Genomic DNA, 57671 nt, shown 5'->3' on the forward strand with positions numbered 1-57671 from the left:
TAGTATATCCATTAATATTAGTATTATCCAAACGGACATAGATAATTCAGGAAAATTTGAGTGATAAAGAAATCTTGGCTCTGTAGAGCCTTGATATATAAGGGCTAAGAATTATGCTTAACCCTATTTACTAAAATAATAAGGAGGGGGGATTTATTATGGACATATTGGGCAATTTAGGAATAAGTTTTTTATTTGGACTATTAGGAATAATTATAATGGTTATAGGCTATGTTATATTTGACAAAGTAATTCCTGCAGATTTTAATAAGGAATTAGAAAAGGGCAATACTGCAGTAGCTATAGTTATTGCTGGAATGCTTATTGGTATAGCTTTAATAGTTTCAAAGGTTGTTGCTTAAGTATATATTGTTTGTTTATTAATAAAGTACACCAATAATAAATATACTGATAAGTAAAATTAAAAAAACTTGCAATATAGGAAAATATGCTATATAATTGATTTGTAATTAAATATCGAAATCGTCTTATCACGAGCGGTGGAGGGACTGGCCCTATGAAACCCGGCAACCGGTAAGTATTCCATTTAATATTTACAAAGGTGCCAAATCCTGCAGTTATGTCTAAAAATAACTGAGAGATAAGGGAATAGCTTTAAGCGCATTTTACAGCGTCAGAGTTTATTCTCTGACGCTTTTTTGTATATGAAAGTGCATTGTAGTTAAGTGCTCCTGATACGACTTTAAGTAATCTATAGTCATGAATTTCAGAGCTTCTGGCTGCAGTGCACTTTTTGTTGTTTATCAGATAGATGCATAGTTTCGTATATGGATTCTACAGCTAAGAGGAGGGATGGTAATGATAAAAATAAATGGCTTAAGCAAAAGTTATGAAAATAACATAGATGTTCTTAAGGATATATCCATAAATATAGATGATGGTGAGATTTATGGTATTATTGGGCATAGCGGTGCAGGAAAATCTACGCTTTTAAGATGTATAAATGGACTTGAGCAGTATAACAGTGGAAGTCTTACTGTAGACGGTCAGGAAGTCAGTGACTTAACAGGAAAAGAGCTGAGGGTTTTTAGAAAGAATTTAGGAATGATATTTCAGAGCTTTAATTTGTTAGAGAGAAAAACAGTGTATGAGAATGTAGCACTTCCACTTCAGGTATGGAGAGAAAAAGGAAATAGAAAAAAAGAAAAAGAGGAGATTAGTAAGAGGGTACATGAATTATTAGAACTGGTAGGATTATCAGACAAGCTAAAGTCAAAGCCAAAGGAACTTAGTGGAGGACAGAAACAGAGAGTTGCTATAGCAAGAGCATTAGCACTGAATCCCAAGATTCTTCTTTGTGATGAGGCAACATCAGCACTTGATCCTAAAACTACAAAAGATATATTAATGCTTTTATCTGATATAAACAAAAAATTGGGCATTACTATTGTTATAGTTACTCATCAGATGGAAGTTATAAAAGAGGTGTGTGAGAAAGTAGCACTTATTGATGGAGGAAAGATAATGGCGGAAGGATATGCAAAAGACTTATTCCTAAATCCAAGTGTACCATTAAAGAAGTTCCTTGGTGATGAGGAAGAAGATGAAATACTTCCAAATGAAGGCGTTAATATAAAAATATTCTTCAATGGTGGAGTCAGCAAGGATACGCTTATAACATCAATGGCTAGAGAGCTTAAAATAGACTTTTCTATAGTATGGGGGAAATTAGAGAAGTTCAGGGAAGATGTACTTGGAAGCCTTGTAATTAATCTTTCAGCAGATAATAAAGAAAAGGTCGAGAATTATTTGAGAGAGAAAAATATTACATGGGAGGTGCTTTAACATATGTCAGCGGATACATTAGAAATGCTTGGACAAGCTTTGCTTGAGACAGTATATATGGTTGGTTTGTCAGCTGTTTTTTCTGTAATTATAGGTTCAATATTTGCAATTATTATGATTGTTACAGCACCTGATGGACTGCATCCAGTCAAATGGCTGTATAAGGTACTTGATGTTGTAGTCAATATACTGAGGTCTTTCCCATTTGTAATATTAATAGTTGTACTTGTTCCAGTAACAAGACTGATTGTTGGAACATCTATAGGAACAGATGGATCTATAGTGCCATTAACTGTTGCAGCAGCGCCTTTCGTAACAAAGGTAATTGAAGGAGCACTTAGGGAAGTGGATCCTGGTGTAATTGAAGCTGCAAAGTCATTTGGGGCAAATAATGTACAGATAATTATCAGGGTTATGGTAAAAGAAGCAATGCCGTCTATAATGAGCGGTATAGTACTGACAATCATCAATCTTGTTGGTTATTCAGCAATGGCCGGTGCAGTTGGGGGCGGCGGTCTTGGACAGTTAGCAATAAATTATGGATACCAGAGATTCCAGACAGATATAACTGTCTATACAGTAATAATACTTATAATTCTTGTTCAGCTTGTACAAGGATGTGGAGATTTAACTTACAAAAAATTATCAAAGTAATAAGAATAAATGGGGGTTTTTAAATATGAAGAAATTTAAATTATTATCAATAGCATTAGCAGGAATATTAGCAGTAGGTATAGCAGGATGCGGCAAGAAGACTGCAAGCGACAGCAAGACAATAGTGATAGGTGTATCACCAAGTCCACATAAGCAGATAATGGAGGTTGCAAAGCCTATTCTTGAGAAAGAAGGATATAAGGTAGAAATAAAGGAATTCAATGATTATGTTCAGCCTAACATGGCATTAAACAATGGGGAGCTTGATGCTAACTTCTTTCAGCATATACCATATTTAAATCAGATGGTTAAAGAAAAGAATTTGGACATTACAGCTACTGTTAAGGTTCATATTGAGCCAATGGCTTTATATTCAAAGAAGATAAAGAAAGTGGAAGATTTGAAGAATGGCGCAACAATAGCAATTCCTAATGATGCAACAAACGAAGCAAGAGCACTTCAGGTTTTAGCTAAAAATAACATCATCAAGATAAAAGATGGTGAACTTGTTACAGATAAGGATATCACAAGCAATCCTAAGAACTTGAAGTTTAAGCCGGTTGAAGCAGCTCAGGTTCCAAGATCACTTGAAGATGTTGATGCAGCTGTTATTAATGGTAACTATGCAATAGATGCAGGATTCAATCCACTTACAGATGGGTTAGTAGTAGAGGAATCAAGTTCTCCTTATGCTAACGTAGTTGCAGTCAGAACTAAGGATAAGGATACTGAAAAGATTAAGGCTTTAGATAAGGCACTTACTTCAGATGAAGTAAAGAAGTTCATTGAAAAGCAGAACGGAAAATACGTGCCAGCATTCTAAGATATAGCCTTAAGTGAATAATCGATTAATATAATTAGCTTGATAAATGAGACTCATAAGAAAATGATCATCGATCCATGATAAATAATGATTTTTTATGAAGAACTCGTTTATCAAGTTTTTTTGTTGTTTAAATATTTAATAGTAATAAAAAATTTCTGTGTATAAAACATTGGAAATAAAGGACTACTTGTTTGGGAAAAGATTGATGAGATGTAATTTTGTTCTTGGACCATTAAGGGGGCTGAAGGCATGTGAAGAAACGACTTGGAGTGGAGTCGACTGAGGCTTCGGAATATGTCTTTTACGCCCTTTTTTATTTACAGAAAAGTTGAAGTGTAGTATATTAAGTAGATGGGAAAAGAATTACTTTATAAATAATTATCTTTATAAAGGAGGATATATTACAGATGTTAGAAAACGGTGAAAAAAACGAAGAAACAGAATTATCGCAGGATGCAGTCGAAAATGAAGAAACAGTATCTGTAGATGAAAGTAAAGATCAGAATGAGACTTTACCTAACAAAGAAGAAATAGAAAGTTCTTCAGATGCAGAAGAACTTACAGAAGAACCTATAAAGGAACTAGTTAAAAATACAGAAGTTAAGTCTGGATTTGTAGCAAGATTTACAGCAAATCTTGTAGATCAGGTTTTAATTTTAGCTTTAACTTTAGCAGTATTTTTTGCAGTAAAGGGAATATTATATTTATGTGGTCTAGAAATTGCTAAAGGATATGAAGCACAAATGGCATTAATAGAATATGTAGTTCTTAATTTACTATATGTTCCTATAACAGAAACAACTAAACTAAAGAAGACATTAGGAAAAGAACTATTAAAAGTTAAATAATTTAATAATTCAGAGTAATAAGGAGATAATTAATGAAAAAAGGAAATGAGATAGAGATACTAATCGAAGATATGGAGTTCCCATCTAAGGGAATAGCTCATTATGAAGACAGAAAGGTTTATGCAAAAAACTGTTTTCCTGGACAAAAGGTATTTGGAAGGGTAACTAAGAAGAAACAGGATTATGCTGAAATAAAGCCTTTAGAAATAAGGGAAAGAGCATCTTATGAAATAGAACAGAAATGTCCTCATTTTGGAATCTGTGGAGGATGTTCTTCTCAGACTGTACCATATGAAAAACAGCTTTCATTTAAAGAAGAACAGGTAAAGAAATTGTTTGCTGAAGCTGGTATTGAAATGGGAGAGTATAAAGGAATACTTCATAGCCCAATAACATGGGAATATAGAAACAAGATGGAGTTTACTTTTGGTGATGAAGAAAAGGGTGGAGAATTAACTCTTGGAATGCACATGAAAGGTAAATCATTTGGAATTATTAATGTAGATCAATGCTGTCTTGTTGACGAAGATTTTAGAAAGATTTTATCTTTAACTGTAGAGTACTTTAGACAGAAACAACTTCCTTATTACAGACTGATGTCAAGACAGGGATATTTAAGAAACCTTATTGTAAGGAAAGGTAAGAATACAAATGAAATTCTTGTTAATCTTGTAACAACAACTCAAATGGATTTTGATCTTACTGAATGGATTGATCTTATTAAAGGTCAGACTTATATGGGGAAACTTGTAACTATAATTCATACAGAAAATAATTCTTTCTCTGATGCAGTTGTGCCAGAAAAGGTTAATATTTTGTTTGGATGCGGATATATAATGGAAGAAATCTTAGGGCTTAAGTTTAAGATATCACCATTCTCATTCTTCCAGACAAATTCATTAGGAGCAGAAGTATTATATGGAACTGTACGTGATTTAATGGGAGATGCTTCAAATAAGATAGTCTTTGACTTATATTGTGGAACAGGAACAATCGGTCAGATTGCGGCAGGCAAAGCAGAAAAGGTTATTGGTATTGAACTTATAGAAGAAGCTGTTGAAGCAGCAAATGAAAATGCATCTTTGAATGCACTTAAAAACTGCACTTTCATAGCTGGTGACGTTGCTAAAACTGTAAATTCATTAAAGGATAAACCTGATATAATAATTTTAGATCCACCAAGAAGTGGAGTTATGCCTAAAGCGATGGAACATGTAATAAACTTCAAAGCAAAAGATATTATATATGTTTCATGCAATCCTAAAACTCTAGTATCAGATCTAGGAAAGCTAAAGTATGCAGGCTATAAAATAGAGGAAACTATATTAGTAGATATGTTCCCTAATACACCTCACGTCGAAACTGTTGTTAAACTAACAAAAACCGCAGGTTTTTAGTTAGTTTTCTACAACAGTTCGCGCAAGGAATGCCCAAGAGGTATTGAACACTTAATGAAATCGAACTAAGTGAAGATTGAATTTAGTGAGAAAGCCGTTACTCCGAAGCTTGTCTGAGGAGTAACTTCATAATTAAGTGAAAGCTGATTGGATGCAGCCTACTGCTCGAAACAACTTGAGTAAAAGAAGATATAAAGAATAAATCTTTTAGAGATACAGATTGAATAAATTTCAGTCTGTATTTTTTCTTTAGATAAGTTTTTTACAACTTTCCATGCAAGGGTTCACTTTATAACAAATTCAGTGCTTAAACAAGTTTCAAATGTCTGGTTATAATCATTTATAGCATCAAGATAAGTTATAAGCTCATTCATGTTAATATCTCTTTAGTTTGTAGTTTATTACAATATATCATGTGTTCTATTTTTTGCAATATTTTTGCTTTTGAAAAGCAGATTGAGCATACCTGAGTCTGTTTTTAATGTCTAGTGCATTGTAAAAAGTAAAATTTTAATAATGTAAAACGTTGAAAGCAAAGAATTTACAGATTGATACAAAAAATGATATAATGCAAATTCATCTTTAGTAATTCAAGAGATGCGAATAAGAAACATATAGATTATAATTAAAGTAATAAAATAGAATTTAATTAATTAAGATATAGAGAAATAAAGGTGGATAATATGACTACGACTATTGGTATATTTGCAAATGTTGATGCAGGAAAAACAACATTGTCAGAACAGCTTCTTTACAGCTGTGGTACAATAAGACAGGCTGGGAGAGTTGATAAAAAGAATACTTTCTTAGATTACAATGATATGGAGAAGAGCAGAGGAATCACAATATTTGCAGATGAAGCACATTTTCAGATAGGTGAAAATAAATATTGCATTATCGATACTCCTGGACATATGGATTTTAGCGGGGAAATGGAGAGAAGTATTCTCGCTATAGACTGTGCTGTGATCGTTATTAGCAGTGTGGAAGGTGTTCAGAGTCACACAGAAACTATATGGAAGCTATTAAAAAAGCATAATAAGCCATTTATTATCTTTTTAAATAAGATAGATAGAGAGGCAGCTAATCCTGATGTTGTGATTTCATATATAAAAGATTCATGGAAGTGTAATATAGTTAATATAAATAGCACATTAACAGAAGAAAATGTAGAGGATGATATCATTGAGGAGTTTGCACTTTATGATGATGATATTATGAATGATTATTTAGCTGGAACAATTGATGTAAGGAATTTTATTTCAAAATGCCAAAAGTTAGTTAATGGTAGTGCTGTTTATCCAGTTATTAAAGGTTCAGCATTAAATGGTACAGGAATTGATTTATTAAAGAATGTATTAAGTGTCTTCTTTAATGATAAATGTATAAAACAAGATGATAATGATAATTTCAGTGGCGTTGTTTATAAGGTAAGACATGATAAAAATAATACCAGGATTACATTTATTAAAGTTATTAAGGGAAAGCTAAAACCAAGAGATGAAATAAAATGTGTAGGGTTAAATAACGAAGAAAAAATATATAAGATAAATGATATAAGGCAGTATAATGGACAGAAGTCATGTCAGATTCAATGTGCAAATGTTGGAGACCTTTGTGCTGTAACAGGTTTATCGGATGTTAAACCTGGTGATATTATTGGCGAAAATTCAGAAAAAGGACATGGATTTTCACTTATTCCGCTTATGAGCGCTAGCGTTATTTATGATAAAAATATAAATGTTCATAAAATATTATCAGTATTTAAGCAGCTAGAAGATGAAGAAATGCTTCTTAATGTATCGTTTAATGAAGAACTTCATAATATAAATATTGAAATAATGGGTGAGATGCAGCTTGAAACACTAAAAACGATGATCAAAGAGAGGTTTGAAATAGATATTTCATTTGGGGATAGTGAAATATTATATAGAGAAACAATTAATAATAATGTTGTAGGCTGTGGACATTTTGAACCGTTAAGACATTATGCTGAAGTTCATCTCTTGCTTGAAAAAGGTGACAGAGGCAGTGGAATAACATTTAACAGTGTATGTCCTGTAGATATTCTCTCACAGAATTATCAAAATCTAATCAGGACTCATGTTTTTGAAAAACAGCATAAAGGAGTTCTTACAGGTTCACCTGTAACAGACATAAAGATAACACTTCTTTCTGGAAGGTCGCATATAAAACATACAGAGGGCGGAGATTTTCGCGAGGCTGTTTACAGGGCAATCAGACATGGACTTATGTATGCAGAAAGTGTACTTCTAGAGCCCTGGTTTAATTTTGAGATAAGTACTGATGACGTATTTATTGGACGTGTATTAATAGATATAAAGAAACTAGGTGGTGAGTATGAAACACCTGAATGTGATAATAATGTAACTATAATTAAAGGCAGATGTCCTGTTAAGACAATGCAGAGCTATGTAAAAGAATTCATGATTTTTACAAAAGGCACAGGAAGGATAAGTTTGAACTTTGCTGGATACTATCCATGCAGTAATTCAGAAGATGTAATAGCAGAGAAAAATTATAATCCGGAAGCTGATGTGCAAAATACAGCAGACTCTGTATTTTGCAGTCATGGCTCAGGATACGTAGTAAAATGGAACGAAGCAAAGGAGAAAATGCACCTAACCGTAGAAGAAACTAATTAATAAAAATGCTATAATGCAATTTTATCCTTTAGTAATTCTTTTTATTTAAATCGGCATTAAATTTGATTTATATTATGATTTTTATTATTATTCTTATGTAGAACAACGTACAAGTGAAAAATCAAGGAGGATATTCAATATGAATTATTCAGAAGTAGAAGGAAAACAATATCACATTAATGTAGGAAAAGGAGATATAGGTGAATATGTAATTATGCCTGGAGACCCTAAAAGATGTGAAAAAATAGCTAAATATTTTGACAATGCAAAGTTAGTTGCAGATCATAGGGAATATGTTACATACACAGGATACCTAGATGGAACAAAGGTAAGTGTTACATCTACAGGAATTGGAGGACCATCTGCAGCAATTGCGATGGAGGAGCTAGTTAATTGTGGAGCGCATACATTTGTAAGAATAGGAACATGTGGCGGTATGCAGCTTGATGTAAAGGGTGGCGATCTTGTAATAGCTACAAGTGCAATTAGAGCTGAAGGAACAAGTAAAGAATATGCTCCGATAGAATTTCCAGCAGTAGCTAATCTTGATGTTATAAATTCATTAGTTAAAGCAGCTAATGATTTAAAAACTCCATATCATACAGGAGTGGTTCAGTGTAAGGATTCATTCTATGGTCAGCATTCACCAGAAACTAAACCCGTAAGTTATGAACTTCTTAATAAATGGGAAGCATGGAAGAGATGCGGATGCCTTGCTTCTGAAATGGAATCAGCAGCATTATTTGTAGTTGGAAGCTACTTAAAAGTAAGAGTAGGATCAGTATTCTTAGTAATGGCAAATCAGGAACGTGAAAAGGCAGGACTTGATAATCCAGTAATTCATGATACTGATTTAGCTGTAAGAACAGCAGTTGAAGCGCTTAGAAATCTTATTAATGCAGATAAAAGGATTGGAAGGTAGATAATATGAAGAAGTATAAAAGAGTTTTTACTATAGTTATTGATTCATTAGGAATTGGAGAAATGGAAGATTCAAAAAAATATGGAGATGTAGGAGTTAATACATTAGGTCATATTTCAGAATCAGTTGACAGCTTTAAGATTCCTAATCTTCAGAAGATGGGAATAGCTAATCTTGATAAAGTAAAATATGTAGAGCCAGTTGAAAAGCCCTTAGGATATATCATGAAATTGAGAGAAGCAAGTAATGGAAAAGATACAATGACTGGACATTGGGAAATGATGGGACTTCATATAACAGAACCATTTAAGACATTTACTGATACAGGATTTCCAAAAGAGCTTCTTGATGAACTTGAAAAGCAGACTGGACATAAAATTGTAGGAAATAAGAGTGCTAGTGGTACAGAAATATTAGATGAACTTGGAGATCATCAGATGAAGACTGGAGATATGATTGTGTATACTTCAGCAGACTCAGTACTTCAGATATGTGGACATGAAGAAACATTTGGTCTTCAGGAGTTATACAGATGCTGCGAAATAGCAAGAAAATTAACTTTAAAAGATGAGTGGAAAGTTGGAAGAGTTATCGCAAGACCTTATGTAGGAAATAAGGAAATAGGATTTACACGTACTAGTAACAGACATGATTATGCATTAAAGCCTTTTGGACCTACTGCATTAAATGTATTAAAAGATAATGGATACGATGTAATATCAGTTGGAAAAATAGCAGATATATTTGATGGCGAAGGAATAACAGAAGGTAATAGATCTAAGAGTTCTGTACATGGAATGGAACAGACAATAGAAATAATGGATAGAGATTTTACAGGATTATGTTTTGTAAATCTTGTTGATTTTGATGCATTATGGGGACACAGAAGAAATCCTCAAGGATATGCACAAGAACTTGAAAAGTTTGATGTTAATCTTGGTAAGGTTCTTGAAAAGCTAAATGACGATGATTTATTGATAATAACAGCAGATCACGGTAATGATCCAACTTATACAGGAACTGATCATACAAGAGAATTTGTACCATTCCTAGCTTATTCACCTTCAATGAAAGAAAGTGGACTAATGGAAACTAATGAAGGATTTGCAGTTATTGGAGCAACAATTCTTGATAACTTTGGATTAAAGATGCCTGAAAACACTATAGGAGAATCTATATTAGATAGATTCAATTAAGGAAAATGCTATAGTATGAAAAAATGTAAAACTAAATTATGGAAATAATAAATACAAAAGTTATTAGAAATAGCTTGATTTTAATAAAACGAACTTCTGTTAATAGCATGGAAGTTCGTTTTTATATAAATGTATTTATAGTTTTAGTAATACTCCAATTATTGCACATAGTACTATTGTCATTATTGGTGTAAGTTTTTTGATCTTCAATGTTGATATAAAAACTATGATGAATAAAATAATGCGTGGAATGTTAAATAAATCTATAACATTGCTGGTTGATTTATATAAGTCATAATTAAATAATGTTACCACAACTATGCTTAAGCCAGCAGAAGCAATAAGTGCTGTTACAGCAGGTCTAAGACCATAAAAGATAGATTGTACAGACTGATTTTCCTTAAACTTTTTAAGAAAGTGAGCTATGATGCAGATAATAACAACGCTTGGAAAGACAAGTCCGATAGTTGTTGTTACAGCTCCAATCAGCGCACCAGCTATTCCATAATCTTTAAGACCTGTAATAAAACCAACATATGTAGCCATATTTACACCGATTGGTCCTGGTGTTGACTGTGACACTGCAATCATATCAGCAAGGTTCTGCATAGAAAACCAGTGAAATTTATTTATCATATCTTTTAAGAAAGGTATAGTTGCAAGACCACCACCTACTGCAAACAAACCTGTTTTAAAGAATTCTATAAATAGTCTTATGAATATTCCCATTATTTTTCACTGCCCTTCTCTTTAGCTAATTTGATTTTTTTGCCTGTAAAGCCTATGATACCTGCCCCGATTACCACAAATACTGTAGATATATGAGTTAAAGTAGCTATTGCAAGTGATATCAGAAAGATGATAACTCCTAAAGAATCTTTTATGCCGTTTTTCCAAAATTTTATTACTGAATTTAAGATAAGTACACATACAGAAACTCTTATTCCAGATAATGCATGGGCAACTATTGGAAGCGAAGCAAAGTTCTGAAGAAGTACAGCTATTAAGCTGATTATTATTAAACTTGGAGCAATTACGCCAAGAGTAGCTATTATTGCACCAATAATTCCTCTTTGATAAAAACCTATAAATGTTGCAGTATTTACTGCTATTACACCAGGAGTACATTGACCTACTGCAAAGTAGTCCATAATATCGTCCTTAGTAGACCAGCGATGGTTTTCCACAATTTCTTTTTCCAGCATTGGAAGCATTGCGTATCCACCGCCAAAAGTAAACGCACCTATTTTAAAAAAGGCACAAAACAATTCTAATAATTCTTTCATAAAATAACCTCCTTATGTTTAGTTATAATGTTAGAAAAATATAATATTATATCTGTAAATGCAGGATTAACATTTAAAGTATATCTAAATAAATAATAATATTCAAATATTTACTTTGTTTTTCGTCAGAAATTCATTATAATATAATATGTCCAAGCAATGTATAAAAAAATAAAAAAAAGGAAGAATGTCACATGAGAAGATTAATTTTAGTAACATCACCACCAGCATGTGGAAAAACTTTTATCTCTAAAGAGATATCAAAAGCACTAAAACCTATTGTTTATTTGGATAAGGATACATTAATAGGATTATCAAACCAGGTATTTAAAGTTGCAGGCGAAGAAAACAACAGAAGTTCACAGTTTTTCGAAGATAATATAAGAAATACTGAATATGAAGTTGTTATCGATTTGGCTATGGAAGCAATTGAATACTGTGATACAGTATTAATTAATGCACCATTCACAAGAGAAATTAGAGATCTTGAATATATGGACAACTTTAAGAAAAAGTTAGCTGAAAAAGATTGTCAGCTAGTAGTTATCTGGGTTGAAACTGATAAAGAAGTATGCCACCAGAGAATGATAGAACGTAATTCAGATCGTGATACATGGAAATTAGCTCATTGGGATGAGTACATAGCTGGCTGCAATTTTGAAAAGCCACAGGGAATTCCAGAACTTAGAGTATTTAAGAATTCTTCAATGGAAGAATTTAATGAATCAATGGCTGAATTAGTTAGGGATTTTAAGAACTAAATAAAAAACCGTATCAAGATGCTTAATCTGATACGGTTTTTTATATTGAAATAGTTGCGTATTATGATAAAAAACCACAGTACGCAGTCACATTTTTTTAGTTATGAGAAATTATTTAGCTGCAGGTACTTCGATTTTGCTCTTTCCACCCATGTAAGGTCTTAATGCTTCTGGAATATTTACGCTTCCATCTTCATTTAAGTTGTTTTCAAGGAATGCAATAAGCATTCTTGGTGGAGCTACAACAGTGTTATTTAAAGTATGAGGGAAGTATTTCTTTCCATCTTTTCCGCTTACTCTAATCTTTAGTCTACGAGCCTGTGCATCAGATAAGTTAGAGCAGCTTCCTACTTCGAAGTATTTCTTCTGTCTTGGAGACCAAGCTTCAACATCAAGAGATTTAACCTTTAAGTCAGCAAGGTCACCTGAACAGCATTCAAGAGTTCTAACTGGAATATCTAAAGATCTGAACAAATCTACAGTGTTCTTCCATAGCTTTTCAAACCACATTTTGCTTTCTTCTGGTTTACATACAACGATCATTTCCTGTTTTTCAAACTGATGTATTCTGTAAACTCCTCTTTCTTCTATACCATGAGAACCTTTTTCTTTTCTGAAGCATGGAGAGTAGCTTGTTAAAGTCTGAGGTAAAGATTTTTCATCAACTATTGTATCAATGAATTTACCTATCATTGAATGCTCACTTGTTCCAATTAGGTATAAATCTTCTCCTTCAATTTTGTACATCATTTCATCCATTTCGCTAAAGCTCATTACACCTGTAACAACATTGCTTCTTATCATGAAAGGAGGTATGCAGTATGTAAATCCTCTGTTAATCATGAAATCTCTTGCATATGAAATAACTGCAGAGTGAAGTCTTGCAACATCTCCCATTAAGTAATAGAAGCCACTTCCGGCAACTTTTCTTGCACTATCAAGGTCAAGACCATTTAATTTTTCCATAATTTCTGCGTGATATGGGATATCAAAATCAGGAACTACTGGTTCACCAAACTTTTCGATTTCTACATTTTCGCTATCATCTTTTCCTATTGGAACAGATGGATCAATGATATTTGGTATAGTCATCATTATTTCTTTTATTTTTGTTTGAAGCTCTGTCTGCTTAGTTTCAAGTGCAGAAAGTCTTGCGGCTTCACTATTTACTTTTTCTTTTAATTTTTCAGCTTCTTCTTTCTGTCCTTTAGCCATTAATCCACCTATCTGCTTAGAGATAGTTTTTCTTTCAGCTCTTAAAGCATCAGCTTCAGTTTGAGTCTTTCTGTTTTCTTCATCGAGTGCTATAACTTCATCAACTAGAGGAAGTTTTTGATCTTGAAACTTATTTTTTATGTTTTGTTTTACTATGTCTGGATTTTCTCTTACGAATTTTAAATCTAACATGATAGCCTCCTAAATATTATTTAATAAAATAAAAAAACTTCCGTACCATAAATAAATATGGGACGAAAGTATTATCCGCGTTGCCACCCAAGTTGTCATTAAAAATGACCTCTTTAAACTGCTATAAAGGGCATACCCTTACTATTCATCATAGTCAGCTAGAAAGTGGAAAGACTTACATTTACACCGATTCGCACCAACCATCGGCTCTCTTAAGAAAATAATAAATCGTAGTTTTCATCATTGCTGATAAATATCTTATTGCCAATTATTATATACTTAATTTAAAGATTTTACAATAGAAAATTTATTTTTACATAATAAATAAAATTATAGTAGCATAACTGCTTAAAAATTCTATAAAGTGGTATAATAATAAACATAGTAAAAAAAGTATAAATAAAGTAAGAAGGGAATGTAGTACATGACTAAAATCGATATAATATCAGGATTTTTAGGAGCTGGTAAGACAACTCTAATTAAAAAACTTGTAGAAGATACTTTAAAGAATGAAAAGTTAATGATAATTGAAAATGAATTCGGTCAGATAGGGATAGATGGAGGATTTTTAAAAGACACTGGAATTGAGATTAGAGAAATGAATTCTGGATGTATATGTTGCTCTTTAGTTGGTGACTTTGGACAGGCATTAGAAGATGCTCTTAAGAAATATTCACCAGATAGAATAATTATTGAACCATCAGGAGTTGGAAAGCTTTCAGATGTTATTAAAGCTGTAGAAAAGGTTGATGATGATATAGCAATAAATTTAAACAGCTATACTGCAGTTGTTGATGCACAGAAGTGTAAGATGTATATGAAGAATTTTGGTGAATTCTTTAATAATCAGATAGAAAGTGCTAACACAATAATTCTTAGCCGTACACAAAAGATATCAGATGCAAAGCTTGAAGAATGCGTAAAGATGATAAGAGAACATAATGATAAAGCTACAATAATAACAACACCATGGGATAAAATAGATGGAAAGCAGATTATTGAAGCGATGGAAAAGAAGAATAGACTTGAAGAAGAAGTTATGAAGCATATTCATGAAGAACATGATCACTGTTGTGAAGAACATGATCATAACCATGAACATCATCACCATCATGACGGGGAGTGCTGTTGCCATGACGAACATTATCATGAGGAACATGAGCATCATCATGAGGAACATGACCACGAACATGGATGCTGCTGTGGACATGACCATGATCATGAACATCATCACCATCATGCAGATGATGTATTCACAAGCTGGGGTAAGGAAACACCTAAGAAGTATGACAGAGATGAATTGAAATCTATACTTGATAAATTAAGCTCATCAGAGGAATATGGATTTATATTACGTGCTAAAGGAATAGTTGAAGCTACAGATGGTAAGTGGATAAACTTTGATCTTGTTCCAGAGGAATATGAAATACGTGAAGGAGAAGCTGATTACACTGGTAGATTATGTGTTATTGGCAAAGATTTAAATACTGAAAAGATAGAAGAGTTATTCAACATTTAGGAGGAGAAGACATGGAACAAATACCTGTATATCTTGTTACAGGCTTTCTTGAAAGCGGAAAAACATCTTTTGTCAAAGATATATTAACAGATTATGGGTTCACAATGGGTGAAAAAAATCTGTTAATCGTCTGTGAAGAAGGAATAGAAGAATATGAATATAATATACTATCTGATAGTAATACTGTTATGGTAACTGTTGAGGATGAGGAAGATTTCACTAAGGAGTTTTTAATCAATACTGTTAAGAAGCATAAGCCTGATAAAATAATTCTTGAATATAACGGAATGTGGGATTTACAAGAGTTATTTAATAATAAGCTTCCAGATGAACTTGTAATAGCGCAGATTATAACTACTATTGATTCATCAACTTATAATGTTTATATGAGTAATATGGGAGCTATGATTGTAAATCAGTATAGACAATCAGATCTTGTAATTTTTAATAGATGTAATGAAAATACTAAAAAATTAGCGCTTAGAGCAAGTGTAAAAACCATAAATAGCCAGGCTAATGTTATCTTTGAAAATGAAAATGGAGAAATTGAAGAAACAGCAGGACAGATGCCTTTTGATATAAATTCAGATATAGTAGAACCTGCAGATTATGATTTTGGAATTTTCTTCGAAGATTTAATGTCAAATCCAGATAAGTATGAAGGCAAAACTGTACGTTTAAGACTAAAAGCGTATAACCCTGAGAGATATCCAGGTATATGCTGTGTACTCGGAAGAGATGCAATGACATGCTGTGCAGATGATATTAGTCAGCTTGGATTAATTGCAAGATTTAAGAATGATGTCATATTAAAGCATAATGATTGGGTGGAAATTACAGCTGACATTCATAAAACAATGCTTGAACAATATAATCAGGAAATTCCAGTGCTTTATACTAAGGATATTAGGAAGATTGATAAGCTGAAAGAAGAGCTTGTTTATTTCTATTAAAAAATAAATAAGGATATATACGAAGCAGTTCTGTAATTAGCAGAGCTGCTTTTTTCGTTGTTCTTTGTGCACTATCCGTTAGGTATTAAATTCTAACTTAATTATATGAATAATGATTTAAATTTAATATAGATTTAAGTAATCAGTAGTGTTATACCTGCTGATTCTTTTTTGTTAATAACATTTTAAATTAATTTATTTTTTGTTCCGATATATTGTCGATTAAAGTGGAAGTGTAAAGAACGATTACATTGGTGCGATATAATTAGTAAATATTTATCGGCAGGATGTGATTATATGACAGAACAAATTGGGATTAAAATTGAGAACGGCAGTATAGTAGTAAATGATGCTATGTGTGAAGAAACAGTTACTATAAAAACATGTAACAATATTAATTTATATGTTAATGATAATGAAGTTCCGTATGGAGTCAACTATCCTATTACATCACTTGATAAGATAAAATATACATCTTATACAGAACAGCCATCAAAATCGATGAAGCTTATTGTGTCAGAAGATAAACTTGAAGCTAGACTGATAATTACGTATAAAAATGGTTTAACATACAAATTACAAGATAGTCCAATATGTAAAAATATATCATTAGCAGCTGAGAAAGTTGAAATTGAATGTAGAGAAAAATATAGTATTATCGACATTAAGAATTATTTAAATGAGCAAGGTGTTGTATATGGAATTCATATAAACAAAATATTAATGTGCCTCAATGGTACAGATGAAAATGGTATCATTGTTGCGTCTGGAGTGAAATGCATTGATGATATTCCTAAAAGACTTAAAATGATTGTTGATACAAAAGAAAAAAAGCTGAACAATGAAGACAGTGAGTTTGTAGATTACAGAAACATGATTCAGATGCCAAATGTTGAAAGTGGACAGACTATTGCAGTTGTAGAGGATAGAGTTGAAGGAAATGACGGTTGTGATGTTTTTGGAAATAAACTTAAGAAGAAAACAATTAAAGATCCTCAAAATCTAATTGGCAGTGGATGCAGGATAGAGGGTAGAAATGTTATTGCTGTGCAGCCAGGCAGACCTATGTTTAAAGCAAACAGATTAATAATACAGTCAGTAATCAATGTTGATGCTGTAAATATTGAAACAGGTAATATTAATTTTGCTGGTGATGTAAATGTCCGTGGCAGAGTCTACGAAGGATCAGAAATAAGATGCTGTGCACTTGATGTTTCAGGAGCGGTGGATAGATCGAAAATAATATCAAACGGCAATATTGTAATTCATTCAGTGGTTTTAAATTCAGTAATATTAGCAGCAGAATATAATATTGAGCGTTCAGAATATTTAAAGGTATTGAAAGAAGTTGAGAATGATGTTAATAATATAATATCAGAAACTCAAATTCTAATAGAAAAAACTGAAGGGCAGAAGAGTATTGGCACAATAGTACAGTTCCTTACTGAACAAAGATATAAATGTTTGACAAAGAGATGTATCAGCATAATTACTTACAATATAAAGAATGGTATTACAGATAGCGAAGGACTGGAATTCATACGAACAAAGGTCTTAAATATGGGGACTGTAAATATTAAGGATATTGATGAAATAAAAAGATTCCATAATGTAATAAAAGATATTATTGAAGACATAAGCAGAGAAAAAGAATTGAAAGTTGACTGCACTGTAGGATATGCCCAGGGAAGCAATATTAAGGCCACTGGAAATATTACAATAACAGGATCTGGCTGTTATCAGACAAATATATATGCCGGCGGAAATATAACATTTGAGAATGAAGCTGCTATATGCCGTGGAGGAATTTTACAGTCACGGGATGGAAACATTAAATTAAGTCAAGTAGGTTCAGAAGCATCAATAAAAACTGTCATCGAGTGTTGCAATGAAAAAGCAGTTATAGAAGCAAAAGAAGCATTTGCTAATACAACATTTATCATTGGAAATCGAAGGCTTATTTTGAAAGATAACTGTAGAAATATAAGATTATTTATTGACCATGATGAAGATACAATAAAATATGAGTTACTTAAGAGGTAATTAGAAATTAAAAGATACAAATAGAAGAAGCAGTCTTTAGCTGCTTCATTTTATTTCTGCGTTATGTTTAAAAATGTAAAATACTTTGGTTTTTTGTCATAAATATAAAAAAATGCATAATTATTGTGGTAAAATGTAAACGTAAACTAAAAGTTATGAGATGGGAGGAATTAAGATGGAAAATGAGATATTACCAGTGAAAAGCAGGGTTTCTGAGTTTCTTCACGGAGGAGATTATAATCCTGATCAATGGCTTGATTATCCTGAAATTTTAAAAGAGGATGTCAGACTCATGAAGCTTGCATACTGCAATACTGTATCAATAAATATATTTGGATGGAGTGCAATTGAGCCTGAAGAAGGAAAGTATACATTTGAATGGCTTGATAAGATTATGGAGAACTGTGAGAAAAACGGTACACATGTTATACTTGCAACGCCAAGTGGTGCAAGACCAGCTTGGATGTCACAAAAGTATCCTGAAGTTCTTAGAGTTAATAGTGACAGAACTAAGAATCTTCATGGACAGAGACATAATCACTGTTATACATCACCTGTTTACAGGGAAAAGACAAGAAATATTAATAAAATTCTGGCTGAAAGATATAAGAATAATAAAGCACTTATTATGTGGCATGTTTCAAATGAATTTGGTGGTGAATGTCACTGTGAACTTTGTCAGCAGGCTTTTAGGGAATGGCTTAAGAGAAAATATGATAATGATATAAATAAATTAAACCAGCAGTGGTGGACAGGATTTTGGAGTCACAGATTTACAGACTGGTCACAGATAGAAAGTCCATCTGAATTAGGGGAAATGTACGTACATGGTCATAATCTTGATTGGAAGAGGTTTGTAACTTATCAGACTATTGAGTTTTATAAGCATGAAATGAAACCATTAAGAGAGATAACTCCTGATGTACCTATAACAACAAACTTTATGGGAGTATATCCAGGACTTGATTATTGGCAGTTTGCAAAAGAAGTAGATATAGTTTCATGGGATAACTATCCAAGCTGGCATAATGATTATGAGAGTACAGAAGATTTAGCTGAAGAGATAGCATTTGTTCACGACATTAACAGATCATTAAAAAATGGACAGCCTTTCTTAATGATGGAAAGTACTCCAAGCCTTGTGAACTGGCAGCCTGTCAGCAAGATAAAACGTCCAGGAATGCATATGATTTCCTCAATGCAGAGTGTTGCGCATGGTTCTGATTCAGTTTTATATTTTCAGTGGAGAAAAGGAAGAGGCGCTTCTGAAAAATTCCATGGTGCAGTTGTAGATCATTGTGGACATGAAAATACAAGAGTGTTCAGGGAAGTAACTGAAGTAGGAAAAGTACTTGAAAAAATTAAGGAAATTAAAGGTTCAACAATTAAAAGCGATGTTGCAATAATATATGACTGGGAAAACAGATGGGCAATAGATGATGCACAAGCCTTAAAGAAAAATAAAAAGTTTTATGAGGAAACATGCAAGGATCACTACAGAGCTTTTTGGAAAAAAGGAATTGCAGTTGATGTAATCAATATGGAATGTGATTTATCTAAGTATAAGGTAGTTATTGCACCAATGCTTTACATGATACGCCCAGGTGTTGCTGAAAGAATTGAAGAGTTTGTTAAGAATGGAGGGACTTTTGTAACTACTTACTGGAGCGGGATTGTAAATCAAAATGATTTATGCTTCCTTGGGGGATTCCCTGGACCATTAAGAAAAGTTACTGGCATTTGGTCTGAAGAGATAGATTCATTATATGACAGCGATAGAAATTACATGAATATAAAAGAAATGAACGGACTTAAGAGCATTTATGAAATTAAGGATTACTGTGATGTAATACATGCAGAAACTGCTGAAGTTTTAGCAACATATAAAGATGACTATTATAAAGGTATGCCTTGTCTGACTGTAAACAGGTTTGGTAAAGGGAAAGCATATTATATTGCAGCAAGAACAGGAATGGACTTTAATGTTGATTTTTATGGAAAACTAATTAAAGATCTTGGTATAAAAGGTGCTGTAGACAGTACACTACCTGAAGGAGTAACTGCAACAAAGAGAAGTAATGATAAAAATGATTATATTTTTGTGATGAATTTCTCTGAAAAAGATAAGACAGTAAACTTTAAAGATACAGAATACTATGATATGGTACATGATGAAAAAGTTACTGGTAGTGTTACTTTGAAAAAGTACGAAGTAAGAATACTAAAGAAATAGTATTATATCATTAATTAAAAAGATTTCGATAAACTGGGTTTTAGTAATCTAATGTATAATTTATATTGTATAATGTATAATTCAGGATGAAATTCACGAAGCTATGCTCGTGAATTTCAAATTTAATGGAGGGATACCCTCCAAACCTCCTGTGAAATTGCTAGATTCAATTTTATTTAAGAGTTTTTAAAAGGAATTTTTAAAGAAAAAGACTAATCTTAAATATCATGAATTATAAAGTTATTTCCCTTATATTCAATCAGTTCTTCTTTCATCATTTTTGAAAGTTCTCTTGATAAAGCGCTTCTGTCAGAAGCTAAGTAGTCTGCCAACTGGTTTCTATTAAGATCTATTTTAAATTCCCTGCTTTTGTTTTTTATAGACTGCTGTATAAGATATTCAGTTATTTTATCTCTCAGGCTTTTTTTAGCAACAACATGAAGTCTACTGTTTAGAAACATATTTTTACGTGAAATGATTTCAAGCATGTTTTTAATTAATTTTGTATGATATGAGCATGAAGAAGCACATGTAGATACAATTCGTGTGAACTGTATCCACAATATTCTGCTTTTCTCACAAGCTTCTACATTTACCGGACTTATATGAATGTTACTGCATACAATTGCTTCAGCGAACATTTCATTTTTCTGCATATTTGAAATTATAATTCTATGCCCATTGATATCTGTCTTTGATGCTTGAACAGAACCCTCTAAGACTATACCTATACTATCAATATATGATCCTTCAGCAATGATAGTCTGATTTTTATCATAGTTTTTTTCCTTTACGTTAAGACATTTCAATAATGATGATAAATCGTCCTTATTTATATCTTTAAAAAGAGGCAGATAACTCAGTTTTAAATTATTCATTTGATTCTCCGCATATTATAAAGTATTTTTAACTTAATTATATATGAAGCATTTATAAAAAGTCTATATAGATTTAATTCCATATGTTTTTGTCTCAGGATCTAAGAAGATAGGAAGTTTAGGGGGGATAAATGTGAACAAAGTAAATAATACCGACATTATTACATATAGTGCAATGTATATATTAATGTTTGTGACATCATGTTTGTTGAAATATATAAAAGAAAAGGTTTGTCCAAATGAAGTCCCCAAAACTAAAGATAAAATATCTAAAATCAGTGAATGAATTCCTAGTGCACCTGTATAAGTATAGTAAAATGTAACTACTATTATAATAGATATTAATATTGAACTGGTACACTGAGCAAAAAGTGACTTTATATCTAATGACTGATTGTTTTTAAAAATAAGAAAATAGATAATGTACCATAATGTTGTTGGATACATAGCAAGTTTTAAATGTTCCCATATGCTTTCGTTTACTGGTGTTAAAATACCGACAAAAGTTGATTCTTTACTGAATTTATATGCAAAGTGCAAAAGTGATGCAAGCAATATGACGAAAGCGATTGATAAAATTAAATATATGATGTTTTTTGGGAATGACGTGATCAATTTTAACTCCTCCATAGATACATGTTTATATTATGTATACTTGAAATATTTTAAAATTATTACAGACAAATCTATGAATAATGATTTTGTATAAACAAAAGATAATAATGAGTGAATAGTTAATTAAAATAACTAATAGAAACGGAGCAAAGGTTCATGAGAGTTTCTAAATAATTATTCACTATACATCAGTAGAAATATATCATATAGAAAGGAGTTGTCGTTATGGCAAAGGATAGTCAGATTGATAACAAGTTTACAAGAATGATGAAAGCAACAGGAGGTCCCACAATAGCTACAGAAAATCAGAATAAGAACAAAAATGCTAAGAGACATTCTGTAAAAAATAATGATGTCTAATGGTGATTGATAATTTAGATGAGTAATTCATGTGAAAAAACACATGAATTATTTTTTTGAGAAGATGAGGCAGATATACATTAAGGCAAATATAAAGATGATAAATGCATATCTAATGAGTTTAATGATTTTATAAAAATTACAATAAAATGGCTGGGTTTTGATAAAAAAACAATCTGTGTAAGTATAAGGTTGTTGTTTTATATTTTGACAGGCAAGAAGATAGTGATATAATAAATATTATATATTGGAAAAATAGAGGGAATAAGAAGCAGGGGGCTAATATATGGATACAAAAAAGTATAGTGAATTTAAGGACAAGATTGTCGAAAATGTATCAAAAGTGATGGTAGGTAAAAATGATGTTGTAGAGCTTATAGTAGTAAGTTTTATATGTGGAGGACATGTGCTGCTTGAGGATGTGCCAGGAGTAGGAAAAACAGTAATGGTAAAATCATTTTCTGGAAGTATAGGTAGTAAATTCACAAGAATTCAGTTTACGCCTGATCTTTTGCCATCAGATCTTACAGGAATTAACTTTTATAACCAGAAAAACATGGAGTTTGAATTTAGGGAAGGACCACTTTTTTCAAATATAATAGTTGCAGATGAAATTAACAGAGCAACTCCAAGAACTCAATCAAGTCTTCTTGAGGCAATGGAAGAAAAACAGATTACAGTGGACAAGCTTACTAGGAAACTCGATTCTCCATTTATGGTTCTTGCAACACAGAACCCAGTAGAATCTTATGGTACATATCCTTTGCCAGAAGCACAACTTGATAGATTTTTAATGAGGATAGATATGGGGTATCCTTCATTTGAAGAGGAAGCAGAAGTTGTAAGAAGAAGTGATAATAAGAATTTATCAGCAGAACTTGGGACAGTAGTCTCTAAAGAAGATATAGAGTATGTTCAAGAGCATTATACAGAAGTAACTATGAATGATGTTGTTGTTAATTATCTTCTTGATATAGTTAACGCAACAAGAAACAAGGAAAATATACTTTTAGGAATAAGTCCTAGAGGTACTATAGCTTTATATAAAGCAAGCAAAGCTTATGCTGCAATTAACGGAAGAGATTTTGTTATTCCAGAAGATGTTAAACATATGGCACCGTTTGTGCTAAATCATAGAGTTAAATTCAGAGGCAGTAAAGGAAAAGGAATCTATGACAATATAAATGAGCTTCTTGAAAAAGTTCCAGTTCCAACTGAAGAAATCTAGGGTAAAAGATTATGTTTTATATATTTATAATAATTATTATTGTAGGAGTTATTTTAAATAGTTTATGTAAGAAATATGCTCTTGATAAAGTACATTATAGCAGAAGCATAAGTGCTAAATATGTTGAGTGTGGGGAAAAATTTAATATTGTAACAAGCGTTGAAAACAGAAAGATGCTGCCGGTAACATTCCTGCAGGTAAAGGAATATGTTGGCGAGAGCAAAATATATAACTGCAGCAATATGATGATTCTTCCTTATCAGAGAGTCACAAGGACATATGAAAAATCTCTTGATAAAAGAGGAAGATATTACTTAAGAAAAGTAGACATTACAGCAGGAGATTTCATCGGAATTGATGTTGTTACAAAGAGTCAGGATTTTGAAGATGAAATAATAGTATATCCCAAACCTATGGATATAGATAATGATATGGATGAAATAGGAGAATTTATCGGAGAAACATCAGTAAAAAGATGGATAGTTGAAGACCCTATAGTGACAATGGGAATACGTGAATATACAGGGGTTGAACCTGAGAAGAACATACACTGGCCTTCATCACTTAGGACAGGTCAGCTGATGGTCAGAAATTTTGATTTTACATCAGATAATTCTGTGTTTATCATCTTGAATATTGATGAGAATAAAGATTTATGGATAGGCACTGATGAAGAAAACATTGAAAAATGCTACTCACTTGTAAGAACTCTCATTGATGATTTTGAAGAAGCCAAAGTTAAATATGGCTTTATAACTAATGCTACAGGTATTAATAAAAACGGCTATGTTGCTCCATCTCTTGGCGAATCTCATTACTTCGAGATGCTTAATAATCTTGGAACTGCATGCAGTATTACATCAATGAATTTTACAAGCCTTATAAATACAACAATTGAATATCATCTTGACTGCAGGACAATCGTTATTGTCACACCAGTAATACCAGCTGAAAGTGTTAGTGAAATTAATAAGCTGGCTTCATATGTTGAAAAGAATATAGTTTTCTCTATGAGGGGAGAGAATATTGAAAAGTTGGATGACAACATAGTTAAATTCGTATTAGGATGTGAGAATATATGAAGATAAAATGTATTACTTTTATTATATTGTTTTTATCGTTTGCAGTGTAGTAAGAGGAAAAAGTGTAATGATTTTGTTGAAACAAGAGAAAAGGTATATAAGAGAGAAAATATAGAAAATAAAAGTAACAAAAAGCTATATTTGAAACTAAAAAGAAGAAATTATAAAGATCAGATCAGATACTATTATTACAAATTTTTGAAGGGTTGCTCAAGAAAAAATGTGAAAGTTATTGCAAGCGATACTACTTATGAGATAAATAAAAAAGCAGAGATGATTTTTAAGCAGAAAGCACTAGATCAGATGAGAAAGTTTTATATAAAAGCAAAGTATACACAAAGTGAGTGTACATTAGAGGATTTTCAAATATTTCATAAGAGTTATAAAAAAAGTAGTTTAGTGCAACTTAAAATATTATGTATAGGAAGCGGTAATTAATGCGAGTAAAGTATATAAAAATGATATCATATTTATCACTCATATTCCTGACTGCAAATTTCATACTTTGTATCAGTAATCTAAAATGTATAAATGGCTATACTTTTTTATGGATGCTGATAATAATGGCTGTTGTGTGCTCAGAAGTTCATATCAGCAATATCTTGAGAGTTGCCTGTTGTGTTTTGACTTTTGTTCCTATATTTTTTGAGCCTGGATTGTCATATAAAGTTTCTGTAGCTATTGTCGGCGCAGTGCTTACTTATTTTCATAGGAAATTTGCTTTGGAAATAAATTATGATCAGGCACTGTATCAGCTAAAAGCAGCATTTACAGCTATTATAATCATGATTGCTTTTTCATATCTGGCTGCAGACAGCGTAATCGTAAATGAATATATAATTCCTTATGCTATATTGTTTATTATTTTTGATATTATGCTTCTTAGAACGATGAGAAATTATAAATATAATACAGTAAACAAAAAGCTGAGAAAAATAAATATGTTTTATTTAATATTTGTAGTTGTTTTTTCGGCAGTACTTTCAATAAAAGAAATTAGAAGTGTTGCAAAAGCTGGTGCGGTGATGGTTTATAATGGAATATCATTTATACTAGGTAAGATATGTCTTTTCTTTTCATGCATTCTATTTAAGCTGTTACCACAGTTTCATATAAAACAGGAAACAGTTGATAAATTCTATAAGAATTTTCAACTGATATATGGAAAGAGAAATCAAAACCAGGATTTAAATGAAGGCCTTAAGAGAATTCAGCCTATACTTGCTTTGCAGTCATTCATTGTTAAGGCAATTATAGTAATAATTGTTGTTAGCTTATTTCTTTATATGTTCAAGATGCAGTATAATAGAAAAAAAGAAACTTCAGATTTTGTAGAAAAAAGAGAAGCAATTAAGAGTGATGAACATAAAGGAAAACATAGATTAAGCATATATGATAAGCTTAAGAAGGGCAGTTATAAGGATAAGATAAGATACTACTATTACAAGTTGCTTTTAGACTGTAGTAAAAAGAATATAAAAATTGCCTGTAGTGATACGACTAAAGAGATAAATAATAAGGCAGGAGAGAGTTTTAACAAAGAATGTCTTAATAATATGAGAGACATTTATATTAAAGCAAAGTATACAGAAAGTGAATGCACAGCTGAAGATTACAATAGCTTTCATAAAAATTATAAAGAAAAATAAATTTAAGGCTGCTGTAAAGCTAATAAGAAGTTTTATGGCAGTCTTTTTGATTAAATAGGAGAGAATATGGATAAACTAATAGCAATATGTCTATTTATTATTAATTTTATAGGATTTATTGCAATGATGATTGATAAAAGAAGAGCAGTGAAGCATAAATGGAGAATACCTGAATATAATTTGTTTTTTATTGGATTACTTGGAGGGAGTGTGGGGTGTTTGGTAGGTATGTACACTTTCCATCATAAAACTAAACACTGGTACTTTAAAGTTATATATACTTTATTTTTAGTTGTACATTTATTAATTCTTTATTACTTTTTAAAGTAAAGCATGAAGTGCGATATGACAAAAATAAAAGATGTCGTTTACAAATATTGAATTGTCTAAGGAATATGAATAAATTTATTGAATGATAAAAAGAAACAAAATTATACATATCTACATAAAGACTTGTACTTGATTTTTTAATTTATTTGAAATATAGTATATAAGACGTCTATAAAATGTGAAAAAAACATGATATGCATTTAATAAATTTGGGAGTGAAATTAATGGGAAAGTATATTTTAAATGTTACAGCTGTATTTCAGCTTATAGTATTTGCATTAACATTATACTCAATCGTTTTAGGTATTATAGGTCTTTTTAGAAAAAAGGAAAAGAAAAATTATACACCAACTAAGAAATTTGCATGTATAGTAGCTGCTCATAATGAAGAAGTAGTTATAGCAAATTGTGTAGACAGTCTTAAGCAGCTTAATTATCCAAGAGATATGTACGATATTTTTGTAATTGCTGATAACTGTACTGATAATACTGCAGATATTGCAAGAAAACATGGAGCAAGAGTTTTCGAAAGATTTAACAAAGAAAAAAGAGGAAAAGGTTATGCATTAGAATGGATGTTTGATAAACTTTTCAAAATGGATGAAGGTTTTGATGCAATAACTATATTTGATGCTGATAATGTAGTAGATAAAAATTTCTTAAAAGAAATGAATTCAAAAATGCTTGATGGATTCAAAGTTGTTCAGGGATATCTTGATTCTAAGAACCCAAATGACTCATGGATAACTCAGAGTTACTCAATGGCATTCTGGTCACAGAATAGAGCGTTTCAGCTTTCAAGAAGTAACCTTGGACTTTCAAATCAGATTGGTGGAACTGGATTCGTAATAGATATTGATATTTTAAAGAAACTTGGCTGGGGCGCAACTTGCCTTACTGAGGATCTTGAGTTTACATGTAAGCTTGTTTTACACGGAGAACAGGTTGGCTGGGCACATGATGCCATAATTTATGATGAAAAGCCGCTTAAGCTTAAGCAGTCATGGAATCAGAGAAAAAGATGGATGCAGGGATTTACTGACGTTGCTTCAAGATACTTCTTTAAGCTTTTAAAGAAGGGGATTAAAGAAAGAAATTTTAAGACTATTGACTGTGCACTTTATGTATTACAGCCAGTTACAACACTTCTTCTTGGAGTTTCTTTAATTTTAACTTTGATACAGAATAACTCAAAAGGAATGAATATATTCGTTATAAACTATTTATTTAATGATGAGGTGTGGAGACTGTTCTGTATGTTCCAGTTTATTCTAACTCCATTATACTTAATAGTTGATAGAAAGATGTCTAAGAAGATGTTTTGGACTATAGTTATTTATTCAACAAATCTTATTGTTCTTCCATGGCTATTAACTGGAGAACAGAATTTAATGGTTATATTAGGAGCTAATGCAGCATTTACAATAGGATTTATGCTTATAGCAGGAATTCTTGAAGGTAAGAACGGAGTAATGTACTTCTTCAGATTCTTACTATATTCACTATATACATTAACTTGGATTCCAATAACTATTCAGGGAATGCTTGACAAGAATAATAAAGAATGGAACCATACACAGCATGTAAGACAAATAGAAATCTGTGACGTATAAAGAAAAGCCTTCGGGCTTTTTTTTATACGTCAAATTCATAATTTATATTTTAGAATTCATAATTCATAGCGCATAATGCATAATTAAGGATTAACTCCCCTTTAGGGAGTTCTTAAAAGAGGAGGTATCCTCTTTTAAACTCTTCTCATTTTAAAATAGAATAAGAACTAAACAGTATTACTAAAGTAGATAAGTTTAGATAAAAATACAGGTGGGATTGCGTTTAGCAATCCCACAGGAGGTTAGGAGGATGTGCCTCCATTATAATGTAAAAATTTATGAGCGTAACAAATAAATTTTATCCGAAATTATGTATTATGAAATATGAATTAATAATTACAAGAACATATGTTTGACATGATTTTTGAAAAATAATATACTAAAATATGATTTATAAACATTAATGACAGAAAAGTGATTTTTGACAGAAAAATGATTTTTATATAAGATGTAATAAGAAATATGAAAAAACGGAGGGCATTATGATTAACGAAGATATGCAGAATGAAGAATATGATGTAACAGATCTTACATCCCTTGAAAAACTTGAACCCGTTAAAGTAAGACCGGGTATGTATATAGGCTCTACTGGAACTAAAGGTCTGCACCATTGCATATGGGAAATATTAGATAATGCAATAGATGAAATAACTAACGGATATGGTGATAAGGCAACAATTATTTTAAATAAGGATAAAAGCGTAACTGTTATCGATAATGGTAGAGGTATACCTACAGGAATACATCCTGTGAAGAAAATTTCAGGTGTAGAAATGGTATATACAGAACTACATACTGGTGGAAAGTTTAATAATAAAAACTATAAAACATCAGGTGGACTTCATGGTGTTGGAGCGGCTGTTGTTAATGCTCTTTCAAAATGGCTTGAAGTTGAAGTTCATCAGCACGGAAAGATTTATAAACAGAGATTTGAATATGCTTACGATAAAGAATTAAAGAGAGATATGCCAGGAACTCCTGTAACTGAGCTTATGGAAGTGGGTAAGACAGATAAGACAGGAACAATGGTTACTTTTCTTCCTGATAAAGATGTTTTTTCAACTACTGAATTTAAATTCGATGTTATAGACGAAAGACTTCAGGAACTTGCGTTTCAGAATAAAGGAGTTAGACTTGAACTTATAGATGATAGAAAAGACGAAGAAGTTAGAAAAGAATATTATTCAGAAAGAGGACTTCTTGATTTTATAGCTTATCTTAATGAAAGCAAGACACCAATTCATACAGAACCTATACTTTTTGAAGGATTCAGAAATGTTGGAAATCTTGAAATGTATGGAGAAGTATGCCTTCAGTTTACTGACTCTACAACTGAATACATAGCAAGCTATGTTAATAATATACCTACAACTGAAGCTGGGACTCATGAAAGCGGCTTTAAGACTGGAATGACAAGAGCGTTTAAAGAATGGGGAAGAAAGCTTGGCATTATCAAGGAAAAGGATAAGGAATTTGAAGGTGATGACTTAAGAGAAGGAATGACAGCCATAGTCAGAATCAAGATTACTAATCCTGTTTTTGAAGGACAGACTAAGACTAAGCTTGGAAACAATGAAGCTTATACTATGATGAATGATTTATCTTACACTAAGTTCTGCGAATGGATAGAAGATCATAAAGATATTGCATCTATGATTATTAACAATGCTATGGCTGCAGCTCTTAGAAAAGAAAAAATAAAGAAGATAAATGATGCTGAAAAGAAAAAGATAGGTAAAGGAACTTCACCGCTTGCTGGAAAAGTAGCAGTATGTACTTTGAAAGATAAAACTGTTAATGAATTTATAGTAGTGGAAGGGGATTCTGCCGGTGGTTCAGCTAAGCAAGCGAGAGATAGAAGATTCCAGACTATCATGCCTTCAAAAGGTAAGATAATGAACACTGAAAAGCAGAAACTTGAAAATGTAATTGCATCAGAAGAACTTAAGATATTCAACACAGCTATCGGAACAGGAACTCTTGATAACTATAAGGAAGAAGATCTTAAATATGATAAAATAATAATCATGAGTGATGCCGATGTCGATGGATATCACATCAGAACTTTATGGATGACTTATATATATAGATACATGAGACCATTGATACAAAATGGACATCTTTACATTGCACAGCCACCTTTATATAAGGTATATAAGACAGTCAAAGGAAAAGATAAATGCGTCTATGCATATTCTGATAACGAGCTTGAAAAGGCAAGAAAGGAAATAGGAAAGAATGCTCTTATCCAGAGATTTAAAGGACTTGGTGAAATGAATCCTGAACAGCTTTGGGAAACGACATTAAATCCAGAAACAAGAACTTTATATCAGGTAAGTATAGAGGATGCTGCAAAAGCTGAAAAAATGGTTTCACTTCTTATGGGAGATGTAGTTGAACCTCGTAAGAAATATCTTTATAAATACGCTGAATTTTAATGATATGTCTTATTGAAAGGAGAAAAATATGGCTAAGAAAGTAAATAACATACCAAAAGATAATAATATAATTACAATGCCATTGGAAGAACTTATGCCAGACAACTATCTTCCATATGCAGTTGAAGTAGCCAAGGAAAGAGCTCTTCCAGATGTAAGAGATGGACTTAAGCCTGTTCATAGAAGAATACTTTACGGAGCATATCTTCTAAAGGCTTTACCTGATAAACCTTACTATAAATCTGCGAGAATAGTCGGAGACATACTTGGTAAGTTCCATCCTCATGGTGATACATCAGTTTACGATGCAATGGTAATACTTGCACAGAATTTCTCAACTAGAGAACCACTTATAGATGGACATGGAAACTGGGGATCTATAGATGGTGATAGTGCTGCTGCCATGCGTTATACTGAAGCAAGATTATCAAAAATTGCACTTACAATGCTTAAGGATATAGATAAAAATGTTGTAGATATGGTACCAAACTATTCAGATAGTGAAATGGAACCTACAGTTCTGCCATCAAGATATCCTAACCTGCTTGTAAATGGATCATTCGGTATAGCAGTTGGTCTTGCAACTAACATACCACCTCATAATTTAGGAGAAGTAATAGACGGAAGTCTTGCTTATATAGATAACAATGATATTACTACTAAAGAACTTATGAACTATGTGAAGGGACCAGATCTTCCAACAGGAGGAATCCTTATTGGTCAGAAGTCACTTCTTTCAGCATATGAAACTGGAGAAGGAAAAGTCACATTAAGAGCTAAGACTTCTATAGAAACTCTCGAAAATGATAGACTAGGAATAGTAATAACTGAATTCCCTTATAGAAGAAATAAAGCTAAGACACTTCAGATGATTTCTGAGATGACTGGCGATAAAAAACATTCAAAAGTGCTTGAATCAATTTCTGACATAAGAGATGAATCAGATAGAACTGGTATAAGGGCAGTAATTGAGTTTAAGAAATCTACAACTAGAGAAATCGCTGAGAAGGTATTAAAATACTTATTTAAGAAGACAGACCTTCAATGTAATTTAAGCTTCAATATGGTTGCACTAGCAGATGGTAAGCCAGAAACATTAGGTCTTAAGTCAATCATAATGCATTATATAAATCATCAGAAGGATATTGTTACTAGAAGAAGTAGAAAAGAACTTGAAATTGCTGAAAAGAGATTTCATATAGTAGAAGGTTTTATAAAGGCAATAGGAATTTTAGATGAAGTTATCAAGACAATACGAGCTTCAAATTCAAAGCAAAATGCTAAAGAAAATTTAATGAATAAATTTGACTTTACTGCAGAACAATCAGATGCAATACTAGAACTTATGCTTTATAGATTGACAGGTCTTGAAATTGAAGTATTCAAAAAAGAATATTCAGAACTTGAAAAGAGGATAAAGGCTCTTAAGAAGATTCTAGAAAGTGAAAAAGAATTATTAAAAGTAGTAAAGAAAGAACTTACTGAAGTAAAGAAAGAGTTTGCTAATCCTAGAAGAACAGAGATAGTTGAAGATGATAGTGAAGCAAAAATTGATTTAGATGAACTTATCGTAGTTGAAGATGTAATGATAACTTTATCTAAAGATGGATTTATCAAGAGAGTTCCACTAAAGTCTTATAATAGATCTAATCAGGATGCTGATGCTATTGAATATAGAGAAGGCGATTATCTTGATAAGCTGATAAAATCAAATACAGCGGAAAATGTATTGTTGTTTACTGATAAAGGATATATGTATCAGATTAAGGGAAATTCGGTTCCTGAATATAAGTGGAAAGAAAAAGGTGAAAGACTTGATACATTAATCAGAGGACTTAACCTTGATGAAGAAAAGATTATTCTTATGGAATCTGTAAGTGAATTCAGTAGTAATCAGTTCATGCAGTTTATTACAAGTAATGGAAGTATTAAGAAGACAAGTTTTGATAACTTTGTTACTTCATATACTAAACTTTTAGCGCTTAAACTAAAGAGTGGTGAAAAAGTTGTTGATGCGAGATTGATTGATAAGGATATTGGAGAAAAATATGTTACTGTTAAAACTGAAAAAGGATTCAGTTTTACTGTTAAAGAACCAGTGATAGATCCTGTTGATAGAAATATATTGGGAACTGATTTGTGTGTTCTTCCAGCAGAAGATTCAATTGTTAGTGCACAATATGTTGATGAAAGAGAGTATAAAAAGTTTATACTTGCAGTAAAGAAAAATGGAGAAATCAAGATAGCATCCAATAGAAGAAAAGATTCATTCATTAAAGTTGATACAGAAGACGATGATGATATACTTATCTTTACAGATAAGGGCAGATTCTTTAAAGTTAATGCTAATTTATTAAGTTCAATCAGCGGCTCTGTTAACATAAATACTATAGTCGGTGACTTTGGCAAAGATGAATCAATTATCAGTGTACTGCCTGTAGTACATTATGACAAAAATATGGCGCTGTATTTTGTTTCTTCAAGAGGATTTGTTAAAAAGACAATGCTTACTGAATTTGAATCAGGAGCTATGGTTCAGATTGGTTATAAAGTGAAAAATGAAAATGATAAGCTTATAAGTGTTACACTTGGCTATGATAATATAGGTCATATGCTTATAGTAACTAAAAAAGGTATGGCAATTAAATTTGATGCAGATTCTTTAAATGCTATTGGTAAGGTTACATCAGGTGTAGTTGGTATTTCACTTAAAGATGAAGATGAAGTTATGTTTGGTAGCTATATAGTAAGCGATATTGAAAATTATATGTCAAATGAATATAATGAAAGTAAGATTTGCATAAACAAAGACAGTATTTTAGAGGTTACTTCAAATGGTCAGGTCAAGGCTGAATGTAAAATTGATGACATTAAGCTTCAAAATAGGGCTGGAAGAGGGAATAACATAATAATGCTAGTCTTTGACGATTACGTAAAGGATGTATCTATAGTATAAAAAGGAGCTGTGAGAATATGAACAAAATAATGGTTATGCTGGCAGATGGATTTGAAGAAGTAGAAGCATTAACAGTAGTTGATGTACTTAGAAGAGCAGATGTTCAGTGTGATATGGTATCTATTGATGAAAATAGAAATGTTGCAGGATCACATAAGATAACAGTTAGATCAGATTATTCAATTGATGAGGTAAATACAAGTGAATATGATGGTATTGTACTTCCTGGAGGAATGCCTGGAGCAGTAAACCTTAGAAATAGTATAAAGGTTGTTGAAACTGTTAAGGATTATTATTCTACAGGAAAGATTGTAGCAGCAATATGTGCAGCACCAATAGTCTTAGACAAGGCAGGAATAATAGCAGGAAAAAGAATAACATCCTATCCTTCATTTGAAAGCCAGCTTAGAAACTGTATATACTGTCAGGATACTGTATGTATTGACAATCATATTATTACAAGTAGAGGGCCTTCTACAGCTTTAGCCTTTGCATATGAAATACTTAATGCCATAGGTAAGGAAAAAGAAGCAGAAGAACTTAAAGAAGGTATGTTATATAATTTATAAAAATAATATAATTAATATGTATTGCAAATTCTCCTCGCATGTGTCTGGAGAATTTGCATTTTAAATTTTTAAAATAATTAACGAGTTGGGGAATGTATTTTGAAAAGTATTATATTAAATAATGGTGTGAAGCTTATATATAAAAAAACAGAGAGTAGTCTAACTTCGTTTTGTATTGGATTTAATGCAGGGGCAGATAAAGAAGATAATGACAGCATAGGTGCTGCCCATGCAGTTGAACATATGGTATTTAAAGGTACAGATTCAAGAAGTGAAGAAGAAATAAATAAGAAATGTGATGAACTTTTTGCCTTTAATAATGCTATGACTAACTTTCCATATGTCATATATTACGGAGTATGCAGCAATGAAGATTTTGAAGAAGGGTTTGAATTATACAGTGATATAGTAATTAATCCTAAAATGAACTTTGCGTTTGAAGAAGAGATGAGTGTTATAAGGACAGAAAGCAGGGAATGGAAGGAAGATATTGACCAGTATTGTGAAGATGAACTTTATTATAATGCATTTAAAAGCAGAAGAATGAAAAAAATCATCATCGGTGATAAAGAAGATATTGAAAAGATTACTCAAGAGTCATTGGTTAAGTTTTATAATAAGTATTATGTGGGATTAAACTGTACAGTTTCAGTTGTTACTTCTCTTGATTTTGATGAGGTTAAAAAATTATCAGAGAGAACAATAGGTATTATGAAAAGAGGAAATCAAAAAGAGTATGAATATAATTACGAATTTGATAATCCACAATGTTTTAATAAAAACATTGAAGGTTTTACGGGAGCAAAAATACAGTACTGTTTTGATATAAGTGATTTAAATGATGATGAAATTGAAGCAATGAGAATATTTAATGCATATTTTGGTGAAGGTGTATCATGTGTTCTTTATGATAATCTAAGAACTAAACATGGTTATGTATATGATGTTTCTTCTGAAGTAAAGAATGAAAGTGGCATTAAGTTGTTCACAATAAAAGCTAGTACATCAAAAGATAAAATAAATGACGTAAAAGCATTAATAGATAATATAATAAAAGATGTACAGTGTGGAAATATTTCAATTAATAATGATGATATTAAAAATCTATATAAAAGAATTATTAGAAAAAGAAATATGGATGTTGAACGTGGAATAATTATGGCTGTAAGGCTTACAACATATAATATAATGTATGGTAATGAGCAGAAGCTTGTTAATGAACTTGAGGGCAGATATGATATTATCAGTAATTTAAATGATATAGTAAAACATGTGTTTAGAAAATCGGCTGTGCAGATAATAAGATAGTTAGGAGATTTATTCATGAAAGAAAAGTGGTTTTTAATCAATGAAAAAGATGAAAAAGAATATATTGATAAGCTGATGAAAGACATAAATATAGATTATTATACTGCAAAACTGCTTGTTAACAGAGGAATAAAAGATACAACTGAAGCATATGATTTTCTTCATCCTAGCATGAATGAATTCCATGACGGATTTTTAATGAAAGATATGGATAAGGCTGTTGATATAATAAGCAGTGCAATTATAAGTCAGAGTAAGATTGCTATTTATGGTGATTACGATTGTGACGGTGTAATGAGCACAGTTATACTTTATAAAGGACTAAGTACTTTAAAGGCTGACTTCAAGTATCATATTCCTGACAGGGAACTTGAAGGATATGGTATGAACTGTGAGCGGATAAAGAAACTTAATGAAGAAGGCTGTGAAGTAATCCTTACATGTGATAATGGTATAGCGGCATTTGAAGAAGTAGCACTTGCAAAATCACTTGGTATGAAAGTCGTTGTAACAGATCACCATGATATTCCTATGTTTGATGATGATGGTGTCATGGTAAAAAGAATGCCAGAAGCTGATGCGGTTATTGATATAAAAAGAGAAGACTGCAGATATCCGTTTAAAAATCTCTGCGGAGCAGCTACTGCACTTAAGCTTATCAAGTGTTTATATGAGAAGTTTGATATTCATAATGATAAGTGGAAGGAACTTATACAGTTTGCTGCCATTGCAACAGTATGCGATGTTGTTGATCTTAAAGATGAAAACAGAATGATTGTCAAATTTGGTCTTAAACAAATTGAAAATACTGATAATGTAGGGCTGAAATGTTTAATTGAAGAAACTGGCTTAAAAGACAGAAAAATAACTGCTACTCACCTTGGGTTTGTTATTGGACCTAGTATAAACGCTACAGGAAGACTTGAGAGTGCAAGCATATCAGTAGAATTATTTACCTGCAATGATATAGATAAAGCAAAAGAATTATCAAAGAAACTTGTAGATCTAAACAGGGAAAGACAGGAACTTACTACAGACAGCATTGAATCAGTTAATAAGTATATTGAAGATAATAATATGCAGAACGATAAAGTGTTGCTTGTTTATAGTGGGGAGATACATGAAAGTATAGCTGGTATAGTTGCTGGAAAGATAAAAGAAAAATACTATAGACCTACAATTATTATGACTCGTGGAAATACGATACCAAAGGGCTCAGGAAGAAGTATAGATGAATACAATATTTTTGAAGAACTTTCAAAGTGTAAGGAATATCTTGAAAAGTTTGGGGGGCATCCTATGGCAGCAGGACTTTCTGTGAAAGAAGAAAACTTGTCAAAGCTTAGAAATAAACTTCTTGCAAATTGCAGGCTGACAGAAGTTGATCTTATGCCTAAGGTAAGGATTGATTTTAGATTTCCAATAGAAAATATTAATGATAAAATCATAGAGGTCGTAGAAAACATAAAACCATATGGTAAAGGAAATCCTGCACCAATAATGGCTGAAAGAAATCTTAGAGTTACAAGGGTATGGATACTTGGAAAAGATAAAAATGTTATCAAGTTCAGAATAGCAATGAAAAATAGTTACAAAACAATTGATGCTATTGGATTTGGCAATATAATCGATAACTTTAAGAGCATGTATGAAGAAAAGTATGGTGAAGAAGCTCTGCTTAAAGTACTGGACAGCAGCTATGCAGATTTCAACATGGATATTATTTATGTTCCAAGTATAAATGAGTATAATGGAATAAGAAGCTATCAGCTTGACATAAAATCTATAAGACTATAATTTATGATGTATAATTTATAGTGTATAATTTCGGATTGAACTCCTTAAGGGAGTTCTTAAAACAGAACTTTGCTAAAGCGCAGTTCTTATTATGATGAAAGCAGGTGAAATTACGTTTAGTAATTTCACAGGAGGCTTGAAGGAGAATCCTCCATTGCAATTAAGAAATCAGTTTACTGATTTCATCCTGAATTATACATTCTACATTATAAATTTTAAATTAATATGAGGAGTGAATATTTTGAGTAAATATAAAATAATTATGACTGGTGGGGGATCTGCTGGGCATGTAACACCTAACATAGCAATTATGCCTTTATTAAAGAGTAAGGGATTCGAGATAAAATATATTGGCTCTAAGAACGGTATTGAAAAAGAGATAATAGGAAAAACTGATATACCATACTATTCAATATCATCAGGTAAGTTAAGAAGATATTTTGATCTTAAAAACTTTTCAGATCCTTTTAAGGTTATAAAGGGAGTATTTGATTCAATGAGAATATTAAGAAAAGAAAAACCTGATATCATTTTTTCTAAGGGTGGTTTTGTAAGCGTACCTGTAGTTATGGCTGCGCATTTTAAGGGAATTCCAGTTGTATCTCATGAATCAGATATGACACCAGGACTTGCAAATAAATTAGCAGCACCTTTCTGCAGCAAACTTTGTGTTACTTTCCCAGAAAGTCTTAAGTATATTAAGGATAATAAGGGAATAATTACTGGAACACCTATTAGAAAAGAACTTTATGATGGCAATGCAGAAAGAGGAAGAAAATTTTGTGGTTTTACAGATAATAGACCAGTTCTTCTTGTAGTAGGGGGAAGTCTTGGGTCTAAATTCTTAAATGATACAATAAGGGCAGTTGTTAATGATGTAATTAAGCATATGAATGTTGTTCATATATGTGGAAAAGGAAATATTGATAAATCTCTTAATGGTCTTAAAGGCTATAAGCAGTTTGAATATGTGAGTGCAGAGATGGCTGATATATTTAAAATGGCTGATTATATTATTTCAAGAGCAGGTGCAAATTCAATTTTTGAAATTCTTGCACTCAAGAAACCCAATATACTTATTCCGCTTTCAAGAAATGCTTCAAGAGGTGATCAGATATTGAATTCAAAATCATTTGAAAAAGCTGGTTATAGCATAGTTATTGAAGAAGAAGAACTTACAAAAGAAAAGCTTATGAGTGCGATAGATAATCTTAAGAATAACAAATCATCTTATATTGAGGCTATGGAAAAGTCAGAGTATGGCAACGGAAGCGAGAAAATAGTTAATGTAATAATTGAATCAATGAAGTGTAAAAAGATGTAAAATAAAAAAGAAAATAGTTTATATTTTGGAATAATATATAAATTAAGTCTTGAAAAATAAAAAACTGAGTGTATAATAAAATTGTGGATACAGGAACAAAAGAACGTTCCTGTGAACACAATTTGTTAATTATTTAACAAGAAATGAGGTGCCATATGAAAAAAATATGCATTATTTATTGGAGTTGTGGTGGAGCAGTAGAAACTTTAGCAAAGGAAATGAAAAAAACAGCTGAAAGCTTGGGTGAAAGCGTTTTAATGAAAAATGTGCAGGATGCTGAAATGGTCGATGTTTCCGATGCAGAGGTAATAGTACTTGGAAGTCCTTCAATGAATGATGGTATGATTGAACAATATGATATGGAGCCTTTTGTAGACAATCTGAAAAACTTAAAAAATAAGGACAAGCAGGTTATTCTTTATGGAACATGCGCATTTAGTGAAGATGATTTTCTAGATGTATGGGAAAAAAGATTAACAGACTATGGCTTTAATGTAGTTGGAAAAATTGCTATAAAAGATTCTGGATCAGAAGAAGAAATTAGAATGTGTAGAAATATTATAGGGGAAAACTGTTAAATTGTATTTTTTATTTCTAAATTTAAACGATTTAGAAATACTTAAATAACAGGTTTGGATAACCAAACCTAAAATTAATTGAAAGAGGGGTTTAGAAATGAGAAAAATGAAAACTATGGATGGAAATACTGCAGCAGCTCATGTATCATATGCATTTACAGATGTTACTGCAATCTACCCTATAACACCATCTTCTCCTATGGCAGAACATGTTGATGAATGGGCTGCACAAGGAAGAAAAAACATATTTGGACAAACAGTAAAGATAATGGAGATGCAATCAGAAGCAGGTGCTGCTGGTGCAGTACATGGTTCTTTACAGGCTGGAGCATTAACAACTACTTATACAGCATCACAAGGTTTATTACTTATGATACCAAACATGTATAAGATAGCTGGAGAATTATTACCAGGAGTATTCCATGTATCAGCTAGAGCATTAGCAACATCTTCACTTAATATATTTGGTGATCACCAGGATGTTATGGCAACAAGACAGACTGGATTTGCAATGCTTGCAGAAGGATCAGTTCAAGAAGTTATGGATTTATCAGGAGTAGCTCATTTATCAGCTATCAAATCAAGAGTTCCATTTGTAAACTTTTTTGATGGATTTAGAACTTCTCATGAAATACAAAAAATCGAAGTCTTAGATTATGATGAATTAAAGAGCTTAGTTGACTGGGATGCTCTTAATGCATTCAGAAACAGAGCATTAAATCCAAATCATCCAGTAACAAGAGGAACAGCTCAGAATGCTGATATTTATTTCCAGGAAAGAGAATCAGTTAATAAGTTCTATCAGGCAGTTCCAGAAATTGTTGAAGAATACATGGCTAAGATTAAAGATTTAACAGGAAGAGAATATCACTGCTTCGATTACTATGGTGCAGAAGATGCAGACAGAGTAATAATAGCTATGGGCTCTGTAACAGATGTTTGCGAAGAAACTGTAGATTACTTAAATGCACATGGACAAAAAGTCGGAGTAGTTAAGGTGAGATTATATAGACCATTCTCAGTTGAAAGATTATTAGCAGCAGTTCCAAAGACTGTTAAGAAAATCGCAGTTCTTGATAAGACTAAGGAAGCTGGAAGCGATGGAGAACCTTTATACTTAGATGTTAGAAATGCATTCTATGGAAGAGAAAATGCTCCAGTAATAGTTGGAGGAAGATTTGGATTAGGCTCTAAAGATCCAGTTCCAGCTCATATCGCAGCAGTTTACGAAAACTTAGCTCAGGATGAACCAAAGAATGGATTTACAATAGGAATTACAGATGATGTTACAAATACATCACTTGAAGTTCATGAAGATATAGATGCTACTCCAGAAGGAACTACAGCATGTAAGTTCTGGGGATTAGGATCAGATGGTACTGTTGGTGCTAACAAGAGTGCTATAAAGATTATAGGAGACCATACAGACATGTATGCTCAGGGATACTTCTTCTATGATTCTAAGAAATCAGGTGGAATTACAGTATCTCATTTAAGATTTGGTAAGAAACCAATTAAGTCACCATATCTAATCAATAAGGCTGACTTTGTTGCATGCCACAATCAGGCATATGTTTACAAGTATAATGTACTTGATGGATTAAAGCCAAACTGCAGTTTCTTATTAAATACAATTTGGACTCCAGAAGAATTAGATGAAAAATTACCAGCATCATATAAGAGATTTATAGCTAACAACAACATTAAGTTCTACACATTAAATGCTGTTAAGATAGCTCAGGAAATCGGACTTGGTGGAAGAATCAATATGATTATGCAGTCAGCATTCTTCAAGATTGCTAACATAATTCCACTTGATGATGCAATTAAGTATTTAAAGGATGCAGTTGTTACTTCTTATGGAAGAAAGGGACAGAAGGTTGTTGACATGAACAACGCTGCTATAGATAAGGGAGTTGAATCAATAGTTAAGATTGATGTTCCTGAATCTTGGAAGACTGCAGAAGATGCTCCAGAAGCTCCAATTAAGCATGCATCAGACTTTGTTAAAGATATAGTAATACCAATGAATAGACAAGAAGGAGACAAGCTTCCTGTTTCAGCATTCGTTGGAATGGAAGATGGTACATTTGAACCAGGAACAGCTGCTTTCGAAAAGAGAGGAATTGCTGTTAATGTTCCAGAATGGGATTCAGAAAAATGTATCCAATGTAACCAATGTTCATTTGCTTGTCCTCATGCAGCTATTAGACCAGTTCTATTAACTGAAGAAGAAGCTAAGAAAGCTCCAGCTTCTGTTACTGCAGTAGACGCAAGAGCATTAAAGACAGAAACACCATTAAAATATGTTATGGCTGTTACTCCTCTTGATTGTACAGGATGCGGAAACTGTGCTGAAATTTGTCCAGCTCCAGGAAAAGCTCTTGTTATGAAGCCACAGGAAAGCCAGCATGATCAAATTGAGGCTTGGGATTATTTAATGTATGACGTAGCTCCAAAGGCTAATCCAATGAATAAGAAGACTGTTAAGGGTTCTCAATTTGAAAAACCATTACTTGAGTTCTCAGGTGCTTGTGCAGGTTGTGGAGAAACTCCATATGCTAAGACTATAACTCAGTTATTTGGTGATAGAATGATGGTTGCTAATGCAACTGGATGTTCATCAATTTGGGGAGGTTCTGCTCCTTCAACTCCATATACAGTTAACCATAAAGGACAAGGTCCTGCTTGGGCAAACTCATTATTTGAAGATAATGCTGAGTTTGGATTAGGTATGTATCTAGGAGTTAAAGCTATAAGAGAAAGAATAGCAGAAAACATGAACATTCTATTAGAAGCAGGAGTTGACGGTGAAGCTAAAGCTGCTGTTGAAGACTGGTTAGCTAATATGAATGAAGGAGAAGGAACTAGAGAAAGAGCTGAAAGACTTGAAAAAGCACTAGAAGCACTTGATACTCCAGAAGCAAAAGCTATACTTGAAGATAAAGAATACTTCATTAAGAGATCTAATTGGATCTTCGGAGGAGATGGATGGGCTTACGATATCGGATACGGTGGAGTTGACCATGTATTAGCTAGTGGAGAAGATGTAAATATTATGGTATTTGATACAGAAGTTTATTCAAATACAGGTGGACAGTCTTCTAAGTCTACACCAACAGCTGCAATTGCAAAATTTGCTGCAAGTGGTAAGAAGACTAAGAAGAAAGACCTTGGAATGATGGCAATGAGCTATGGATATGTTTATGTTGCTCAGATTGATATTGGAGCAGATAAGAACCAGGCTATAAAGGCTATTGCAGAAGCAGAAGCTTACCATGGTCCATCATTAATCATAGGATATGCTCCATGTATTAACCACGGAATTAAGATTGGTATGGGTAAATCACCAGTTGAAGCTAAGAAAGCAGTTGAATGTGGATATTGGAACTTATATAGATTTAACCCAACATTAAAGGATGAAGGAAAGAATCCATTCTCATTAGATTCTAATCCAGAACCAAAAGGAGATTTCAAAGAGTTCTTACTTGGTGAAGTTAGATATGCTTCATTAGCTAAAGCATTCCCAGAAAAAGCAGAAGCATTATTTAAAAAGACTCATGCAGATGCTATGGAAAGATTAGCAAATTACAGAAAGTTAGCTGGAAAGTAATCCACTAAAAATAGATTGAATTTAGGAAAAAGTCCTTGGTAGAGAGCAATCTCTATCAGGGATTTTTTTATTAGTTTAGAGCTAAGAAATAAGAGATTAGAGAATCGGATGAAACTCCTCAGGGAGTTTCCAGCCAAGGCATAAGCGAACATGCCAGATCAAAGATTTGGAGGTGAAACCTATCCTTTTCTCTTATCTCTACTCTTTTTAAATTAGTAAATTAAATCGTTGACAAAATAATAATAAAGGATAAAATTAAACCATACCGAATAAAAAATTAAGGAGGTACGATTTAATGTCAGAAAAAGAATTAAATAATTGTAATTGTCATGATGAAGAAAGTAAAGGATGTGGCTGCGGCGGACACGATCACAATCATGATCATAACCATGAATGTGGATGTGGATGCGGTGAAGAAGAACACGAATCTTTCGTAGTTGATTTAGAAGATGAAAACGGCAATGTAATAAGCTGCGACGTAGTAGATGCTTTTGAATATAATGATAAAGAGTATGTTTTAGTTCAGAATCCACAGGATTCGTCAGTATACTTATTTGAATCTCATGGAGAAGAAGGGGAGCTTTCAGTTCCAGACGAAGCTGAATTCGAGGAAGTAACTAAATACTATCAGGAAGAATTAGCTAATCTATAATAAAAAAATGTGCATAGCAGGTAAGGTTTAAAACACCTACCTGCTATTGTTTTGTTATGGCTAGGAAATTGCATAGAAATAAGATTAAATGTGTAGTTAAATCAAAATAAAGAATTAAGAATTTTAAGACCTATAAAAAAACGACTTGGAATTTGTGACGGGAGTAGTCAAAAAGGTCTTAAAATTCTTTTATTATGTAGAGAAATGCGTTAAAATTTATAAAAAGATATAAATTAACAGCAAGGAGAAGTACTATGGAAAAATTAGCTATATTCGATGTGGATTATACTATAACAAGAAGAGAAACACTGATGGAGTTTTTTAAATTTTGTGTAAAGGAAGATAAAAGAAACTTAAGATTTTTGCCTAGAATTACATTCTGTGGTTTGATGTTTGTTCTTGGAATATATGATGAAAGAAAAACAAAGGAAACTTATTTGAAGTTTATACATGGGATTGAAGAGAAAGACTTAGCGCTTCTTGCTAAAAAATATTATAAAGAGAGACTGAGCAAGATTTTTTATAAAGATGCCCTAGATAAGATGAAAGAACTTAAAAGTAAAGGATATAAGATATATCTAATTTCTGCATCGCCTGAATTCTATTTAAATGAAATGTATGCAATTGAGGAAGTAGATAAAATAATCGGCACAAGATTTTCGTTTGAAAGCGGAAAGTTTGCAAGAAAGATGGATGGTGCAAACTGCAAGGGTGAAGAAAAGGTAAAAAGGTTACGTGAAGTATTAAAGAAGGAGGGAATAGAGGTGGATTTCAAGGATTCATATATGTTCTCTGATTCGTTGTCTGATAAGCCATTACTAGATCTTGTGGGTAACCCATATTTGATAAACTATAAAAAGAAGAACAGTGGTATGAATGTTTTAAAATGGAAATAAGTTATGGTATAATTTTGTTGTAATATGTAGTATATGGGGGGTTATATTATGAATGACAATAATGCTAAGACAATAGAAGGAAAGACTGAAAATACAGCTAAAAGGATACTTTCTATTACAATTTCAGATGACTGTATGAAAGCATATGCAAGAGTATCTTATATTAAAGATATGAAAACTGATGAATATCCGCCTAAATTTAATGTTGATGAAATAATGAAAATCATAAAAGAAAAGGATATTTTTTACGGCGTTGATAATGAAGCAGTAAAGAAGCTGTGCGAAGATGAGGGAGAAAACAAGTTCGTTATAGCAAGGGGAAAAGAAGTTGTGCCTTCTGTTGATGATGTAATTAAAATAGAATTCGAACAGGAAATAATTAAAAAGAAAGATGAAAACGAATTTAAGATAGATTATAGGGATGTTAAATCTATATGTGTTGTCCAGCCAGGTTATGTAATTGCAGAAATTATTTCAGGAAAAGATGGGGAAGACGGCATTAACATAAAAAATAAAAAAATTAAATGTGCACCTCATAAAACAGCAAAGTACTCAATAGCTGAAGGTGTAGGGATACAGGAAAATAAAATAGTTGCTACAATACAAGGAATGCCATCATGGAAAAATAATATTTTTTCAGTTATTAAAGTATACGAGATTAACGGCGATATAAATTTAAGTACAGGGAATATTGATTTCGTTGGCGATGTCATTGTAAGAGGAAACATAGACGAGAGTATGGAACTAAATGCTGGTAATGGTGCTGAAGTTTCAGGAAACATTGAAAATGCAGAAGTTCATACAAAAGGTGATTTAAAGGTAAGTGGTAACATAATAAGCAGTACAATAACTGTGGGTGGTGAAGACATTGCCAAAAAAAATGAAATAGATGTATTTAATACTTTGTGTGATATATTAGAGGAACTCAAAAGTTCAGTACAGCAGTTACAGTCTGGATACTTTAATAGCGCAAACTGTACAGATGGACAGATAATAAAGACATTGATTGAGAAAAAATACAGCAGATTGAATAAAATATGTATGTATCTCATTAAAGAAAACCTGCAAAAAGGAGGAAAATTCAGCATAATTGTTGACATGTTAAAAGAAAAAATAATTGGACTTGCTCCAGTTAGAATTAAAAAAGTATCTGAATTAGATCCATTAATAGAAGAATTAAAAAATGCAGTTAAGATGCTGTCTAAAGATATTAATCTTGATGCTAATATGTATGTTCAATATGCTCAGAATTCAACTATCAAATGCTCTGGTGATATAGTGATTAATGGTAAGGGGATTTATACATCAGATGTACAAGCTGGTAATGCTATATATTGTATGATGGATAAAAGCGTATTAAGAGGAGGATGCATTAAAGCAGGAAATGTGATTAAGAGTAAAATTGCTGGCAGTGTTGGGAGAGTAAGAACTGTACTAGAAGTTACCGGAGATGGACATATTTATGCAGATATAGCGTATGCAAATACTATGTTTAGAATTAATGGCAAAAACTATATTCTCCAGAATGACTCTAAAAATGTACATGCTTACATAGGAGAAGGTAATCTTATTCAAGTGGATAAGTTTGTTTTATAGGAGGAGGAATAATATTATGAATAGTGAAAGGAAAATTCTTGTTTTTGAACTTGGTACAGAGAAATATGCGATAGATATAGCTAGAGTAGAAAGAATTCTTGGTTATGCCAAACCTACAGGCCTTCCAGATTCAGATAAATTTGTTGAAGGAGTAATTGATTATGAAACTGGTGTACTTCCAGTAATTAATTTATGTACAAAGTTTAATATGCCTGGGAAACAAGTGGGTTCACAGACTAAGATCGTTGTAATAAAAGAAGAGGATTTTAAGATAGGAATAATAGTAGATGCAGTATATGAAGTTATAGATGTATCTCAAGAATCAATTGATGATGTTCCAGCTATAACTAAAGTAAATTCAAGAACATATATCAGCGGGCTTTTAAAAAGAGATAAAAGTATAGTGATACTTTTAGATATCCTTAAAATTTTTAGTGATGATGAAAAGCAAAAATTAAGATAGGGGTTAATATGGCTGAAAATGAAGTTAAAGTTGGCATTGGAGACTTAAATCTCGTTAAGTCTCCTGACAAGATAATGACCATTGGATTAGGCTCATGTATTGGTATAATGCTCTATGATAAAAAAACTTTAGTTGCTGGGCTTGCGCACATAATGCTGCCAGACAGTACACAATTTAAAAAAATAGATAATCCCTTAAAATTTCCTGATTTAGCAATCCCAATATTAGTAGACAAAATGATTAAAGCTGGATGCAGAAAAAGCAACATGACCGCTAAGATTGCAGGTGGTGCATCTATGTTTGCATTTTCAGATAAAAGTATGATTAGTGATATTGGAACAAGGAATGGCGAAGCGGTAAAAAAGATACTTAAGGAAATGTCTATTCCAATACTAGCAGAACATTTAGGTGGTAATAAGGGAAGAACCATGATTGTAGACTCATTAACAGGTAATGTTACTCTGAAAATAGTGGGTCAAGGCTTAATTGAAATTTAAAGGTGGTGTGAAATGGTGAAAAAATTAAAAGTTATAGTTGTTGATGATTCAGCGCTTATGAGAAAAATAATATCAGATATGATAAATAGCAATAATGATATGGAAGTTGTGGCGACAGCAAGAAACGGGCAGGAATTAATGAATAAACTTGAATCATATGTTCCTGATGTTATTACATTAGACGTTGAAATGCCAGTAATGGATGGTATAACTACTCTTAAAAAATTAAAAGAGAAAAAGAATCATCCTAAAGTAATAATGGTAAGTTCACTAACTGGTGAAGATTCAAAAATTACACTAGAGTGCCTTGACCTTGGAGCATTTGATTTTATAATGAAGCCATCAGGTTCTATATCTCTTGATATTGAAAAGATAAAGGAAGAATTAGTAAGAAAAATAAGAAGTGTTGAAAAAGCCAATAATAAATTTTTTGTAAGAATGACAAAAGCAAATAGTATTGAAGAGCCTAAATATAATAAGGTTATAAGTAAAAGAAATGATATTAAAGCAGTTCTTATAGGCGCATCGACAGGTGGACCAAGAGCGCTTCAGAAAGTACTTACAAAACTACCTAAGGATTTAGGTGTTCCAGTTTTTGTTGTTCAACATATGCCGGTAGGTTTTACAAAAGCCTTCGCTGAAAGATTAAATTCTTTATGTGCAATGAGAGTAGTTGAAGCTGAAGATAGAATGGCAGTAAGCAATAATATAATATATATTGCTAAAGGCGGCAGACATATGAAGATAAGCAATAGCAAAGAAATAAGGCTTACAGATGAAGATGCAATATGGGGTGTAAAACCAGCTGTTGATAAGTTGTTTTATTCAGCAGCAGAAATTTATGGTGGAAAACTACTTTCGGTTATATTAACAGGTATGGGTAGAGATGGAGCCCTAGGAACTACTGAAATAAAAAAAGCTGGGGGAAGTACTATAGCTGAAGATGCATCTACTTGTGTAATATATGGAATGCCAAAAGCAGCATATGAGACAGGAAAAGTTGATGAAGTAGTTGCGCTTGATAAGATTCCTGAAAGAATAGTAGAAATAGTTAGAGGCAGATAGGAGAGAAAGTATGGATTTTAAAGAGTTTGAATCGTGGATATATAAAGAGATTGGAATCAATCTGTCTGCATATAAACCAAGTCAGCTTCATAGAAGAATTGAAAGTCTTATGAACAGAGTTGGAGTAGACAGTTTGAAAGAATATACTGAACTTATAAAAAATAATAGTGAACAAAGACAAAAGTTTCTCGATTTTATTACGATAAATGTAACTGAGTTTTATAGAAACCCAGAACTTTTTAGGGATCTTGAAAATAAGTTAAAAAATGAAATGCAGGCTGCAAAAAGACCATTAAAGATTTGGAGTGCTGCATGTTCAATCGGATGTGAGCCATATTCTGTTGCAATGATTTTACATAAGATTAATCCTAACATTAAACATACTATTATAGCAACTGATATAGATAATACAATCTTAGGTAAGGCAAAACTAGGTGAATATACAAAAAATGAAATGAAAAATGTCTCAAATGAAGATTTAATTAAATATTTTGAAAAAGTGGACGAAAAATATTATATTAATCGAGAGATTAAAAATAGGGTGACTTTCAAAAAACATGATCTTATATTAGATAGATATGATAATGATTTTGATCTTATAATTTGCAGAAATGTAGTTATTTATTTTAATACCGATGTCAAAAATGAGATTTACAGAAAGTTTAATAATGCTTTAAAGAAGGATGGATATCTATTTGTTGGAGCAACTGAGAGCATATATAATTACAAAGAATTCAACTTGGAGAAATCATCCACATTTATATATAGAAAGAACTAGGAGGAGGATAATATGGATACATCTCAATATCTTTCAATGTTTTTGGAAGAATCAGCTGAAAATTTACAAACATTAAATGAGTCATTATTAGATTTAGAGCAGAATCCAGAGGATACAGATAAAATAAATTCAATATTTAGAGTTGCACATACAATAAAGGGTATGGCTGCAACTATGGGCTTTAATGATATAGCTGAACTGACTCATAAAATGGAAGATGTATTATCAGAATTTAGAGAAGGTGAACTTAAAGTAAGCCAGGATGTTGTAACAACTTTATTTGACTGTCTCGATACATTAGAAAAAATGGTTGATAATATATCAGATGATACTGATGAAAGTGTTGACATTTCATCAATAATGACTGCACTAGAAAATATAACAAATAGTGTAGAAAATGGTGAAAATGCTGAAGGTGCTACTCCTTCTACAGAAAACGAAGCTCATGCTGAAAGTGGTGAATTAATATCTTTACAGCTTAACGAGTATGATAAAGACGTTATAGCACAGGGCATAGAAAAGGGGTTCAATCCAATAAAGTGCAGAATTGAACTTAGTGAGCAGACTTTACTTAAATCTGCAAGAGCGTTTCTTATATTCCAGGATATAGAGGAACATGGTGAGATAATAAAATCTTTACCTTCTGCAGAAGATATTGAAAATGAAAACTTTGAATTTACAATTGAATTAGTTACATTAACAAACTTATCATGCGACGAACTTAAAAAGTTGGTTATGAATATATCAGAAGTTGATAAAGTGGTAACAGAACTGATTGAAATAAATTCTGTTAAGGCACAGGTTGCGCCAAAGGAAATAGTTAAGGCAGAAACTGCAAAACCAGCAGAAAAAGCTCCAGCTAAACCAGCTGCAAAGCCAGCAAAGAGTACTACTGCTAAAAAGCAATCAAAGGGAGAACATAAAAAAGTTCATCAGTCTGTAAGAGTTGACCTTGATAGAATAGACAAGCTTATGAACATGGTTTCAGAACTTGTAATTCATAGAACAAGACTTGAACAGATAAGTATAGGATATAAATCTCCTGAACTTAACGAAACTCTAGAACAGGTGGCAAGAATAACATCAGATCTTCAAGATCTTGTAATGAAAATAAGAATGCTTCCTTTAGATATAGTATTCAACAGATTCCCAAGAATGATGAGAGATTTATCTGTTGAGCTTGATAAGGAAATAAACTTCGTTATAGAAGGACAGGATACAGAGCTTGATAGAACTGTAATTGATGAAATAGGTGAACCGCTGATTCACTTATTAAGAAACGCAGCAGACCATGGTATTGAAAGTAAAGAAGAAAGATTAGCAGCTGGCAAAAATGAAAAAGGTACTGTTTTACTTCAGGCTTATCAAGAAGGTACTAAAGCTATAATCAAGGTTAAAGATGATGGTGCCGGAATTAATGTTGAAAAAGTTAAAGCTAAGGCTGAAAAAAACGGAATCAACACTGAAGGTATGAATGATTATGACATCAAGAACCTAATCTTTGCTCAAGGATTCAGTACTAATGAAGTTGTTACTGATATTTCAGGTAGAGGCGTTGGTATGGATGTAGTTAAGACTAAGATAGCATCTCTAGGAGGAACAGTAGACTTAACTAGTGAAGAAGGAAAAGGATCAACTTTCACTATAAAGCTTCCATTAACTCTTCAGATTATACAAGCATTACTTGTTAAGGTTGGTGAAGAAACTCTAGCAATTTCTTTAGGATTTATTGATAGAGTAATAGACTATAAAGCAGAAAACATTAAGAGAACCAATGGTAAGGAGGTAATAATTTACAGAGATGCAGTAATTCCTCTAGTTAGATTAAGCGAAAAGCTAGAAATTAACACTACCCACGAAGGAAAGAATTTTGTTATAATAGTAAAAGTGGGAGAAAAAACTGTTGGATTATTAGTTGATAGTCTTTCAGGACAGCAGGAAATAGTAATAAAACCTTTAGGAAAAACATTAGAAGGACTTAAAGAGTATATAGGAGCTACTATTCTTGGTGATGGCCTTGTTACTTTAATACTAGATGTTGCAGCACTTATATAAGGTATAACTTGGAGGGAAGTTATGAATTATGATAACTTAAATAGTATGCAGTTAGATGCATTAAAAGAGGTAACAAATATCGGAGCTGGAAATGGTGCGACTGTACTGTCTCAGCTTCTAAATAAGAAAATTGATATGAGTGTACCTTCTGTAAATATTATTGATTTTAATGATTTTTATAGAGGTATTCCTGAAGATGAGATAGTTACTGGTATTTTAGTTAGGGTGCTTGGAGATGCTCCAGGAAATATATTGTTTATATTTAGGCAGGAAGAAGCCGAAAATATAATTGAGATTTTAATGGGGAGTCAACAGGAACTAGATGGTGAAATGGCAAATTCGGTATTATGCGAAATAGGTAATATTATTTCAGCATCATACATGAATGCAATTTCAAGTCTTACAAGTCTAAGGCTTATGCCTTCAGTGCCAGCTGTAGCGTATGATATGCTTAGTGCAATTCTTACAACAACGTTTATAGAAACTGCACAGGTTTCAGACAGCGTGCTGGAAATAAAAACAATGTTATTAGGAGAACAAAGTGAAAAAATAGGCGGCGATTTTTATTATATTCCAATGCCAGGTTCACTTGAAAAAATACTAAATTCAATAGGTGTAATTTAATGGAGGTAGATTTAAATGGCAAGAGTATTAATTGTTGATGATGCAGCATTTATGAGAATGATGATAAAGGATATATTAGAAAAGAACGGATTTGAAGTTATTGGAGAAGCTAATAACGGATTAAAAGCCGTAGAATTTTACAAAAAGGAAAAACCAGATATAGTTACAATGGATATCACAATGCCAGACATGGATGGAATTGGTGCTGTTAAAGAGATTAAAGCATTTGATCCAAATGCGAAAGTTATAATGTGTAGCGCGATGGGACAACAAGGAATGGTTATGGATGCTATAAGAGCAGGTGCTAAAGATTTTATTGTTAAGCCATTCCAAGCTGATAGAGTAATAGAAGCTGTGAAAAAGGCATTAGCATAGAACTATAAGAAAGGTGGGCAAACAACATGCAAGTAATTGTGTTTAATTTAGGAAACGAACAGTTTGCAGTAGAAACTTCAAAGATTCAGACTATTACAGATGTTATGAAGGTAATAAGAGTGCCTAAAGCCCCAACATATATAAAAGGTTTAATTAATTTAAGAGGAAGTATATTATCACTTTTAGATATAAAAATGCTTTTAGGCATGTATGATGATAATTCTGAAAATGACGCTAAAAATATAATTATTCTTAAAGTAAATGATGAACAGGTAGGAATTTCAGTTGATGAAGTGCATGAAGTTATTAACGCAGATGAAAAGACAATTCAGAAGTTGAGCGATGATAAAAATCAGCCTTTTATAAAGGGAATATTAAATTTTGCAGATAGAATAGTCACATTAATTGATATTGATAAACTACTGGAAAATTAATATGGAAATGAGGTAATTGTATGGCAGATGTATTGTCACAAAGTGAAATAGATGCTCTTTTGTCTGCATTGTCTGCTGGAGAGTTAGAACCTGAAGAACTTCCTAAAGAGGAGGAAAAGCAGAAGGTAAAGGTATATGATTTTAGAAGTCCTCAGAAGTTTTCAAAAGAGCATATACGAGCACTTGAAGTAATTCATGATAACTTTGCAAGGATAATTTCAAACTATCTTACTGCACAGATTAGAAGAAATACAAAGGTAAAAATTGAAACTGTTGAGCAGATTACGTATGAAGAGTTTATACATTCTGTTCCTAATCCAACAATAATGATGGTATTCAAGATGATTCCATTAAATGGCTCAGTTTTATTTGAAATGAATCCAACATTTTCATTTAAAATCATAGACATATTATTGGGTGGAAGTGGTGATAAGGTTCATGTAAATAAGGAATTTACAGATATCGATAAAAATATTATATATAAGATTGGGTCTGGAATAATTGCAAATCTTAAACTTGCATGGGAAGATGTATTAAGCATTGATACAGAGATAGAGACATTAGATACTAATCCGGCGCTAAATCAAACACTTGCGCCAAACGAAGCAGTAGCATTGATTACTTTCTCCGCTGAAATAGGAGACAATAATACGTTTCTGCATTTATGCATACCATACCTTAGCATAGAGAAGTTCTTGGACAAGCTTATTATGCAGAATTGGTTTAGAGCTGAAGACAGTAGTGATAATGATATAGCTCATGAAAATATACGACATGGTATAGATGAGGTTACAGTTAATGTAGAAGCTGAACTTGGAAAAACAAGTATTCTTGTGGATGACTTCTTAAAGTTGACACAGGGAGATGTGCTTATGCTTAATGAAAAGGTAACAGAGCCTATCAAGGTATATATTGAAGATGAATTATGCTACTGCGCAAAACCAGGAACCATTGGTAAAAAAGTTGGTGTGTCAATATTAGATACTATAAGGAAGGATGTGGAAGGCGATGAGTAATGGATTTCTTTCTCAAGAAGAAATTGATTCACTATTGAATGGTGGAGGATCATCTGATGATGGTTCAGCTGCTGAAGAATCTGTCGATAATTTTTCTGAAGAAGCTGTAAATAGTGATGAAAACAGTCTTTTAACAGAAGTTGAAAAAGATTTGCTTGGAGAAGTAGGTAATATTTCAATGGGGGCTGCTTCTACAGCGCTGGCGCAATGTACAAATCAGCCAGTAAACATAACAACTCCAGTTGTTTCTATAACTACTTTAGGAGAATTAAGAAAAGAATTTGAAGTGCCTAATATAGTTTTAGAGGTAGGGTATACATCTGGAATAGTAGGTCAGAACATACTTGTTATGAAGAGTACAGATGCAATTGTAATAGCAAATCTGATGATGGGTGGTAATGGTGAAGTTAATACTGAACAGCAGCTTAGTGATATTGAAATAAGTGCTGTTCAGGAAGCTATGAATCAGATGATTGGTTCAGCAGCAACTTCTATGGCAACAATGTTTGCAAGAGAGGTAAATATTTCACCTCCAATATCAAGGACATGGAAGGAAAATACTGTTCCATTATCAGATAATATAGCTGATGATGAAAAAGTGGTTAAAATTTCATTCAGGCTTACAATTGGAACTCTTATAGATTCAAATATAATGCAGATTCTTCCTTTGGAAACAGCAAAGAAAGTTATTGCTATTATGATGGGTGAAGATACAGGGACAGTTGAAGAACCTGTACAGGAAAGCACAGTTCAAGCTGCTACCCCTGCTCAACCAAAAACTATAGAACAGCAGCCAGCAGCCTACCAAGAAGCTCCTCATGTTGAGGCAAGTCCACAGATGCAGCCTCAGATGCAATCTCAGCCACAAATGGCACCTCAGCCACCTGTTGAAGTGAATAAAGTTAATTTTGAACCACTTTCCAATGGGGGAGTTAAGCCTGTACATAATAATATAGATTTGATATTAGATGTACCTTTAGAAATTTCAGTAGTGCTTGGAAGAACTAAAAAGAGTATTAAGGAAATACTAGATTTAGGTAATGGTTCTTTAATTGAACTTGATAAACTTGCAGATGAACCAGTTGAAATATTAGTAAATGGTAAGAAGATTGCTAATGGTGAAGTTGTAGTTGTTGATGAAAACTTCGGTGTAAGAATTACTAATGTAATAAGTGGTGAAGAGAGAATAAAGAGCTTAAAATAATATTATAATTCCTGTAGAGTATAATGTTTGCTCTTATTGAGCAAAATAAAGTCTACAGGTTTTTTATTGTTATACAAAAAACATGATATCCTACTTTCAATTGGTAAATGTAGCAGTATATTGCTTACAAAAAATTCATATATGACTATAAATAAACGATACATAAACACGATAATAAAGTAGGAAAATTAAAGTGGGAGGATTGATTATGAACATAAATAAGATTGCAAGTACAAGCAATATTACAAAAGTATATAATTCGAATAGGGTGAATTCGATACAACATACTAAAAAAGTTGATACAGATAAAATAGAAATTTCAGATGCTGCAAGAGTTCTTAGCAGTATGAGTGATGATTTATGTGGGATAGATAGAGAAAAAAAGGTTGAAGCAGTAAGAAATCAGATCACTAATGGAACTTATAAATGTGATGCAAAGCTTATTGCCGGAGGAATTGTGAAAGCAATAAAGGAGCAGAGATAAGATAATGAGTTTATTAAAGATAATGCAGGATGAAAGGGAAGCACTTAGCGGTTTAAAAGATATGCTGGTAGAACAGTATCAGTATATTATGAAAAATGATGTTTTTGGGCTAGAGGGGATTGTATCGAAAATACAGGATAGCAATAAAAATGTTGCTCAGTGTGAAGTGAATAGGAGAAAAGAACTTGCAGGTAAATCTTTAAAAGAAGTTATTAAAACTGATTATGATTTGAGCAATGAATATGATGAAATTAATAAAGTTATTGAAGAAATAAGACTTCAGAAAGAAACAAATGAACTGCTTATTAAACAGCAGCTTGTTTTAACAAATAAGATGCTAGCAATAATAAATCCAAGCAGAGAACAGAAAACATATAATTCTTACGGAAAAGTAAGAAGATAAATGGAGGTGTAATAATATGGCTGGATTATTTTCTACATTTAATGTTGCAAAAAGTGGTATGTCAGCACAGCAACAGGTTATCAATACAACATCTCATAATATATCTAACGCAGCAACTGAAGGATATTCAAGACAGAGAGCTGTGCTAAAAACAAATGCTCCGCAGACTACAACTGGTGGCGTTGCAGGACAGATTGGAACTGGTGTCCAGGTAGCTGCCATAGAAAGAATAAGAGATACATTCTTAGATTATCAGGTAAGGAATGAAAATAGTATATATGAGCAGTATACAACAAGAGAAAAGTTCTTGAGCGAAATTGAAGGGATATTTAATGAACCTTCAGATTCAGGACTTTCAACTCAGTTGGGTACTTTTTTTGATGCTTGGCAGGAACTTTCTAAGCAGCCTCAAAGTTCAAATGCTAGAACAGTAGTTGCTCAGCAGGCACTAGCATTAACTGATTTAATTAATAGTTCATATAATAAGCTGCAGAATCTAAGAAATAATGCTCAGGATTTAATGCTTAGCAGTGTTAAAAATATTAACTCGATATTAAGTGAACTCGATGATTATAACAGACAGATAGTCAGTGTTACAGCGTCAGGAAATACCCCAAACGATTTAATGGATAAAAGAGATATGCTGCTTGATGAACTAAGCGGTAAGTTTAATATTACTGTAGAAAAAGGTCTATATAATGGTGTTACAGTAAAACCTGTTGATACAAACGGTATGGTAACTCCTGAACTTATTCAGGCAGATCTTACTTCAACTCAGGCAAGATTTTCATATGTGTCAGGCATAGAACAGGATCCTTCAGATCCATCTGGAAACACATATAAAATAACATACTACAAATGTGGACAAACTGATAACGAGCAGAGCAAACAGACTCTTACAGTCACAGGGCTTACACCTGATAAATTAAATGATTTAAAAACAAACAGAATATTATGGGCTGACCTTGATGGAACGGCAACTAGGGCTGATGGATTCCCAATAAGAAATGGCGATACTATTCCTGCTTCGGAACTTATGATATTCAAACCTACAACAGGAGAAGTTGCAGGAAACTCATCTATACAGGCAGATATTGACACTTATATAGATGGAATTAACAAGATTGCAAAGACATTAGCTTTTGCAGTAAACTCAATTCATAGTGGTATGCAGAATCCTATCGATGAGAAAGGCACACCTGGTTATGATGGGATGCCGTTCTTTGTTAATGCTGATGTTGCTATATATGATAAGAATATGAATATGACAAATATTTATGATATCCTAAACAGCGAATCAGGTATTAATGGTGGAAACCTTACAGTAAATAAAGAAATAATTGCCGATGTTATGAAGATAAAAACAAGGACTACAGATTTTAATTACTTAACAGCGGATCAGAATACAGTAGATGGTGAAGGTGATGGTTCTAGAGCACTTGCGATTGCCAAGTTAAGAAATACTTTAATTTTGGTTCAGGATGTAGGCATAAACATCACAAACAGAAATGAGCTGTTCACAAGAGGTGGAAGCACATTCAGCAACAGCTATATGACTATAGAGAATAATATAAGCGGTATGACTTTAGATTCATACTTTAAAAATATGACAAACACATTAGGAGTTCAGTCAAAGAAGGCACAGGATATGGTAGCAAGCCAGAAAAATGTTCTTGATGCATTAAACCAGAGAAGAGATTCAGAATCTGGTGTCAGTCTTGATGAAGAGATGGCCAACCTTATTCAGTATCAGCATTCATATACAGCAAATGCTAAGGTTATTTCAACAGTTGATGAACTTTTAGATGTCGTTGTTAACGGACTTAAGAGATAGTGGGGGGTAAAAAATGAGTATGAGAGTAACAAACAGAATGCTTGCTAATAACTTCTTAGGAGATATGAGAACAAACTTAGCTAATCTTCAGAAAATACAGTCACAGCTTTCAACTGGTAAGGAAATAAGCAAGCCTTCAGATGATCCATTTAAGGTATCAAGAAGTATGCAATTATCTTCACAGATAAATGCTAATAAACAGTATAACAATAATATTAAAGATACATCTAACTGGCTTGATGCTACAGATACAGCATTAAACCAATTAACAAATAATTTGCAGAGAGTTAGAGAACTTGTAGTTTCAGCAGGTAATGCAGCATATGGCTCAGATGAAAGACAAGCTATTAAGGATGAACTTAATCAGAGAATAGAAGAAATCGCACAGGTACTTAATACTAACTTTGACGGAAAGTATCTTTTTGGAGGTACTAAGGTAA

General features: G+C 32.3%; 51 protein-coding genes, 1 riboswitch and 1 other annotated feature (1 of these 53 running past the window's edge). Of the genes, 46 read left to right on the forward strand and 5 right to left on the reverse strand.

Features of this window, described 5'->3' with window-relative positions; translation table 11 throughout:
- Positions 1–158: 158 nt before the first annotated feature.
- From FYJ33_RS10540 to FYJ33_RS10580, 9 genes are all read left to right on the forward strand, one after another.
- Positions 159–362 carry a DUF350 domain-containing protein gene (locus tag FYJ33_RS10540; RefSeq protein ID WP_154531701.1) on the forward strand — a complete coding sequence of 68 codons (204 nt, stop codon included), beginning with the start codon at positions 159–161 and terminating at the stop codon, positions 360–362.
- A 123-nt stretch (positions 363–485) separates the two neighbouring features.
- Positions 486–608, forward strand: a riboswitch (SAM riboswitch).
- A 211-nt stretch (positions 609–819) separates the two neighbouring features.
- Positions 820–1806 (forward strand): methionine ABC transporter ATP-binding protein, encoded by a 987-nt coding sequence (locus FYJ33_RS10545; RefSeq protein ID WP_154531702.1) that lies wholly within the window; start codon positions 820–822, stop codon positions 1804–1806.
- Between the two features lie 3 nt (positions 1807–1809).
- Positions 1810–2460 (forward strand): methionine ABC transporter permease, encoded by a 651-nt coding sequence (locus FYJ33_RS10550; protein ID WP_154531703.1) that lies wholly within the window; start codon positions 1810–1812, stop codon positions 2458–2460.
- A 25-nt stretch (positions 2461–2485) separates the two neighbouring features.
- A complete protein-coding gene (locus FYJ33_RS10555; protein ID WP_154531704.1) occupies positions 2486–3283 on the forward strand; it encodes a MetQ/NlpA family ABC transporter substrate-binding protein in 798 nt (265 codons plus the stop codon).
- A 410-nt stretch (positions 3284–3693) separates the two neighbouring features.
- A complete protein-coding gene (locus FYJ33_RS10560; protein ID WP_154531705.1) occupies positions 3694–4134 on the forward strand; it encodes an RDD family protein in 441 nt (146 codons plus the stop codon).
- 32 nt (positions 4135–4166) lie between these two features.
- The gene (gene rlmD, locus FYJ33_RS10565; RefSeq protein ID WP_154531706.1) at positions 4167–5531 is read left to right on the forward strand and encodes a 23S rRNA (uracil(1939)-C(5))-methyltransferase RlmD; all 1365 of its coding nucleotides are present in this window, start codon (positions 4167–4169) and stop codon (positions 5529–5531) included.
- A gap of 683 nt (positions 5532–6214) precedes the next feature.
- A complete protein-coding gene (locus tag FYJ33_RS10570) occupies positions 6215–8197 on the forward strand; it encodes a GTP-binding protein (RefSeq protein WP_154531707.1) in 1983 nt (660 codons plus the stop codon).
- A 139-nt stretch (positions 8198–8336) separates the two neighbouring features.
- Positions 8337–9119 carry a uridine phosphorylase gene (udp, locus tag FYJ33_RS10575; RefSeq protein WP_154531708.1) on the forward strand — a complete coding sequence of 261 codons (783 nt, stop codon included), beginning with the start codon at positions 8337–8339 and terminating at the stop codon, positions 9117–9119.
- A gap of 5 nt (positions 9120–9124) precedes the next feature.
- A complete protein-coding gene (locus FYJ33_RS10580; RefSeq protein ID WP_154531709.1) occupies positions 9125–10315 on the forward strand; it encodes a phosphopentomutase in 1191 nt (396 codons plus the stop codon).
- 135 nt (positions 10316–10450) lie between these two features.
- Here FYJ33_RS10580 and FYJ33_RS10585 read toward each other — a convergent pair whose 3' ends face one another.
- Positions 10451–11044, reverse strand: coding sequence for a chromate transporter (locus tag FYJ33_RS10585; protein ID WP_154531710.1), 594 nt, complete (start codon positions 11042–11044; stop codon positions 10451–10453).
- A complete protein-coding gene (locus FYJ33_RS10590) occupies positions 11044–11601 on the reverse strand; it encodes a chromate transporter (RefSeq protein WP_154531711.1) in 558 nt (185 codons plus the stop codon). Before FYJ33_RS10590 ends, FYJ33_RS10585 begins: the two co-directional genes overlap by 1 nt.
- Positions 11602–11795: 194 nt before the next feature.
- On the opposite strand from FYJ33_RS10590, the gene FYJ33_RS10595 reads away from it, so the two are divergent.
- On the forward strand, positions 11796–12362 hold the full coding sequence (locus FYJ33_RS10595) for an AAA family ATPase (protein ID WP_154531712.1): 567 nt from the start codon (positions 11796–11798) through the stop codon (positions 12360–12362).
- A gap of 111 nt (positions 12363–12473) precedes the next feature.
- Here the strand turns inward: FYJ33_RS10595 and serS are convergent, their stop codons facing one another.
- Positions 12474–13769 (reverse strand): serine--tRNA ligase, encoded by a 1296-nt coding sequence (serS, locus tag FYJ33_RS10600; RefSeq protein ID WP_154531713.1) that lies wholly within the window; start codon positions 13767–13769, stop codon positions 12474–12476.
- Between the two features lie 55 nt (positions 13770–13824).
- Positions 13825–14022 (reverse strand) — a binding site (T-box leader).
- Between the two features lie 171 nt (positions 14023–14193).
- Here serS and FYJ33_RS10605 point away from each other — a divergent pair.
- The 4 genes from FYJ33_RS10605 to FYJ33_RS10620 all read left to right on the forward strand — a co-directional run bounded on the left by FYJ33_RS10605 (position 14194) and on the right by FYJ33_RS10620 (position 20517).
- Positions 14194–15288 carry a CobW family GTP-binding protein gene (locus tag FYJ33_RS10605; RefSeq protein ID WP_154531714.1) on the forward strand — a complete coding sequence of 365 codons (1095 nt, stop codon included), beginning with the start codon at positions 14194–14196 and terminating at the stop codon, positions 15286–15288.
- 11 nt (positions 15289–15299) lie between these two features.
- Positions 15300–16241: a TIGR03943 family putative permease subunit gene (locus FYJ33_RS10610; protein ID WP_154531715.1), complete on the forward strand. Its 942-nt coding sequence runs from the start codon at positions 15300–15302 to the stop codon at positions 16239–16241.
- A 297-nt stretch (positions 16242–16538) separates the two neighbouring features.
- Entirely contained in the window at positions 16539–18284 is a 1746-nt protein-coding gene (locus FYJ33_RS10615) for a flagellar assembly protein A (protein ID WP_154531716.1), read from the forward strand.
- A gap of 175 nt (positions 18285–18459) precedes the next feature.
- Positions 18460–20517 (forward strand): beta-galactosidase, encoded by a 2058-nt coding sequence (locus FYJ33_RS10620; protein ID WP_154531717.1) that lies wholly within the window; start codon positions 18460–18462, stop codon positions 20515–20517.
- Positions 20518–20735: 218 nt separating this feature from the next.
- Here FYJ33_RS10620 and FYJ33_RS10625 read toward each other — a convergent pair whose 3' ends face one another.
- Together FYJ33_RS10625 and FYJ33_RS16380 are read right to left on the reverse strand one after the other, a co-directional pair.
- Entirely contained in the window at positions 20736–21395 is a 660-nt protein-coding gene (locus tag FYJ33_RS10625; protein ID WP_154531718.1) for a Crp/Fnr family transcriptional regulator, read from the reverse strand.
- A gap of 63 nt (positions 21396–21458) precedes the next feature.
- Positions 21459–22025: a DUF6512 family protein gene (locus tag FYJ33_RS16380; protein WP_235900829.1), complete on the reverse strand. Its 567-nt coding sequence runs from the start codon at positions 22023–22025 to the stop codon at positions 21459–21461.
- Between the two features lie 210 nt (positions 22026–22235).
- Between FYJ33_RS16380 and FYJ33_RS16680 the strand changes: the two genes are divergently transcribed.
- The 32 genes from FYJ33_RS16680 to flgL form a co-directional block, all read left to right on the forward strand.
- Positions 22236–22370 carry a hypothetical protein gene (locus FYJ33_RS16680; RefSeq protein ID WP_268891463.1) on the forward strand — a complete coding sequence of 45 codons (135 nt, stop codon included), beginning with the start codon at positions 22236–22238 and terminating at the stop codon, positions 22368–22370.
- Between the two features lie 286 nt (positions 22371–22656).
- Positions 22657–23598, forward strand: coding sequence for an AAA family ATPase (locus FYJ33_RS10635; protein ID WP_154531720.1), 942 nt, complete (start codon positions 22657–22659; stop codon positions 23596–23598).
- A gap of 11 nt (positions 23599–23609) precedes the next feature.
- A complete protein-coding gene (locus FYJ33_RS10640; protein ID WP_154531721.1) occupies positions 23610–24680 on the forward strand; it encodes a DUF58 domain-containing protein in 1071 nt (356 codons plus the stop codon).
- Between the two features lie 39 nt (positions 24681–24719).
- Entirely contained in the window at positions 24720–25118 is a 399-nt protein-coding gene (locus FYJ33_RS10645; protein WP_154531722.1) for a hypothetical protein, read from the forward strand.
- A 125-nt stretch (positions 25119–25243) separates the two neighbouring features.
- On the forward strand, positions 25244–26329 hold the full coding sequence (locus FYJ33_RS10650) for a hypothetical protein (RefSeq protein WP_154531723.1): 1086 nt from the start codon (positions 25244–25246) through the stop codon (positions 26327–26329).
- Positions 26330–26395: 66 nt separating this feature from the next.
- The gene (locus FYJ33_RS10655; protein WP_154531724.1) at positions 26396–26659 is read left to right on the forward strand and encodes a DUF1294 domain-containing protein; all 264 of its coding nucleotides are present in this window, start codon (positions 26396–26398) and stop codon (positions 26657–26659) included.
- Positions 26660–26883: 224 nt separating this feature from the next.
- Entirely contained in the window at positions 26884–28272 is a 1389-nt protein-coding gene (locus FYJ33_RS10660; protein WP_154531725.1) for a glycosyltransferase family 2 protein, read from the forward strand.
- Positions 28273–28754: 482 nt separating this feature from the next.
- The gene (locus FYJ33_RS10665; protein ID WP_277643501.1) at positions 28755–30710 is read left to right on the forward strand and encodes a DNA gyrase/topoisomerase IV subunit B; all 1956 of its coding nucleotides are present in this window, start codon (positions 28755–28757) and stop codon (positions 30708–30710) included.
- A 28-nt stretch (positions 30711–30738) separates the two neighbouring features.
- The gene (locus FYJ33_RS10670) at positions 30739–33666 is read left to right on the forward strand and encodes a DNA topoisomerase IV subunit A (RefSeq protein WP_154531726.1); all 2928 of its coding nucleotides are present in this window, start codon (positions 30739–30741) and stop codon (positions 33664–33666) included.
- A gap of 17 nt (positions 33667–33683) precedes the next feature.
- Positions 33684–34235 (forward strand): DJ-1 family glyoxalase III, encoded by a 552-nt coding sequence (locus FYJ33_RS10675; protein ID WP_154531727.1) that lies wholly within the window; start codon positions 33684–33686, stop codon positions 34233–34235.
- A gap of 99 nt (positions 34236–34334) precedes the next feature.
- Positions 34335–35543 (forward strand): M16 family metallopeptidase, encoded by a 1209-nt coding sequence (locus FYJ33_RS10680; protein ID WP_154531728.1) that lies wholly within the window; start codon positions 34335–34337, stop codon positions 35541–35543.
- A 15-nt stretch (positions 35544–35558) separates the two neighbouring features.
- Complete coding sequence (gene recJ / locus FYJ33_RS10685) at positions 35559–37340, forward strand: single-stranded-DNA-specific exonuclease RecJ (RefSeq protein WP_154531729.1); 1782 nt, start codon at positions 35559–35561, stop codon at positions 37338–37340.
- A gap of 241 nt (positions 37341–37581) precedes the next feature.
- Complete coding sequence (locus FYJ33_RS10690) at positions 37582–38664, forward strand: undecaprenyldiphospho-muramoylpentapeptide beta-N-acetylglucosaminyltransferase (RefSeq protein WP_154531730.1); 1083 nt, start codon at positions 37582–37584, stop codon at positions 38662–38664.
- A gap of 155 nt (positions 38665–38819) precedes the next feature.
- Positions 38820–39242 carry a flavodoxin domain-containing protein gene (locus FYJ33_RS10695; protein ID WP_206046670.1) on the forward strand — a complete coding sequence of 141 codons (423 nt, stop codon included), beginning with the start codon at positions 38820–38822 and terminating at the stop codon, positions 39240–39242.
- 97 nt (positions 39243–39339) lie between these two features.
- Positions 39340–42855 carry a pyruvate:ferredoxin (flavodoxin) oxidoreductase gene (gene nifJ / locus FYJ33_RS10700; protein WP_154531732.1) on the forward strand — a complete coding sequence of 1172 codons (3516 nt, stop codon included), beginning with the start codon at positions 39340–39342 and terminating at the stop codon, positions 42853–42855.
- Positions 42856–43150: 295 nt separating this feature from the next.
- On the forward strand, positions 43151–43507 hold the full coding sequence (locus FYJ33_RS10705; protein WP_154531733.1) for a DUF1292 domain-containing protein: 357 nt from the start codon (positions 43151–43153) through the stop codon (positions 43505–43507).
- A 254-nt stretch (positions 43508–43761) separates the two neighbouring features.
- Entirely contained in the window at positions 43762–44403 is a 642-nt protein-coding gene (locus FYJ33_RS10710) for an HAD-IB family hydrolase (RefSeq protein ID WP_154531734.1), read from the forward strand.
- A 48-nt stretch (positions 44404–44451) separates the two neighbouring features.
- Complete coding sequence (locus tag FYJ33_RS10715) at positions 44452–45999, forward strand: DUF342 domain-containing protein (RefSeq protein WP_206046671.1); 1548 nt, start codon at positions 44452–44454, stop codon at positions 45997–45999.
- Positions 46000–46015: 16 nt separating this feature from the next.
- Positions 46016–46462, forward strand: a complete 447-nt coding sequence (locus FYJ33_RS10720; protein ID WP_154531736.1) for a chemotaxis protein CheW — start codon at positions 46016–46018, stop codon at positions 46460–46462.
- An 8-nt stretch (positions 46463–46470) separates the two neighbouring features.
- On the forward strand, positions 46471–46959 hold the full coding sequence (locus FYJ33_RS10725; protein ID WP_154531737.1) for a chemotaxis protein CheD: 489 nt from the start codon (positions 46471–46473) through the stop codon (positions 46957–46959).
- 15 nt (positions 46960–46974) lie between these two features.
- Positions 46975–48024, forward strand: coding sequence for a protein-glutamate methylesterase/protein-glutamine glutaminase (locus tag FYJ33_RS10730; RefSeq protein WP_328598687.1), 1050 nt, complete (start codon positions 46975–46977; stop codon positions 48022–48024).
- Positions 48025–48034: 10 nt separating this feature from the next.
- Entirely contained in the window at positions 48035–48802 is a 768-nt protein-coding gene (locus FYJ33_RS10735) for a CheR family methyltransferase (protein ID WP_154531739.1), read from the forward strand.
- Positions 48803–48814: 12 nt separating this feature from the next.
- Complete coding sequence (locus FYJ33_RS10740) at positions 48815–50857, forward strand: chemotaxis protein CheA (RefSeq protein WP_154531740.1); 2043 nt, start codon at positions 48815–48817, stop codon at positions 50855–50857.
- Positions 50858–50878: 21 nt separating this feature from the next.
- The gene (locus FYJ33_RS10745) at positions 50879–51481 is read left to right on the forward strand and encodes a chemotaxis protein CheC (protein WP_154531741.1); all 603 of its coding nucleotides are present in this window, start codon (positions 50879–50881) and stop codon (positions 51479–51481) included.
- 15 nt (positions 51482–51496) lie between these two features.
- Positions 51497–51856, forward strand: a complete 360-nt coding sequence (locus FYJ33_RS10750) for a response regulator (RefSeq protein WP_154531742.1) — start codon at positions 51497–51499, stop codon at positions 51854–51856.
- 26 nt (positions 51857–51882) lie between these two features.
- Positions 51883–52290, forward strand: a complete 408-nt coding sequence (locus FYJ33_RS10755) for a chemotaxis protein CheW (protein WP_154531743.1) — start codon at positions 51883–51885, stop codon at positions 52288–52290.
- 20 nt (positions 52291–52310) lie between these two features.
- Entirely contained in the window at positions 52311–53306 is a 996-nt protein-coding gene (gene fliM / locus FYJ33_RS10760; protein WP_154531744.1) for a flagellar motor switch protein FliM, read from the forward strand.
- A complete protein-coding gene (fliY, locus tag FYJ33_RS10765; RefSeq protein ID WP_154531745.1) occupies positions 53299–54510 on the forward strand; it encodes a flagellar motor switch phosphatase FliY in 1212 nt (403 codons plus the stop codon). The genes fliM and fliY overlap by 8 nt, the downstream gene beginning before the upstream one ends.
- A 208-nt stretch (positions 54511–54718) precedes the next feature.
- A complete protein-coding gene (flgM, locus tag FYJ33_RS10770; RefSeq protein WP_154531746.1) occupies positions 54719–54994 on the forward strand; it encodes a flagellar biosynthesis anti-sigma factor FlgM in 276 nt (91 codons plus the stop codon).
- Positions 54995–54998: 4 nt separating this feature from the next.
- Complete coding sequence (locus tag FYJ33_RS10775; protein WP_154531747.1) at positions 54999–55397, forward strand: flagellar protein FlgN; 399 nt, start codon at positions 54999–55001, stop codon at positions 55395–55397.
- Between the two features lie 16 nt (positions 55398–55413).
- A complete protein-coding gene (flgK, locus tag FYJ33_RS10780) occupies positions 55414–57231 on the forward strand; it encodes a flagellar hook-associated protein FlgK (protein WP_154531748.1) in 1818 nt (605 codons plus the stop codon).
- A 19-nt stretch (positions 57232–57250) separates the two neighbouring features.
- On the forward strand, positions 57251–57671 hold the 5' end (the start) of the coding sequence (gene flgL, locus FYJ33_RS10785; RefSeq protein ID WP_154531758.1) for a flagellar hook-associated protein FlgL. It continues 575 nt past the right edge of the window; only the first 421 of its 996 coding nucleotides appear in the window; the start codon lies at positions 57251–57253; its stop codon lies off the right edge, out of view.

The sequence above is a fragment of the Inconstantimicrobium porci genome, assembly GCF_009696465.1.
GTDB lineage: Bacteria > Bacillota > Clostridia > Clostridiales > Clostridiaceae > Inconstantimicrobium > Inconstantimicrobium porci.

Bases quoted from the DNA above. Each gene is read 5' to 3' on its own strand.
- FYJ33_RS10540 (WP_154531701.1), top strand. From the start codon at position 159: ATGGACATATTGGGCAATTTAGGAATAAGTTTTTTATTTGGACTATTA.
- FYJ33_RS10545 (WP_154531702.1), top strand. From the start codon at position 820: ATGATAAAAATAAATGGCTTAAGCAAAAGTTATGAAAATAACATAGAT.
- FYJ33_RS10550 (WP_154531703.1), top strand. From the start codon at position 1,810: ATGTCAGCGGATACATTAGAAATGCTTGGACAAGCTTTGCTTGAGACA.
- FYJ33_RS10555 (WP_154531704.1), top strand. From the start codon at position 2,486: ATGAAGAAATTTAAATTATTATCAATAGCATTAGCAGGAATATTAGCA.
- FYJ33_RS10560 (WP_154531705.1), top strand. From the start codon at position 3,694: ATGTTAGAAAACGGTGAAAAAAACGAAGAAACAGAATTATCGCAGGAT.
- rlmD (WP_154531706.1), top strand. From the start codon at position 4,167: ATGAAAAAAGGAAATGAGATAGAGATACTAATCGAAGATATGGAGTTC.
- FYJ33_RS10570 (WP_154531707.1), top strand. From the start codon at position 6,215: ATGACTACGACTATTGGTATATTTGCAAATGTTGATGCAGGAAAAACA.
- udp (WP_154531708.1), top strand. From the start codon at position 8,337: ATGAATTATTCAGAAGTAGAAGGAAAACAATATCACATTAATGTAGGA.
- FYJ33_RS10580 (WP_154531709.1), top strand. From the start codon at position 9,125: ATGAAGAAGTATAAAAGAGTTTTTACTATAGTTATTGATTCATTAGGA.
- FYJ33_RS10585 (WP_154531710.1), bottom strand. From the start codon at position 11,044: ATGGGAATATTCATAAGACTATTTATAGAATTCTTTAAAACAGGTTTG.
- FYJ33_RS10590 (WP_154531711.1), bottom strand. From the start codon at position 11,601: ATGAAAGAATTATTAGAATTGTTTTGTGCCTTTTTTAAAATAGGTGCG.
- FYJ33_RS10595 (WP_154531712.1), top strand. From the start codon at position 11,796: ATGAGAAGATTAATTTTAGTAACATCACCACCAGCATGTGGAAAAACT.
- serS (WP_154531713.1), bottom strand. From the start codon at position 13,769: ATGTTAGATTTAAAATTCGTAAGAGAAAATCCAGACATAGTAAAACAA.
- FYJ33_RS10605 (WP_154531714.1), top strand. From the start codon at position 14,194: ATGACTAAAATCGATATAATATCAGGATTTTTAGGAGCTGGTAAGACA.
- FYJ33_RS10610 (WP_154531715.1), top strand. From the start codon at position 15,300: ATGGAACAAATACCTGTATATCTTGTTACAGGCTTTCTTGAAAGCGGA.
- FYJ33_RS10615 (WP_154531716.1), top strand. From the start codon at position 16,539: ATGACAGAACAAATTGGGATTAAAATTGAGAACGGCAGTATAGTAGTA.
- FYJ33_RS10620 (WP_154531717.1), top strand. From the start codon at position 18,460: ATGGAAAATGAGATATTACCAGTGAAAAGCAGGGTTTCTGAGTTTCTT.
- FYJ33_RS10625 (WP_154531718.1), bottom strand. From the start codon at position 21,395: ATGAATAATTTAAAACTGAGTTATCTGCCTCTTTTTAAAGATATAAAT.
- FYJ33_RS16380 (WP_235900829.1), bottom strand. From the start codon at position 22,025: ATGGAGGAGTTAAAATTGATCACGTCATTCCCAAAAAACATCATATAT.
- FYJ33_RS16680 (WP_268891463.1), top strand. From the start codon at position 22,236: ATGGCAAAGGATAGTCAGATTGATAACAAGTTTACAAGAATGATGAAA.
- FYJ33_RS10635 (WP_154531720.1), top strand. From the start codon at position 22,657: ATGGATACAAAAAAGTATAGTGAATTTAAGGACAAGATTGTCGAAAAT.
- FYJ33_RS10640 (WP_154531721.1), top strand. From the start codon at position 23,610: ATGTTTTATATATTTATAATAATTATTATTGTAGGAGTTATTTTAAAT.
- FYJ33_RS10650 (WP_154531723.1), top strand. From the start codon at position 25,244: ATGGCTGTTGTGTGCTCAGAAGTTCATATCAGCAATATCTTGAGAGTT.
- FYJ33_RS10655 (WP_154531724.1), top strand. From the start codon at position 26,396: ATGGATAAACTAATAGCAATATGTCTATTTATTATTAATTTTATAGGA.
- FYJ33_RS10660 (WP_154531725.1), top strand. From the start codon at position 26,884: ATGGGAAAGTATATTTTAAATGTTACAGCTGTATTTCAGCTTATAGTA.
- FYJ33_RS10665 (WP_277643501.1), top strand. From the start codon at position 28,755: ATGATTAACGAAGATATGCAGAATGAAGAATATGATGTAACAGATCTT.
- FYJ33_RS10670 (WP_154531726.1), top strand. From the start codon at position 30,739: ATGGCTAAGAAAGTAAATAACATACCAAAAGATAATAATATAATTACA.
- FYJ33_RS10675 (WP_154531727.1), top strand. From the start codon at position 33,684: ATGAACAAAATAATGGTTATGCTGGCAGATGGATTTGAAGAAGTAGAA.
- recJ (WP_154531729.1), top strand. From the start codon at position 35,559: ATGAAAGAAAAGTGGTTTTTAATCAATGAAAAAGATGAAAAAGAATAT.
- FYJ33_RS10695 (WP_206046670.1), top strand. From the start codon at position 38,820: ATGAAAAAAATATGCATTATTTATTGGAGTTGTGGTGGAGCAGTAGAA.
- nifJ (WP_154531732.1), top strand. From the start codon at position 39,340: ATGAGAAAAATGAAAACTATGGATGGAAATACTGCAGCAGCTCATGTA.
- FYJ33_RS10705 (WP_154531733.1), top strand. From the start codon at position 43,151: ATGTCAGAAAAAGAATTAAATAATTGTAATTGTCATGATGAAGAAAGT.
- FYJ33_RS10710 (WP_154531734.1), top strand. From the start codon at position 43,762: ATGGAAAAATTAGCTATATTCGATGTGGATTATACTATAACAAGAAGA.
- FYJ33_RS10715 (WP_206046671.1), top strand. From the start codon at position 44,452: ATGAATGACAATAATGCTAAGACAATAGAAGGAAAGACTGAAAATACA.
- FYJ33_RS10720 (WP_154531736.1), top strand. From the start codon at position 46,016: ATGAATAGTGAAAGGAAAATTCTTGTTTTTGAACTTGGTACAGAGAAA.
- FYJ33_RS10725 (WP_154531737.1), top strand. From the start codon at position 46,471: ATGGCTGAAAATGAAGTTAAAGTTGGCATTGGAGACTTAAATCTCGTT.
- FYJ33_RS10735 (WP_154531739.1), top strand. From the start codon at position 48,035: ATGGATTTTAAAGAGTTTGAATCGTGGATATATAAAGAGATTGGAATC.
- FYJ33_RS10740 (WP_154531740.1), top strand. From the start codon at position 48,815: ATGGATACATCTCAATATCTTTCAATGTTTTTGGAAGAATCAGCTGAA.
- FYJ33_RS10745 (WP_154531741.1), top strand. From the start codon at position 50,879: ATGAATTATGATAACTTAAATAGTATGCAGTTAGATGCATTAAAAGAG.
- FYJ33_RS10750 (WP_154531742.1), top strand. From the start codon at position 51,497: ATGGCAAGAGTATTAATTGTTGATGATGCAGCATTTATGAGAATGATG.
- FYJ33_RS10755 (WP_154531743.1), top strand. From the start codon at position 51,883: ATGCAAGTAATTGTGTTTAATTTAGGAAACGAACAGTTTGCAGTAGAA.
- fliM (WP_154531744.1), top strand. From the start codon at position 52,311: ATGGCAGATGTATTGTCACAAAGTGAAATAGATGCTCTTTTGTCTGCA.
- fliY (WP_154531745.1), top strand. From the start codon at position 53,299: ATGAGTAATGGATTTCTTTCTCAAGAAGAAATTGATTCACTATTGAAT.
- flgM (WP_154531746.1), top strand. From the start codon at position 54,719: ATGAACATAAATAAGATTGCAAGTACAAGCAATATTACAAAAGTATAT.
- FYJ33_RS10775 (WP_154531747.1), top strand. From the start codon at position 54,999: ATGAGTTTATTAAAGATAATGCAGGATGAAAGGGAAGCACTTAGCGGT.
- flgK (WP_154531748.1), top strand. From the start codon at position 55,414: ATGGCTGGATTATTTTCTACATTTAATGTTGCAAAAAGTGGTATGTCA.